55 protein-coding genes (1 of these 55 only partly in view) are annotated in these 56739 nt (G+C 74.1%); 31 read left to right on the forward strand and 24 right to left on the reverse strand.

What is annotated here, in order from left to right; genetic code table 11:
- On the reverse strand, nt 1–1369 hold a 1369-nt coding region (locus tag GCU67_RS03140), incomplete at its 3' end, for a flavin-containing monooxygenase (protein WP_163609640.1).
- Between the two features lie 107 nt (nt 1370–1476).
- Between GCU67_RS03140 and GCU67_RS03145 the strand changes: the two genes are divergently transcribed.
- Nucleotides 1477–2709, forward strand: coding sequence for a PucR family transcriptional regulator (locus GCU67_RS03145; protein WP_338104733.1), 1233 nt, complete (start codon nt 1477–1479; stop codon nt 2707–2709).
- 31 nt (nt 2710–2740) lie between these two features.
- Here GCU67_RS03145 and GCU67_RS03150 read toward each other — a convergent pair whose 3' ends face one another.
- Nucleotides 2741–3388 (reverse strand): hypothetical protein, encoded by a 648-nt coding sequence (locus GCU67_RS03150; RefSeq protein ID WP_163609639.1) that lies wholly within the window; start codon nt 3386–3388, stop codon nt 2741–2743.
- A gap of 707 nt (nt 3389–4095) precedes the next feature.
- Nucleotides 4096–5400 (reverse strand): MopE-related protein, encoded by a 1305-nt coding sequence (locus tag GCU67_RS03155; protein WP_163609641.1) that lies wholly within the window; start codon nt 5398–5400, stop codon nt 4096–4098.
- An 836-nt stretch (nt 5401–6236) separates the two neighbouring features.
- Between GCU67_RS03155 and GCU67_RS03160 the strand changes: the two genes are divergently transcribed.
- Nucleotides 6237–6842, forward strand: a complete 606-nt coding sequence (locus tag GCU67_RS03160) for a hypothetical protein (RefSeq protein WP_163609642.1) — start codon at nt 6237–6239, stop codon at nt 6840–6842.
- A 69-nt stretch (nt 6843–6911) separates the two neighbouring features.
- On the opposite strand, the gene GCU67_RS03165 is transcribed toward GCU67_RS03160, so the two are convergent.
- The gene (locus GCU67_RS03165) at nt 6912–8129 is read right to left on the reverse strand and encodes an esterase-like activity of phytase family protein (RefSeq protein WP_211660689.1); all 1218 of its coding nucleotides are present in this window, start codon (nt 8127–8129) and stop codon (nt 6912–6914) included.
- A 170-nt stretch (nt 8130–8299) separates the two neighbouring features.
- On the opposite strand from GCU67_RS03165, the gene GCU67_RS03170 reads away from it, so the two are divergent.
- The 4 genes from GCU67_RS03170 to GCU67_RS03185 all read left to right on the forward strand — a co-directional run bounded on the left by GCU67_RS03170 (nt 8300) and on the right by GCU67_RS03185 (nt 10774).
- Nucleotides 8300–9448: a zinc-dependent alcohol dehydrogenase gene (locus GCU67_RS03170; protein WP_163609643.1), complete on the forward strand. Its 1149-nt coding sequence runs from the start codon at nt 8300–8302 to the stop codon at nt 9446–9448.
- Between the two features lie 13 nt (nt 9449–9461).
- Nucleotides 9462–10049 (forward strand): hypothetical protein, encoded by a 588-nt coding sequence (locus tag GCU67_RS03175; protein ID WP_163609644.1) that lies wholly within the window; start codon nt 9462–9464, stop codon nt 10047–10049.
- Between the two features lie 244 nt (nt 10050–10293).
- Nucleotides 10294–10449, forward strand: a complete 156-nt coding sequence (locus GCU67_RS03180) for a hypothetical protein (RefSeq protein ID WP_163609645.1) — start codon at nt 10294–10296, stop codon at nt 10447–10449.
- A gap of 19 nt (nt 10450–10468) precedes the next feature.
- Nucleotides 10469–10774: a hypothetical protein gene (locus GCU67_RS03185; protein WP_163609646.1), complete on the forward strand. Its 306-nt coding sequence runs from the start codon at nt 10469–10471 to the stop codon at nt 10772–10774.
- 27 nt (nt 10775–10801) lie between these two features.
- Here the strand turns inward: GCU67_RS03185 and GCU67_RS03190 are convergent, their stop codons facing one another.
- The 7 genes from GCU67_RS03190 to GCU67_RS03220 all read right to left on the reverse strand — a co-directional run bounded on the left by GCU67_RS03190 (nt 10802) and on the right by GCU67_RS03220 (nt 18105).
- The gene (locus GCU67_RS03190; RefSeq protein WP_338104734.1) at nt 10802–12607 is read right to left on the reverse strand and encodes a potassium channel family protein; all 1806 of its coding nucleotides are present in this window, start codon (nt 12605–12607) and stop codon (nt 10802–10804) included.
- A 7-nt stretch (nt 12608–12614) separates the two neighbouring features.
- Nucleotides 12615–13001, reverse strand: coding sequence for a DUF6394 family protein (locus GCU67_RS03195; RefSeq protein WP_163609647.1), 387 nt, complete (start codon nt 12999–13001; stop codon nt 12615–12617).
- Nucleotides 12998–14314 (reverse strand): glucose-6-phosphate dehydrogenase, encoded by a 1317-nt coding sequence (locus GCU67_RS03200; RefSeq protein WP_163609648.1) that lies wholly within the window; start codon nt 14312–14314, stop codon nt 12998–13000. Before GCU67_RS03200 ends, GCU67_RS03195 begins: the two co-directional genes overlap by 4 nt.
- A complete protein-coding gene (locus GCU67_RS03205; RefSeq protein WP_163609649.1) occupies nt 14311–15165 on the reverse strand; it encodes an NAD-dependent epimerase/dehydratase family protein in 855 nt (284 codons plus the stop codon). The genes GCU67_RS03200 and GCU67_RS03205 overlap by 4 nt, the downstream gene beginning before the upstream one ends.
- 116 nt (nt 15166–15281) lie before the next feature.
- Nucleotides 15282–16307 (reverse strand): NAD(P)-dependent alcohol dehydrogenase, encoded by a 1026-nt coding sequence (locus tag GCU67_RS03210; protein WP_163609650.1) that lies wholly within the window; start codon nt 16305–16307, stop codon nt 15282–15284.
- Nucleotides 16304–17062 (reverse strand): metal-sulfur cluster assembly factor, encoded by a 759-nt coding sequence (locus GCU67_RS03215; protein WP_163609651.1) that lies wholly within the window; start codon nt 17060–17062, stop codon nt 16304–16306. Before GCU67_RS03215 ends, GCU67_RS03210 begins: the two co-directional genes overlap by 4 nt.
- Entirely contained in the window at nt 17062–18105 is a 1044-nt protein-coding gene (locus tag GCU67_RS03220) for an amidohydrolase family protein (protein WP_163609652.1), read from the reverse strand. The genes GCU67_RS03215 and GCU67_RS03220 overlap by 1 nt, the downstream gene beginning before the upstream one ends.
- Before the next feature lie 206 nt (nt 18106–18311).
- On the opposite strand from GCU67_RS03220, the gene GCU67_RS03225 reads away from it, so the two are divergent.
- From GCU67_RS03225 to GCU67_RS03235, 3 genes are all read left to right on the forward strand, one after another.
- Nucleotides 18312–19778: an AAA-type ATPase lid domain-containing protein gene (locus tag GCU67_RS03225; RefSeq protein ID WP_163609653.1), complete on the forward strand. Its 1467-nt coding sequence runs from the start codon at nt 18312–18314 to the stop codon at nt 19776–19778.
- Nucleotides 19779–19848: 70 nt separating this feature from the next.
- Nucleotides 19849–20034, forward strand: coding sequence for a Rossmann-fold NAD(P)-binding domain-containing protein (locus GCU67_RS03230; RefSeq protein ID WP_163609654.1), 186 nt, complete (start codon nt 19849–19851; stop codon nt 20032–20034).
- A gap of 96 nt (nt 20035–20130) precedes the next feature.
- Complete coding sequence (locus tag GCU67_RS03235; protein WP_163609655.1) at nt 20131–20328, forward strand: SDR family oxidoreductase; 198 nt, start codon at nt 20131–20133, stop codon at nt 20326–20328.
- Nucleotides 20329–20507: 179 nt separating this feature from the next.
- On the opposite strand, the gene GCU67_RS03240 is transcribed toward GCU67_RS03235, so the two are convergent.
- The gene (locus GCU67_RS03240; protein ID WP_163609656.1) at nt 20508–21125 is read right to left on the reverse strand and encodes a TetR/AcrR family transcriptional regulator; all 618 of its coding nucleotides are present in this window, start codon (nt 21123–21125) and stop codon (nt 20508–20510) included.
- A gap of 93 nt (nt 21126–21218) precedes the next feature.
- On the opposite strand from GCU67_RS03240, the gene GCU67_RS03245 reads away from it, so the two are divergent.
- Both GCU67_RS03245 and GCU67_RS03250 read left to right on the forward strand, forming a co-directional pair.
- A complete protein-coding gene (locus GCU67_RS03245) occupies nt 21219–22211 on the forward strand; it encodes a saccharopine dehydrogenase family protein (protein ID WP_163609657.1) in 993 nt (330 codons plus the stop codon).
- A 44-nt stretch (nt 22212–22255) separates the two neighbouring features.
- The gene (locus GCU67_RS03250) at nt 22256–23308 is read left to right on the forward strand and encodes an aldo/keto reductase (protein WP_163609658.1); all 1053 of its coding nucleotides are present in this window, start codon (nt 22256–22258) and stop codon (nt 23306–23308) included.
- Nucleotides 23309–23549: 241 nt separating this feature from the next.
- On the opposite strand, the gene GCU67_RS03255 is transcribed toward GCU67_RS03250, so the two are convergent.
- The gene (locus GCU67_RS03255; protein ID WP_163609659.1) at nt 23550–24881 is read right to left on the reverse strand and encodes a M20 family metallopeptidase; all 1332 of its coding nucleotides are present in this window, start codon (nt 24879–24881) and stop codon (nt 23550–23552) included.
- Nucleotides 24882–24929: 48 nt separating this feature from the next.
- Between GCU67_RS03255 and mug the strand changes: the two genes are divergently transcribed.
- The 10 genes from mug to GCU67_RS03305 all read left to right on the forward strand — a co-directional run bounded on the left by mug (nt 24930) and on the right by GCU67_RS03305 (nt 36882).
- A complete protein-coding gene (mug, locus tag GCU67_RS03260; RefSeq protein ID WP_338104736.1) occupies nt 24930–25442 on the forward strand; it encodes a G/U mismatch-specific DNA glycosylase in 513 nt (170 codons plus the stop codon).
- 66 nt (nt 25443–25508) lie between these two features.
- Complete coding sequence (locus tag GCU67_RS03265; protein WP_163609660.1) at nt 25509–26579, forward strand: flippase-like domain-containing protein; 1071 nt, start codon at nt 25509–25511, stop codon at nt 26577–26579.
- Nucleotides 26580–26731: 152 nt separating this feature from the next.
- Nucleotides 26732–27922: an ROK family protein gene (locus GCU67_RS03270; protein ID WP_163609661.1), complete on the forward strand. Its 1191-nt coding sequence runs from the start codon at nt 26732–26734 to the stop codon at nt 27920–27922.
- Between the two features lie 172 nt (nt 27923–28094).
- Nucleotides 28095–29672, forward strand: coding sequence for a sugar ABC transporter ATP-binding protein (locus GCU67_RS03275; protein WP_338104737.1), 1578 nt, complete (start codon nt 28095–28097; stop codon nt 29670–29672).
- Nucleotides 29669–30814: an ABC transporter permease gene (locus GCU67_RS03280; protein ID WP_163609662.1), complete on the forward strand. Its 1146-nt coding sequence runs from the start codon at nt 29669–29671 to the stop codon at nt 30812–30814. The genes GCU67_RS03275 and GCU67_RS03280 overlap by 4 nt, the downstream gene beginning before the upstream one ends.
- Nucleotides 30815–30894: 80 nt before the next feature.
- Nucleotides 30895–31953, forward strand: a complete 1059-nt coding sequence (locus tag GCU67_RS03285; protein WP_163609663.1) for a substrate-binding domain-containing protein — start codon at nt 30895–30897, stop codon at nt 31951–31953.
- 63 nt (nt 31954–32016) lie between these two features.
- Nucleotides 32017–33204 carry a Gfo/Idh/MocA family protein gene (locus GCU67_RS03290; RefSeq protein WP_163609664.1) on the forward strand — a complete coding sequence of 396 codons (1188 nt, stop codon included), beginning with the start codon at nt 32017–32019 and terminating at the stop codon, nt 33202–33204.
- Nucleotides 33204–34211: a sugar phosphate isomerase/epimerase family protein gene (locus tag GCU67_RS03295; protein ID WP_163609665.1), complete on the forward strand. Its 1008-nt coding sequence runs from the start codon at nt 33204–33206 to the stop codon at nt 34209–34211. The genes GCU67_RS03290 and GCU67_RS03295 overlap by 1 nt, the downstream gene beginning before the upstream one ends.
- 116 nt (nt 34212–34327) lie before the next feature.
- Nucleotides 34328–35152 carry a class I SAM-dependent methyltransferase gene (locus tag GCU67_RS03300; RefSeq protein ID WP_163609666.1) on the forward strand — a complete coding sequence of 275 codons (825 nt, stop codon included), beginning with the start codon at nt 34328–34330 and terminating at the stop codon, nt 35150–35152.
- A gap of 47 nt (nt 35153–35199) precedes the next feature.
- A complete protein-coding gene (locus GCU67_RS03305) occupies nt 35200–36882 on the forward strand; it encodes a helix-turn-helix domain-containing protein (protein WP_163609667.1) in 1683 nt (560 codons plus the stop codon).
- An 82-nt stretch (nt 36883–36964) separates the two neighbouring features.
- Here GCU67_RS03305 and pnuC read toward each other — a convergent pair whose 3' ends face one another.
- A complete protein-coding gene (gene pnuC / locus GCU67_RS03310) occupies nt 36965–37636 on the reverse strand; it encodes a nicotinamide riboside transporter PnuC (protein WP_163609668.1) in 672 nt (223 codons plus the stop codon).
- A gap of 112 nt (nt 37637–37748) precedes the next feature.
- Nucleotides 37749–37907, reverse strand: a complete 159-nt coding sequence (locus tag GCU67_RS03315) for a hypothetical protein (RefSeq protein ID WP_163609669.1) — start codon at nt 37905–37907, stop codon at nt 37749–37751.
- A 73-nt stretch (nt 37908–37980) separates the two neighbouring features.
- On the opposite strand from GCU67_RS03315, the gene GCU67_RS03320 reads away from it, so the two are divergent.
- A complete protein-coding gene (locus GCU67_RS03320) occupies nt 37981–38958 on the forward strand; it encodes a serine/threonine dehydratase (RefSeq protein ID WP_338104738.1) in 978 nt (325 codons plus the stop codon).
- A 52-nt stretch (nt 38959–39010) separates the two neighbouring features.
- On the opposite strand, the gene GCU67_RS03325 is transcribed toward GCU67_RS03320, so the two are convergent.
- Together GCU67_RS03325 and GCU67_RS03330 are read right to left on the reverse strand one after the other, a co-directional pair.
- Nucleotides 39011–39601 (reverse strand): pyridoxamine 5'-phosphate oxidase family protein, encoded by a 591-nt coding sequence (locus tag GCU67_RS03325; RefSeq protein ID WP_163609671.1) that lies wholly within the window; start codon nt 39599–39601, stop codon nt 39011–39013.
- The gene (locus tag GCU67_RS03330; RefSeq protein ID WP_163609672.1) at nt 39598–40941 is read right to left on the reverse strand and encodes an FAD-binding protein; all 1344 of its coding nucleotides are present in this window, start codon (nt 40939–40941) and stop codon (nt 39598–39600) included. Before GCU67_RS03330 ends, GCU67_RS03325 begins: the two co-directional genes overlap by 4 nt.
- Nucleotides 40942–41031: 90 nt before the next feature.
- Between GCU67_RS03330 and GCU67_RS03335 the strand changes: the two genes are divergently transcribed.
- From GCU67_RS03335 to GCU67_RS03355, 5 genes are all read left to right on the forward strand, one after another.
- Entirely contained in the window at nt 41032–41997 is a 966-nt protein-coding gene (locus GCU67_RS03335) for a 2Fe-2S iron-sulfur cluster-binding protein (protein ID WP_163609673.1), read from the forward strand.
- Nucleotides 41994–43217: an amidohydrolase family protein gene (locus GCU67_RS03340; RefSeq protein ID WP_211660690.1), complete on the forward strand. Its 1224-nt coding sequence runs from the start codon at nt 41994–41996 to the stop codon at nt 43215–43217. Before GCU67_RS03335 ends, GCU67_RS03340 begins: the two co-directional genes overlap by 4 nt.
- Before the next feature lie 109 nt (nt 43218–43326).
- The gene (locus GCU67_RS03345) at nt 43327–44100 is read left to right on the forward strand and encodes an ABC transporter ATP-binding protein (protein WP_338104739.1); all 774 of its coding nucleotides are present in this window, start codon (nt 43327–43329) and stop codon (nt 44098–44100) included.
- On the forward strand, nt 44097–45005 hold the full coding sequence (locus tag GCU67_RS03350; protein ID WP_338104740.1) for an ABC transporter permease: 909 nt from the start codon (nt 44097–44099) through the stop codon (nt 45003–45005). Before GCU67_RS03345 ends, GCU67_RS03350 begins: the two co-directional genes overlap by 4 nt.
- Before the next feature lie 118 nt (nt 45006–45123).
- On the forward strand, nt 45124–46293 hold the full coding sequence (locus tag GCU67_RS03355; RefSeq protein WP_338104741.1) for an ABC transporter substrate-binding protein: 1170 nt from the start codon (nt 45124–45126) through the stop codon (nt 46291–46293).
- A 50-nt stretch (nt 46294–46343) separates the two neighbouring features.
- On the opposite strand, the gene GCU67_RS03360 is transcribed toward GCU67_RS03355, so the two are convergent.
- The 5 genes from GCU67_RS03360 to GCU67_RS03380 form a co-directional block, all read right to left on the reverse strand.
- A complete protein-coding gene (locus GCU67_RS03360) occupies nt 46344–47153 on the reverse strand; it encodes a hypothetical protein (protein WP_163609675.1) in 810 nt (269 codons plus the stop codon).
- 49 nt (nt 47154–47202) lie between these two features.
- Nucleotides 47203–47958: a hypothetical protein gene (locus GCU67_RS03365; RefSeq protein ID WP_163609676.1), complete on the reverse strand. Its 756-nt coding sequence runs from the start codon at nt 47956–47958 to the stop codon at nt 47203–47205.
- A 124-nt stretch (nt 47959–48082) separates the two neighbouring features.
- Nucleotides 48083–49453, reverse strand: a complete 1371-nt coding sequence (locus GCU67_RS03370; RefSeq protein ID WP_163609677.1) for an amidohydrolase family protein — start codon at nt 49451–49453, stop codon at nt 48083–48085.
- Between the two features lie 40 nt (nt 49454–49493).
- Nucleotides 49494–49901 (reverse strand): VOC family protein, encoded by a 408-nt coding sequence (locus tag GCU67_RS03375; RefSeq protein ID WP_163609678.1) that lies wholly within the window; start codon nt 49899–49901, stop codon nt 49494–49496.
- A complete protein-coding gene (locus GCU67_RS03380) occupies nt 49898–51196 on the reverse strand; it encodes an amidohydrolase family protein (protein WP_163609679.1) in 1299 nt (432 codons plus the stop codon). The genes GCU67_RS03375 and GCU67_RS03380 overlap by 4 nt, the downstream gene beginning before the upstream one ends.
- 93 nt (nt 51197–51289) lie before the next feature.
- On the opposite strand from GCU67_RS03380, the gene GCU67_RS03385 reads away from it, so the two are divergent.
- The gene (locus GCU67_RS03385; protein ID WP_163609680.1) at nt 51290–52072 is read left to right on the forward strand and encodes a creatininase family protein; all 783 of its coding nucleotides are present in this window, start codon (nt 51290–51292) and stop codon (nt 52070–52072) included.
- 311 nt (nt 52073–52383) lie between these two features.
- On the opposite strand, the gene GCU67_RS03390 is transcribed toward GCU67_RS03385, so the two are convergent.
- Together GCU67_RS03390 and GCU67_RS03395 are read right to left on the reverse strand one after the other, a co-directional pair.
- Nucleotides 52384–53763 carry an FAD-binding oxidoreductase gene (locus GCU67_RS03390; RefSeq protein WP_163609681.1) on the reverse strand — a complete coding sequence of 460 codons (1380 nt, stop codon included), beginning with the start codon at nt 53761–53763 and terminating at the stop codon, nt 52384–52386.
- An 80-nt stretch (nt 53764–53843) separates the two neighbouring features.
- Nucleotides 53844–55112 (reverse strand): FAD-binding protein, encoded by a 1269-nt coding sequence (locus tag GCU67_RS03395; protein WP_163609682.1) that lies wholly within the window; start codon nt 55110–55112, stop codon nt 53844–53846.
- Between the two features lie 77 nt (nt 55113–55189).
- On the opposite strand from GCU67_RS03395, the gene GCU67_RS03400 reads away from it, so the two are divergent.
- The 3 genes from GCU67_RS03400 to GCU67_RS03410 all read left to right on the forward strand — a co-directional run.
- Complete coding sequence (locus GCU67_RS03400; RefSeq protein WP_163609683.1) at nt 55190–55633, forward strand: metalloregulator ArsR/SmtB family transcription factor; 444 nt, start codon at nt 55190–55192, stop codon at nt 55631–55633.
- Nucleotides 55558–56181 (forward strand): SRPBCC family protein, encoded by a 624-nt coding sequence (locus tag GCU67_RS03405; protein WP_163609684.1) that lies wholly within the window; start codon nt 55558–55560, stop codon nt 56179–56181. The genes GCU67_RS03400 and GCU67_RS03405 overlap by 76 nt, the downstream gene beginning before the upstream one ends.
- 68 nt (nt 56182–56249) lie before the next feature.
- Nucleotides 56250–56739, forward strand: the 5' end (the start) of a protein-coding gene (locus tag GCU67_RS03410; protein WP_338104742.1) for an Atu2307/SP_0267 family LLM class monooxygenase. The gene runs 560 nt beyond the window's last position; only the first 490 of its 1050 coding nucleotides appear in the window; its start codon is at nt 56250–56252; the stop codon falls past the right edge of the window.

Raw genomic sequence — 56739 nt, forward strand, 5'->3', positions numbered from 1 at the left:
GGTCCCCCTGTCGTGGGAGCGAGTCCATCGAGCGCCGGAGGTAGCCGGCGCCGAAGTCCAGGAACGGTCGGGTGGGCATGTCCGCGTCGCGGGGCACGGGCCGGACGCTGTCGTGCCCGTGGGCGTCCATGTGGGTGAGCAGCCGGGTGAAGTGCTCGCACAGCAGCCCGATCTTCAGCGTCCAGGAGCTGTTGGTGTAGCCGATCGCGTAGGCGAAGTTGGGCACGCCGGACAGCATCATGCCCTTGAACGCGACCGTCTCCGGCAGCCGCACCTCGGCCCCGTCGACGGTGAGCCGGATGCCGCCGAAGGCCTGCACGTTGAGCCCCGTGGCCGTCACGATCACGTCGGCGGGCAACTCACGCCCGGACTCCAGCAGCACCCCGGTCTCGGTGAACGTGGCGATCCGGTCGGTGACCACCTCCGCCGTCCCCGCCCGGATGGTGCGGAACAGGTCGCCGTTCGGGACGGCGCACAGCCGCTGGTCCCACGGGCCGTAGGGCGGGTTGAAGTGCTCGTCGACCGGATAGCCCTCGGGCAGCTGCTTGGTGTTGACCCAGCGGATCAGCGCCCGCGCCCGCTCCGGGTGCCGCTGGCAGAACCGCCAGATGAACTGGCTCTTGGCGATGTTCTTGCGCCGGATCAGCGGGTGCGCCCGCTCCTCCCCGAGCAGCCGGCGCAGCCGGTTGGCCAGCGCGTCCTCGGCGGGCACCGGCAGCACGTAGGTGGGCGTGCGCTGCAGCATCGTCACGTGCGCGGCGGTCTCCGCCAGCGCCGGCACCAGGGTCACCGCGGTGGCGCCGCTGCCGATGACCACGACCCGCTTCCCGGCGGTGTCCAGGGCCTCGGGCCAGTGCTGGGGGTGCACGACCGGGCCGGTGAACCGCTCACGGCCGGGGAGGTCGGGGGTGAAGCCCTGGTCGTAGCGGTAGTAGCCGCCGGCGCAGAACAGCCAGCCGCAGGTGAGCGTCGTCCGCTCGCCGGTGTCGGTGTGCAGCACCTCGACGGTCCAGCGCGCCTGCTCCGACGACCACGAGGCGGCGACGACCTCCGAGTGGAAGCGCACGAGGGCGTCGATGCCGTTCTCCGCCGCCGTCTCCCGCAGGTAGGCCAGGATCCGGTCCGCGCCGGCGATCGACTGCTCGTCGCGCCAGGGCTTGAACGCGTAGCCGAACGTGTACAGGTCGGAGTCCGACCGGACGCCGGGGTAGCGGAACAGGTCCCAGGTGCCGCCGGTGGCGCCGCGGGCCTCCAGCAGCGCGATGCTGCGCTGCGGGTGGTCGCGGCGGAGGTGGTACGCGGCGCCGATGCCGGACAGGCCGGCGCCGATGATCAGCACGTCGAGGTGCTCGACCGTGGTCGTGGTCATGATCGCTCCAGGTCGGGGGACGTCGGTACCGATGATGCGTGACCGGCACCACGTCGTGCCGCCGCTTGATGCACCCCTGTCGGACGCCGCTGGTGCACGATGCACCGGTGACCGAGGAGTGGCCCCTGCCCGCACCGGCCGTGCGTGAGCTGTTCCGCCGCGGCGCGGAGATCGCCCTGGACCCTCGCGCCGCCTGGGTGGCCGACCTGCACACCGCGGCGCTGAGCGGTGCGGGGATGCGCCCGGTCGCCGAGGACCCGGTGCTGGCCGAGGGGGCCCGGCGGGCGAACCTGGCCAACCTGCTGCACTGGGCCGCGGCCAACGTGCAGCGCCCCGGCGCGCGGGTGCCGGTGTACGTCGGCCCCGAGGTGCTCGACGGCGCCCGGGACCTGGTCCGCCGCGGGCTGGACCACATCGGCCTGGACGCCTACCGCACCGCCCAGGCCGTCGCCTGGCGGCACTGGATGCAGATCTGCTTCACGCTGACCGCCGACACCGGGGAGCTGCGCGAGCTGCTCGACGTCTCGGCCCGCTCGATCACCACCTTCGTCGACGACACCGTCGCCGCGGTCACCCAGCAGATGGCGGCCGAGCGCAGCGAGCTCACCCGCGGCGCGCACGCCGAGCGGCGGGCGACGGTGTCGCTGCTGCTGGAGGGCGCGCCGCTGCCCCGGGCCCGCGCCGAGGGACAGCTGGGCTACGGGCTCACCGGCCCGCACACCGCCGTCATCGTGTGGAGCGGGTCGGGTGACACCGGCTCCGACCAGCTGGAGGCGGCGGCCGAGGCCACGATGCGGGCGGCCGGTGCGAGCCGGCGGCTGACCGTCGTCGCCGGTGCCGCCGCGCTGTGGGTGTGGCTGCCGGTCGACCGGGCGCCGGAGGTGGCCGCGGTGGCCGCCGGCCTGGCCGGCGCCCCCGACGTCCGAGTGGCGATCGGCCGGCCGGGCAGCGACGTGGACGGCTTCCGGCGCAGCCACCTCGACGCGGCCACCACCCAGCAGATGCTCGCCCGGCTCACCTCCCGGCAGCAGGTGGCCCGGTGGTCCGACGTCCAGCTCGTCGCGCTGCTCACCGGTGACCCCACCCGGGCCGAGGAGCTCCTCACCGCCACCCTCGGCGACCTGCTGCACGCCGACGCCGCCGTCCGGGACACGGTGCTCACGTACGTGCAGGAGCTGGGCAGCGTCTCCCGGACGGCGGCGCGGCTCTACAGCCACCGCAACACCGTGCTGCGCCGGCTGGCCCGCGCCGACGAGCTGCTGCCCCGACCGCTGGCGGAGGACGCCGTCGCGGTCGCGGCGGCGCTGGAGGTGCTGCGCTGGCGGGGGACCGGCAGCTGACCGGGGGCGGGGTCGGCTGCCGGTCCACCGGTCAGAGGCCGAACCCGCCCTGACCGCGCTGGCCGCCGCCCATCATCCGCTGGGCCGCCATCGCGGCGATCCCGCCGAGGGCGGCCTTCATGACCGGGTTGCCCCCGGCTCCGCCACCGGCGCCACCGAGCAGCCCACCGAGGCCGCCGGCGCCACCACCACCGGCACCGCCGAGCAGGCCACCCAGGCCGCCACCACCGCCGGCGCCGCCGAGCAGCCCACCCAGGCCACCGCCGGCCCCGCCACCGGCGCCGCCGAGCAGACCGCCGAGGCCACCGGCCCCGCCGCCGCCCATCAGCGACCCGAGCAGCCCCGGGTCCTGCTGGTGCACGTTCCGGGTCATCGCGGCCAGCGAGTCGGGGTCGGTGGACTGCCCGTCCCAGCCGGTGTCCAGGCCGCGGCCCCGGGCGACCTCGTGCAGCTGGCCGGCGAACTGGCCGCGCTCGTCGTCGGCCATGTTCCCGAACGCGTCCCGGGCCGAGGCCTGGTAGGTGTCCGGGTCGACCTCGCCGGCCACCTCGCCGTAGCGCTGGCCGACCTCGTCGTCGGAGATGCCGTCGTACGGTGCGCCCTGCTGGTAGCGGTTCACGAAGTCGCCGTACTCCTGCTGGCGCGCGCCGCCGCCGATCAGGTCGTCGAGCAGTCCCATGGCAGTCCTTCAGGTGTCGTCGGGTGTCCCGGCCGGGACAGTCCGCAGGTGCCTACCCGGCCCGTGCGCCGGGCAGTCGCGTCCTCAGCCCACCATCGACCCCGTTGACGAGCGGGCGACAGGGGCCACGGACCGGTCTGCACCCTCGCCGCCGACGGTGCACCAGGCACGGCGGGCCAGGCGCGAGACCCGCAGCCACCTCGTGCTGGTCACCGAGGGTGCGGCCGTGCTGGGCGTGGTCACCGGCGTCCGACGTGCTGCACCAGCTCCTCGCGCAGCAGGTCTACCGACGAGGTGCGGCTGGTCGACGTCGTGGTCGACCGGACCGACCCGCGCACCTGGACGCTGACCGCCGGTCCGCTGCAGCCGCAGGCCACGGTCGGCCGCCGTCCGACGCTGGGCCGGCTGCTGCGCCTGGTCCCGGCGCCACTCGCCCGGCGCCCGGCGTGGGTCGGCCTGCTCGACACCCCGGCCCGGCTGCTCACGGGCCTGCGCACGAAGGGCCCCGCCGGCAACGGGCGCACCGCGAGTGGTACGGCGTGCAGGACCTGCACCGCCTCGCCACGGTCACCGCCAGCTGGGACGGCGAGCCGCTGGGCGCCGTCGCGTCGGTGCAGCCGCCGGTGGTCGACTGGTGGGCTTGGCTCTGTGGTCCAGGCGGGCGTGGCAGCGGAGCCAGAAAGGCCCCGCCGCCACGCATCGCCATGTCAGTAGGTGAAGGTAAAGGTGTTGGCGCTCGGATCGGCCTCACCGACACTGGACCTCTGCTCGATCAAGATGCCGCCGACGTAGACCTCGAGAGTCCACGTAGCGGGATCACCACCAGAGCAGATCCCGTACTCGTCGACCTCCACCGTGTACGCGCCTCTCGGAGCGCCAGAGGCCCAATACGCGTTCTCCACGCTCTGCCCGTTGACCGATGAACCACACACATCGTCATCACGGTCGAGGCTCCCACCCTCGGGTGAGGTCCTGTTGCCGTAGTACACGGTGAACCCGTTGGGATCCGTGACATGGAGGTCCATGTCCACGTTCTCTTGAGGGGCGGACGTCCACTGCAAGGTGACGCGAATGTCGCCTTCGCCGACGATGAGGTCCGCTCCATCGCAATCCTGGTCGATACCGTCATTCACGACCTCTTGAGCGCCGGGGTGGATCCCCGCCGCCGTGTCATTGCAGTCTGTCGACGCGGGGTACCCGTCATCGTCGCTGTCCAGGTCCACCGGCGGTTCGGTTGCTGGTGGCGGGGTGGACGCACGGGCAAGGACCTTGTTGTAGTTGATGATCGAAGGATCGCCGATCGCCAGGTCGAATGCTGGTACGACCAATTGGGCGCCTGCGCTGAATCCAGCGCTCAGCGTCCACCACGGCGAGGTCGAGATGTCCGCGTCGAAGCGCACATATCCGCGGAGATCCAGTTGGGGTCCGGCCAAGCCGTAGACGAGGAGACTGAATTGGGGCGAGACTCCTGCCTCCGCATGTGCTGTGGCAGTGACGGTGGGAGGGGTGTAAGTGAAACCGCTTCTGAGGTTGGAGGTGGGACGAGTCCCCGCCCCCTTGGTGTACTGAATCCCTGCACTCGCAGTGATCTCTTGACGGGCCCCGGTGGTGAGGGCCGCCTTTACATCGCCCCGGGCGTCCAGGTAGAGCTGCAACTGGGGCACCAGGACGACGGGAACAGGGCCCACGTTGACCGTGATCGGATTGAAACGGACCGGCTGAGCGAGCAGAGGGGTGCTTGCGAGGTTGCATTGGGCCGCGCCTTCGATGGACGCTGACAGCTCTGCGGTCTGCTTGACGGTTCCTGTGAAAGATGCGGCCGTGGTTCCTCGTCCCAGCTTCCATGCCGCAGTGAAGCGGAAGGACGGCTCGATATCAATCGAGCCGCTGATCGTGGCGCTCGCCCCCGAAGAGCAGGAGACATTCTTTCGAATTGCCTGGCTCAGCGACTTTGCAGGTCTAGAGGCGTTGGCCTGCACGTCGGCCGTTGTGAGGGAGGCGCTGACGTCCACTTGTCCCTCGGGCACCGCATCCGTCAGTCGAGCAGGGGCAGTGGTCAGTTCACTTCTGCCACCTCCGACCCCCCGAGTCGCTTTAACACGAACGAGTAGACCGGTGGGCGTGGCGGAACCGACGCCGACGGCTACGAAGTCCCCGGGACGAACAGTTGGCGCACCAGCTCCGAGGACCACTGAGGGAGCGGAGCCGGAACCGCTGACGGACTGCACCACGCTTGGCGGGATTACTCGAGTCGCTCCCGGGGCAGTCGAGGGGGGCGCGGCTAATGCGGCCGTGGATGTGAGCAGCACAGTCGCCAACCCGAGGGATGCCGCGATCGAGATGCGCTTGTAGCGCATGGACGCTCCAAAGGCGAGATGGCACGCAGCCTCCCTGGACGGGCTGGCGGCGAGCAAGTGGAAATGAGCAGGCCCTCAGATGACCTGAACCTCGGAGGGCGACCCTGACGTGTTCTCGCAGGAACGTAAAGGAGGCTCACAGGAAAAACCAGAGTCTTGGCTCCCGTACGTCACACCCCTCCCGCGTGTCGCCCAACTCACCGCCGCAAGCGGGGATCGGGCGCGTTGCCGCGTCGCCGGCGTCCGCTGCTCGATGGGCCAGGACGGCGACGACCCAGGCCCGGCGGAGCCAGTGGGCGAGCTCTCACTGACCCAGGGACAGCTGGCCGTCACCGATGAGGCCGGGCAGCTGCTGTCGTCCAATACGCAGTCCAGCGGGCCGGCAGCGCTGGGGTTCTCGCACTGCTGGGCTCCCTGGCCACCACGGCGGCGCCGCTGCTCGCCGGGGCAGCGAGCGGTTGAGCGGGCGCCGTCCGGGACACCGGGACCCGGTGACCACGCGGCTGCGCTTCGACGGCTGGATCCTCGGCACCGGGACCACGTCGGGCACCCGCGTGGTGCTCGGCCACTGGCCGCGCTCGCCGCTGGGGCCGTTCTCCGACGTGATGGTGCAGCGGCCCGACGGGCACCGGGTGCTGCTCGCGCCGACCGCCGAGGTGGCGGAGTTCGTCGGCGCCACCTACTCCTTCGACGAGGTGCGGCTGGTCGAGGTGGCCGTCGACCGGTCCGACCCGCGCGCCTGGACGCTGACCGCCGGTCCGTTGCAGCTGCGGGCCACGGTCGGCCGCCGTCCGGCGCTGGGCCGGCTGCTGCGCCTGGTCCCGGCGCCACTCGCCCGACGCCCGGCGTGGGTGGGGCTGATCGACGCCCCGGCCCGGCTGCTGACGGGCCTGCGCACGCGGGGCTCGGCCGGCAACGGGCGCACCGAGTGGTACGGCGTGCAGGACCTGCACCGCCTCGCCACGGTCACCGCCAGCTGGGACGGCGAGCCGCTGGGCGCCGTCGCGCCGGTGCAGCCGCCGGTGACCTTCGGCTTCGGGTCGGTGCCTCCGGACCCCTCGGTCGTGCGGGTGACGACGACGGTGCAGGTGCCCTGAGCGGACACCTGCACCGGAGGTCGTGCGCAGCGCCGTCCGGCCCCGGGTGCGGGGCCGGACGGCGCGGGGTCAGCGCGAGGCGAGCGTGCGGTCGACGTCCAGGTCCTCGTCCACCTGGATGACCACGTGCTCGTTGTCGTCGGGGACGCCGGCCGTGCGCCCGGCCGAGCCCGGGTAGTTGTTGTCGTTGCCGACGAGGACGTGGTGGTCGTCGAGCACGGCGATCTGCTCGATGGTCGTGAACGGGAAGGTGGCGAACCCGCCCGTCGTGCCGGCCACGCCCTGCGGGTCGGGCATGGCCATCAGGTTCACCAGCAGCCGCTTGTCGGCGTACCCGTCGCGGTCGCGGTCGCGGGTGTCGATCAGGTACACGGCCTTGAGCTGCGAGGCCGGGCCCTGGGCGTTGTCGCGCTCCAGGATCAGGAAGCGGTCCCGGTCCAGGGCCACCATGTCGCCGAGGGCGTCGCCGGCCACCTCGAACCGCACCTTCGCCTTCAGGCCGGTGTACTTCCCGCTCCGGGTGTCGAAGGAGTAGATGCGGCGGGTGGCCGGGTCGTCACCGGTCACCGCGCCCTCCAGCATCGGGAAGAGCGTGCGGCCGTCGGGGGAGAGGGCCATGCCCTCGAAGCCCTTGCTGCTGCCCAGCGTGGGCGCCGCGCCGTTCAGGTCCCACGCGTCGGGGGAGCGGACGCCGTCGGGCTGCACGGGGGCGGCGAGCACCTTCCCGGTCGCGTCGACGTGCACCAGGCTCGGGCCGAACTCCTCACCGATCCAGAACGTGCCGTCGGGCATCCGCTGGAACGACTCGGGGTCCAGGTCGGCGCCGGTGAGCCGGCGGTCGCTGCGGACCGGGGTGAAGGGCAGCTCGCGGTCGGGGTCGGACAGGCTGAAGCCGCCCTCGAGCACCGTCGTCCGCTGCGTGGTCGTGTCGATGTGCAGGCGGACGGCGCGCAGCAGGAAGTCGGCGCTGTTGGCCTTGGTGCCGTAGCCGTTGTCCTCCAGCACCAGCCAGTCGTCGCCGTCCCGCAGCAGACCGGAGAAGCCCTGGACGGGCTGGGCGGCGAAGGGGGTGGTGACGCCGTTGGCGGGGCTGGCCAGCGCGCCGGAGGGGACCTGCTCGCCGAAGGTGGCCGAGGGCAGGACCGAGCGGCCGACGAGCTCGGCCTGCTGCGTGCCGTTGCCCTGCGGGACGGCGGACAGGCCGACGGCGAGGGCCGGGACGGCGACGGCGGTCAGCAGTCCGGCGGCGGTGAGGGTGAGAGCGGTACGGCGGGACGGACGGCGCACGGAGGCACTCCAGGGACGGGCGGTGGTGCGGACGTCGCTGACCGTGTCGCGGTGAGGCAGCCGCCACCCGGCGGCCCCGTGACGTCGCTGTGAGCACCCCGTGAACGGGGCGGGTGTGCGCCGGGCGAGCACGGGGCACTGCCGGGCTGACGACGTCCCCAGGAGGCACCATGCGCGCGATGACGTACCGCGGCCCGTACAAGCTGCGGGTCGAGGAGAAGGACCGCCCCCGGATCGAGCACCCCAACGACGCGATCGTGCGCGTCACGCTGGCGGCGATCTGCGGCTCCGACCTGCACCTCTACCACGGGCTGATGCCGGACACCCGGATCGGGCACACCTTCGGCCACGAGTTCATCGGCGTCGTCGAGGAGGTCGGCTCCTCGGTGGAGAACCTGGTCGTCGGTGACCGGGTGATGGTGCCGTTCAACATCTACTGCGGGTCCTGCTTCTTCTGCGCCCGCGGACTGTTCTCCAACTGTCACAACGTGAACCCCAACGCCACCGCGGTGGGCGGCATCTACGGCTACTCGCACACCACCGGCGGCTACGACGGCGGCCAGGCGGAGTTCGTGCGGGTGCCCTTCGCCGACGTCGGCCCGGTCAGGATCCCCGACTGGATGCACGACGAGGACGCCGTCCTGCTCACCGACGCCGCCGCGACCGGCTACTTCGGTGCCCAGCTCGGGGAGATCGCCGAGGGCGACACGGTCGTCGTCCTGGGTGCCGGCCCGGTCGGGCTGATCGCCGCGCAGTCCTCCTGGCTGATGGGCGCCGGGCGGGTGATCGTGGTCGACCACCTCACCGAGCGGCTGGAGAAGGCCGCCACCATGGCCCACGCCGAGACGCTCAACTACGACGAGCACGACGACATCGTGGTCGAGCTGAAGAAGCAGACCGACTACATCGGCGCCGACGTGGTCATCGAGGCGGTGGGCGCCGAGGCCGACGGCAGCTTCCTGCAGCACGTCACCGGCACCAAGCTCAAGCTGCAGGGCGGCTCGCCGATCGCGCTCAACTGGGCGATCGACGCCGTCCGCAAGGGCGGCAACGTCGGGGTCGTGGGCGCCTACGGGCCCATCCCGAACGCGGTGAAGTTCGGCGACGCGCTCAACAAGGGCCTCACGCTGCGGATGAACCAGACACCGGTGAAGCGGCAGTGGCCGCGGATGTTCGAACACGTCCGCAACGGCCACCTCACCCCGCGGGACATGGTCACCCACCGCTTCCCCCTGGAGGACATCTCCGAGGCCTACCACGTGTTCTCGGCCAAGCTCGACGGCTGCATCAAGCCGCTGATCGTGCCCAGCGCGTCCTGAGGGAGAGACAGCCATGACCGACCCCGCGATCCCGTCCGCCTACGTCCGCGACAAGCGGACGCCCCCGCCGAGCCGGGAGGAGCTGCGCGCCCGCATCCCCGGCTGGGGTGTCGACCTCGACCCCGCTGACCGGCCGTCCTACCCGAAGGAGCAGTACCCGGCGCAGACCGGTGCCCACTGGGACTTCCCCGACCGCCAGTCCGGCGCCGAGGGGCGGGAGCGCTCGGTCGAGCACGCGTTCGTCACCCCGGTGTTCGGCACCGCCCAGCCGCTGCACGGGCTCTCCGGTGCGATCCGCCGGTTCGCCTACGAGCGCTACAGCGAGGCTCGCAACGGACACTGGCTGATCCTCATCGCCGGTGACCGGGTCGACGCCTGGGGTGCCCACCTGCGCTCCTTCGCCTCGCTGCACCCGGACAACCCGGTCACCGAGACCGGGGTGCGCACCGAGGTCACGCACGGCGGCCTCACCTCCCGGAAGGGCCGCAGCGACGCCCGCCACCAGCTGCTCGACCCGCTCCTGGTGGCCGGCCCGTGGGTGGCCGGGGCGGGTGCGGCCGTGCTCGGCACGCGGCGGCTGGTACGGGCGCTGCGGGGCTGATCGGCCCGTCCCCCCGGCGAGGCGGTCGGGGCCGTGGCGCCGGGCGGGTAGCGTTCAGCTCGACGTCGTCCGGCGTTCAGGCCCCTCCGCGACGGAGGGGGAGATCGGCGGTCCCGATGGGGTCCACCTCCGCACGACGGCACACCGGCACCTCCTCGGCTCCCGCCGGGGCCGGCTCGTCGTCCGCGGGCCGCCAGCCGGCGACCCGGCCCCGGCCGGGAGTCCAGATGCAGGGAGGTCGCTCGTGAGCACCGAAGGAACGTCCCAGGTCCCCGACAGCCCCCGCCGGCCCGACCCCCGCCTCATGCCGCGGAAGTCGGTCCTCGTCGCCCGTCCCGTCGGCGCTGAGCGGCCCGACACCGACGCCGCCCCGGCCGAGAGCCCGGTGCCCGAGTCGTGACCCGTCCCGGTCGGCCCTCGTGCTGACCGTCCCGGTGGTGCTGGTCAACGGCACCGCCGAGGTCGACCTCCCGGACGTCCTCGGACCTCCGCCGCCGGTCGTGCCCGAACCCGTCACCGACGGGTGCGGGGGCGACCGGCTGGTCGTCGTCACCCAGCCCGCGGCGACCGCACGCACCTCGGCGACGCTGCTCGCCGCGCAGCAGCTGTCGGCCGAGGCCGGCCGGTACCCGCGGTCGGTCCGCCGGCCCGGGAGCGCCGTGCGCGCCCGCCGCCGGGTCCTGCTCAGCCGGATGATCGAACAGCGCCGGGCCGACCGGGCCTGAGCCGCGCCCTGGCGGGCCGACCTGCCCTCAGGTCCGCTCGGTCGAGGTGAGCTTCCGCCAGATCCAGCTGGCCGGCACCCGCCGTCCGGTCAGGACGTACTCGTGCACCGCCTCGACCTGCAGCATGGTGGTCAGCGCCCGTTCCGCGGCCGACCAACCGGCCAGCAGCAGCTCGTCGCCGGGGGCCAGCACGAAGTCCTCGTCCGGTGCGGCGGTCGCCTCGTCCCCGCGCAGCACCAGCAGCGGGACGGCGTGCAGTGCCTTGTCGCGGTCCTCCGGGTTGCGCAGCAGGTCGCCCAGCCGCGCGCCACCGGTCTCCAGCCAGCCCTGCACCGCCGGCGCCTCGTCCGGTGTGAGCCGCACCTTCCACAGCGTCTGCAGCCGGGTGCCGCACAGCCCGACCAGTCGGCCCAGCACCTCCGCGGCCCACGCGTCGTCCTGCGAGGGCAGGTGCCGCAGGAAGCGCCACAGCAGCGGCGTGGACAGCTGGGCGTACACCTCGTGGGCGATCACCTCCGCCGGGACGAGCAGTGCGTCGAGCTCCATCGCGGTGAACAGCGGCGCGTTGGCCGCGGAGTTCTGCCGTGCGCCGACGAACAGCTCCGGGTTGATCCGCCGGGCCGCGGCCACCAGCGACAGGTTGGTCGTGTCGTTGTCGGTGCCGGCCAGGAACCCGACGGCGTGCTCGAGGTCGACGTCGCCGAGGACCGCAGGATCCGAGCCGTCGCCCACCACGAGTTCGCGGTCGGCGGCCGCGTCCGGGTCGTCGGGACCGGGGTCGATCACCGTCACCGCCAGGCCCTCGGCGCGCAGGTCCCGGGTCAGCTCCCGGCCCAGCCGCCCGTAGCCGACCACCACCCAGTGCCCGTCGCGCGGCGGGGAGCCGCGGTCGGGCAGCTCGGCCCCGGGCCCGGCCTCCAGCCAGGTCAGCAGCTGGTAGGCCGCCGGTGCCCGCAGCGCCAGCCGCAGGTGGTCACCGAAGCGGTCCAGCGGGTTGACCGTGCTGGGGTTCCCGAAGGCGCGCATCCGCTCGGCGATGACCGGGGAGGTGACCCGGGCGATCACCGGCAGGTCCGGGCGCAGCAGGGCCGCGGCCATCACCACGGCCAGGTTGGCCTCCTCGTCGTCGGTGAGGGCCACCACGGCCACGCACGAGGGGTGGTCCAGGCCCGCGACGGCCAGGTTCCCGGGGTCGCGGGCGTCCCCGGTGAGCCCCGGGACGTCGGCGGCGTAGGAGTCCAGCTCCAGGTCGTCGATCCGCTCCGGCGCGTGGTCGACGACGACGAACCGGCGACCCAGCCCGTCGATCGAGCGGCCCAGCAGCTCCCCGGTGCGGCCGTAGCCGGCGATGAGCAGAAACGGCTCACGCAGCCGGGCCACCTTGCGGGTGAAGTGCTGCCGGGCCAGTGCTGCGCGGAACGCCCGGTCGCGCAGCAGTGCCAGCAGCGAGCCGATCGCGTACGCCCAGCCGATCACGCTGAGGTAGATCGAGAAGGTCACCCACAGCCGCTGGCCGTAGGTGAAGGGGTTGGGGATCTCCCCGAAGCCGATCGTGGTCGCGGTGTAGCTGATGACGTAGAAGGCGTCGAAGAACGACATCTCGACGGGGTTGCCGTCGGCGTCCTGGCCGGGGATCAGCGTGAGCCCCAGCGTGCTCACGGCGAAGACGACGATCAGCGCGATCAGCGGGGTGCGCATCCGGCGCAGCACCAGGAAGATCGCCTCCGCCGACCGGGCGGTCGAGGAGGCGGACAGCCGCAGCGCGGCCCGGCGCCCCCGCCGCTCGTCGCGGGGGACCAGGTCGTGCCAGAGCGCACGCAGGCGGGTGGTCACGGGCGCCTCAGCCGCGGTGTGACGACGTCGTCTCCACGACCAGCAGGACGACCGAGATGATGTTGGCCACCAGCGCCCCGGCGGACAGCGAGACGATGCTGGCCGTCCAGCCCGCGGTCAGCCCGGCGGAGGAGATGTGGTCGGCGTAGACCCACATCGACGCCGCACCGATGAGCTGCAGGTCGGCGACCAGGCTGGTGGCCAGGTGCACCGCGCCGATCTGGGTGCGGTCACCGAACTTGAGCACGGTCGCGATCAGGTTGACCACCACCGCGGCGTACAGCTCGTACTGGTTGTGCAGCTCCGGGCGGCTGATGTCGCCGATGAAGAAGCCGAAGTTCAGCGTCGCGGCGAGCACGACGAAGAAGCCGAAGACCACCTTCTCCAGGTTCACGACGGGCCTCCCGATCCGGCCGGGTACTCCTGCAGCGGCACCTCGCCGGCTGCCCAGGCGGTGAGCACCGGGTCGACGACCCGCCATGCCTGTTCGGTCTCCGCGCTGCTGACCGACGTGCGGGACCCGCCGGACAGCACGTCGGCGAGCACCTGGCGGTAGGCGGTGCGCTCACCCGGTGCGTGCACCGACACGTCGGCGCCGGCGTCCACCGCGCCGTCCAGGGTCACCCACAGCCGGTCGTCGGCGACCCGCTCGGCCAGCGCCGGGTCGACCTGTGGGGCGGTGCCGCGGAACCGCAGGGCGACGCCCTTGTGGTCGCGGGCCATCGCCTTGCCGGTGCGCACCAGGAACCGGGTGCCGGCCCAGCGGGGGGTGTCGACGGCCAGCTCCAGCTCGACGTAGGTCTCGGTGCGGCGGGCCGGGTCGACCTCGGGGTCGGCGGCGTAGTCGGGCACCTGCGTGCCGTCGACCAGCGTGCCGGCCGAGTACCGGGCCCGGCGGGTGCCCCGCGGGTCGAGCACCTGGACGGCCTGCAGCGCCGTGAGCTTGGCCGCGTGCAGGTCGGCCTCGGAGTCGCTGGCCGGCTGCTCCATGACCAGCAGCGTCAGCGACTGGAGCAGGTGGTTCTGCAGCACGTCGCGGATGGCGCCGTTGCGGTCGTAGAAGCCCGACCGGCCGGCCAGCCCGAGGCTCTCCTCCCACAGCACCTCGACGGAGGAGACCGTCTCGCTGCCCCAGCCGTCGACCAGCGGGCTGCCGGGGGAGTGCAGCGCCAGCAGTGCCTGCACTCCCGGCATGCCGAGGAAGTGGTCGACCCGGTAGGCCGCCTTCTCCACACCGCCGGTGACCTTGATCAGCAGCGCGTCCAGCTCCGCGGCGCTGGCCAGGTCGGCGCCGAAGGGCTTCTCCACCGCGATCCGGCTGCCGGCGGGCAGCCCGGCCTCACCCAGCGCGGTCAGCGCCGAGGGGAACGCCGTCGGGGGCAGCGCCAGGTAGGCGGCCACCGGGCCCTCGTCGAACGCCGCTATCGCGGCGGCCACCGTCGCGGGCTCCGCGAAGTCGACCCGGCGGTAGCGCAGCCCGGCCACCAGCGCGTCGCGCACCTCGGCCGGGACGTCGGCGGCGTGCTCGGCCAGCCGGGCGGCGACGTGCTCGCGGAACGTGTCGTCGTCCCAGTCCTGGGGAGCGGCACCGACGACCTGCAGGTCCGTGGGCAGCGTGCCGGCCGCGGCGGACTCGGCGAGCGCGGGCAGCAGGTGGCGCCCGGCCATGTCGCCGGTGGCGCCGAGCAGGAGGAGGCGGGTGATCACGCGCGCTCGTCCCGCCACGAGTGCTCGGGCTCGAAGCCCAGCACGCGTCGCGCCTTGTCGATCGACAGCAGCGTCTCGTGCTCGCCCAGCGCACGGCGCACCTCGACGCCGGGGAACTCCGCGGCCAGCAGTTCGGCGTCGGGCCGGGCGCTGACCGTGTCGGCGTTGGCCACGATGAACACGTCGGCGCCGGGCGCGGTGTGCTCCAGCCCGCGGCGCACGGCCTGCGCGCCGTCCCGGGCGTCGATGTAGCCCCACAGGTTCCAGCGGCGGGCCGCGGTGTCCTCGTCGTAGCCGGGGAAGGCCGCGTAGTCCTCGGGGTACATGACGTTGCTGAACCGCAGCCCGGTCATCGACAGGTCGGGGTGCCACCGGCACAGCTGCCGGGCCATCTCCTCCTCCAGCGTCTTGACCAGGGAGTAGGTGGTGGTCGGCCGCGGGGTGTACTCCTCGTCGACCGGGACGTAGGGCGGGTCCTCGTCGAAGGGCAGGCCGAGCACCGTCTCACTCGACGCCCAGACGATGTTGCGGATGCCGGCCCGCAGGGCGGCGCTGTACACGTTGTGGGAGGCCGTCGCGTTGTTGGCGAAGATCGCCGAGTTCGGCATCAGGCCGGGTGCGGGGACGGCGGCCAGGTGCACCAGCGCGTCGACCGGGGCGTGCTCGTCGAAGCCGGCGAGGGCCTCGAACGCCTGGCCGGCGTCGGTGAGGTCGACGACCGCGGACTCGACGTCGCCGCGCGTGCTCGGCACCCGGTCCAGGGCCAGGACGTCCCAGCCGGACTCGAGCAGGTGGCTGACCACCGCCCGGCCGAGCTTCCCGCTGCTGCCGGTCACTGCTACCCGTGCCATGTGGTGCTCTCCTCGCGTCGGTGGTGCCCGGGCCACTCTTCCCGACCTGGGCCGCGCGCACACACCGGGCGGGTCACCGGCCGGGGCCCCGCCCGACCGGCGGGGCCCCGGGAGGCTCACGGCACGAGGATCGCCCGCCCGCGCACCCGGCCGCCGTCCAGGTCGTCGATGGCGGACTGGAAGTCGTCGAGGGCGTACCGAGCGGTGTGCAGCCGCACCTTCTGCTGGGCGGCCAGGGCCATCAGCTCGACCAGGTCGTTGTAGCTGCCGACCAGGTTGCCGATGATGTTGATCTCCGCCGAGATCAGGTCGATGGTCGGCACGTCGACGTTCTCGCCGTAGCCGACCACGAGGTAGTCACCGGCCCGGCGGGTCATCGCCAGGCCCTCCTTCGTCGACCCGCCCTCGCCGACGAAGTCGATGACCACCTCCGCGCCGTGCCCGCCGGTCAGTTCCCGCACCTGGTCGACGTGGGTGCCGTCGGCGACGACCGCGTGGTCGGCGCCGATCTCCAGGGCGAGCTTGACCGCGTCGGGGTTGCGGTCGATGACGATCAGCTCGGCGGGGGAGATGGCGTGCATGACCTGGATCCCGATGTGCCCGAGCCCGCCGGCGCCAATGACCACGCACCGGTCACCGGCCCGCAGCCGGGCCGCGGCCTTGGCGGCTGCGTGGTAGGCCGTGAGCCCGGCGTCGGCGAGCGCGGCGACGTCCGCCGGTTCCAGCGAGTCGTCGATCTTCACGCAGCTGCGGGCGGAGGTGAGCAGGTGCTCCGCGTAGCCGCCGTCGGTGTCGATGCCGGGGAACTGCGAGTTCTCGCAGTGCACGTCGTCCCCGGCGCGGCAGGCGCGGCACAGCCCGCAGGTGAGGAGCGGGTGCAGGATCACCTTGTCCCCGACCGCCACGTTGGTCACCGCCGAGCCGACCGCGTCGACCCAGCCGGCGTTCTCGTGACCGATCGTGTACGGCAGGGCGACCTGGGACTTCTCCGCCCACTGCCCCTCCAGGACGTGCAGGTCGGTGCGGCAGACCCCGGCCCCGCCGATCCGGACGACGACGTCGTGCGGGCCGCTGGGCACCGGCTTCGGCACGTCGGCCATCTGCAGGGGCTGGTGGTACCCGGTGACGCGGACGGCTCTCATGACAGGACCTCCAGGGGGAGCAGCGGGCGGGAGTCGATCGAGGGGCGCGGGGTCTGGTCGGCCTCGGCGCCGGGGTAGCGGGTGGTGAGCAGGCCGCGGCAGAAGTGCGCGTTGCCGTCGACGGAGATGCGCACCGAGCGGGCCCGGCGCAGCGTCGCGGTCACCGCGGCGGCCGGCGGGCGCGAGCCGTCGGGGGCCAGCAGCACCGGCGAGGCCGGGTCGACCGGCAGACCGAGCGCCGCCCGCCGGCTGAGCAGGGCCGCGGTCGTGGCGTCGGCGGGCAGGTCACCCAGGCACAGCCCGCCGACGGCGTCCTCCGCCCGGGTGAGGTCGGCCCGCAGCCACGCGGTGAGCGCCCGCTCCATCGCCGCGGTGTGCCCCTTGCGCAGGAAGGTCGCCCGCAGCTCGTCGAGGGAGTCCTCCGCCTCGTGCCCGAACGTGCCGCGGTAGCCGGCGTCAGCGGCCAGCCCGGCGTTGATCAGGTCGGAGTCGTGGTGGTCGTCGAGCTCCACCACGACCCGGCCGGCGCCGGGCAGCGCGGTCACCGCGTCCCGGGCGTCGGAGACCATCAGCCAGGCGAAGTTCGGCGCGCAGAACGACGTGGGCAGCCGCAGGTGCACCTCGACGGCGTCGTCGGACACGGTGACGGACCGGACGAAGCCGAGGTCGGTGATCGGCTCGTCGAGCTCGGGGTCGACGACGGAGCCCAGCGCGGCCCGGACGTCGTCCTCGGTGAGCGTCAGGGTCGCCGTCATCAGGCCATCGCCAGGTCGGCGCTGTCGGGCTGGCGCGGCCCGGTGGCGGTCTCGTCGGCGTCGGGCAGCTGCAGCGCCGCCGGCACCGGGATGCCGTAGAGCTTCGCGGCGTTGAGCCCGAGCACCTTCTTCTTCACCGCGGTGGTCAGCGGGCCGTACTCGGTCATGTCCTCGGGGATCTGGAAGTCCACGAACCGCTCGACCAGCCAGGTCGGCGTCCAGAGCGCGTAGTCGCTGGAGAAGAGGATGCGGTCCTCGCCGAGCCAGTAGACGAGCTCGCCCATGATCTGGGCGAAGTAGCGCGGCCGGGTGTGGATGAACGGGATCGCCACGGCCAGCCCGGCGTGCACGTTGGGCTCCTGGGTGGCGATCCAGCAGAAGTCCTCCAGCCGGGGCAGCCCGCAGTGCTCGACGATGAACTGCAGGTCGGTGAAGTCGGTGGCCACGTGGTCGACGTCGGCGACGTCGAAGGCGTCGCGGTCCAGCGGCCGGATCGTCGGGCCCTTGTGCACGTGGATGTTGGTGATGCCCAGCTCGCGGCACAGCTCGAAGTACCGGTAGGCCATCGGGTCGTTCAACTTCCAGCCGCGGGAGTCCCCGTGCCAGTCGGCGGTGTAGAGCTTCACGCCCTTCAGGCCGAACCGCTCGGCGTCCTCGCGGAGCTGGTCCAGCCCGCGCTCGCCGTCCCGCGGGTCGAACCAGTGGTTGTAGGTGAGCTTGTCGGGGTTGGCCTGGGTGAGCGCGAACGCCTCCTCGGTCTGGCCGAAGCCGCGGGCGTAGAACTCCGCCAGCCGGGCGGGCTGGAAGATCGCGTGGTCGACGATGCCGTTGCCGAACACGTCGCGCATCAGCCGCTCGCCGCCCTGGTAGAGGTACTCCTCGTAGGGCCAGACCTCCTCGGCCGGGCTGAGGTTGCGGTGGTAGTCGTAGAAGCAGTCGATGAACTGCTTGCCGTGCACGTTGAGCTGGTTCTCCGGCCGCGCGTCCCACAGTGCGATGTGGGCGTCCACGATGAAGTAGTCCTCGCCGTCCTTGCTGTACACGGGTCCTCCTCGACCAGCGCCGGCTCGTCGGGTGCGAGCTGGGTCACACCGGACGCTAGGACGACGGACCGGTCCCGCCACGGGTCGAGATGTCTCACTTTGAGACACCGGGACCGCCGACCGCAGGCCGGGACGGGGCCATGATGGACACCGACGGCGGGCCGGGCCCGCCGCGACGCAACGGCGCGTCCGGAGGTGGTCCCCGCATGACCGATCTGCCGCTGGTCCGGCCGGCGACGGGCGACCCGGTGCACACCGGCGCCCGGCCCCGCGTCCGCGCCTCCTGGGCGCGCAGCCAGCGCTACGGCGTCTCCCCGGAGGAGGTCGAGCCCGTCTTCGCCGACGCGCTGAGCACCGACTCGCTGTTCTACGAGTGCGGGGCGGAGGTGCTCGGCCGGCTGCACGGCACGCTGGCGAACGAGCCGCTGGGGCTGATGATCACCGACGCCGAGGGGCTGGTGCTGGCCCGCTGGTCCGACGACGCCGACATCAACCGCTCCCTGGACCGGGTGCACCTGTCCCCGGGCTTCTACTTCGGCGAGCGCACGGCCGGCACCAGCGGCCTGGGGCTGGCGCTGGCCGACCGGGTGCCGTCGCTGGTCCGCGCCGACGAGCACTTCGTCGCCCCGCTGCGCCGCTACACCTGCGCGGCGGTGCCGGTGCTCGACCCGCGGTCGGGCGACCTGGTCGGCAGCATCAACCTGACCACCTGGTCCGACGCCTCCTCCGACCTGCTGCTCGCCCTGGCCCAGTCCGCGGCCGGCAACACCAGCGCGCTCATGCACGTGCGGGCCGGCGGGCACCCCGAGCGACCGGCGCCGCGCGGGGAGGTGTTCCACGTCTTCGCCGACCGGCTCGGCGCCGCCGGCCCGGACCCGTGCCCCTCCCGCGCCTGGCGGGACGCGGTGGCCGCGGCCCGGGAGGCGGTGACCGCCGGCCGGCTGCTGGCCGTGGTGGGGGAGCCCGGCGTGGGGAAGTCCGCGGTCGCCACCCTCGCCCGGCACGGTGGACGGCGACGCGAGCGGGTGCTGGTCGCCCGCCCGCCGCAGGCCGCCGACGTCGAGGCGTGGCTGGCGCTGTGGGCTCCCGAGCTCACCGCGCCCGACACCTGCGTCGTGGTCTCCGGCGCCGACAGCCTGCCCGCGTGGGCCGCCGACGAGCTGGCGGCGGTGCTGGGTGCGGCCGGGTCGGGTCCGCGCTCGCCGATGGTGCTCACCGCCCCGTCGGTGGACGCCGTCCCCGCCTCGCTCGCCGGCCTGGTCGGCGCGGTGGTCGAGGTGCCCCCGCTGCGGCACCGCGGGGAGGACGTCGAGCCGCTGGCCCGGTCCTTCGCCCGGGAGCACCGGCACCGCGACCTCGGGTTCACCCCACGGGCGCTGCGGGCCCTGGCCGCCCACTCCTGGCCGGAGAACGTGCGGGAGCTGCGCGCCGTCGTCCGGGAGGCATCCGCCCGCACCGACGTGATCGACGTGCAGCACCTCCGCCCCGACGTGCTCAGCACCGGCTCGCGGTCGCTGACCCGGCTGGAGCAGCTGGAGCGCGACGAGGTCCTGCGCTGCCTGACCCGGCCGGGCACCACCGCTGTGCAGGCCGCCGCCGAGCTGGGGCTGTCCCGGGCGACGCTCTACCGGAAGATCGCCCAGTACGGCCTGCGGGTGCCCGGCCGCGACTGACGGCTCAGCCCAGCCGTGCAGACCGTCATCGACCAGTACGGCCGCCTCGACATCCCGGTCAACCGGCCTCATGCTGCTCGGCCCGAGCATCGGGGCCGACGTCGGCGAGTGGGAGCGGATGATCTCGGTGAACCACCGGGGCCTGCTCTACATCACCGACGCAGCCCCGCCGCACCTGTCGACCGCGGCGGACGACGAGCTGCGGCAGGTGGCCGACGTCGTGAACACCTCCTCCATCGCCGGTCGGCAGGCCTGAGCCGACTTCGGCGTCCACAGCACCACCGAGTTCGGGACCAACGCATCCACTGAGGCTCTCCGGCAGGAGGTCACGAGAAGGCATGCTCGTGTGGGGGTGCTGGAGCCCGGTGCGGTGAACACCGAGCTGTTCTCGCACGACAGCGAGACCGTCGAGGACGACCTGGGCAGCTCGGATGCACTCGCCGAACCGCTCGAGCCGATGGACATCGCGGAGGACATCGCCTCCATGGTGCCCCGGCGACGCCGCTCCTCCATCGCCGAGCTGTGGGCCATGCCCACGTCCCCGGCCTGAGACCCCAGCGCGCCGTGGACCCTCACAGCCACAGGGGCAGCTGTCAGGGTCTCCAGGAGCGGGAGCGCCGCCGGGTCGAGAGGCGGTGCGTCAGCTCAGTGTGTCCACGAACCGGCGCTTCGTGAGGGAGGTCCACGGGCGGGCGACGACGGACCTGGACGGGACCTCCTCCGCTGTGGTCATCCGGGCGGCAGACTGCTGGCTGCTGGACCGCGGAGGCCGTCCAGCGCGATCGCGATGGTCCGCCGCCATTGCTGCGGGCCCTGTGTGGCGCCGAGGCACTCGACGCCGCCCGACGGAGAGATCGAGATCAGCACGATGTCGCGCCAGGCGACGTCATCCCGCAACGAACCCTGCTCTTGGGCACGCTGCACGAGGCGGTCGATGGCATCGGCGAGAGCGGAGCCGGCCTCTGCCACCTGAGGTGGGAGGTCGTGCCTGGTGCCGGTACCACTGGTGAACTCCGCGAGCCCGATGTTCTTCAACTGCGCCTCGGTGTACGCGAACAGGAAGCACGACAGACCACGCCATGCGTCGGGGTCGCTGAGGGCCGCGTCGGCCCAGGCCCGGATCTCCCTCACCCCGTCGACCAGCACGTCCGCGATCAGGGCCTCTTTCGAGCCGAACCGGCGGTAGAGCGTCCCGACGCCGACCTCTGCCCGTTCGGTGATGTCGGTCGTGGACGCGTCGAGGCCGTGCTCGGCGATCGCTGCTCGGGCAGCTTCGATGAGGCGGAGCCGTTTGCGCCGCGAGTCCGCGCGTTCCCTCGGCGTCCCGTCCGTCGCGGTGTCGGTCATGCTCGGGACTGTAGTCGAACGGAGGGAGACCGTCCTTTCGGACGCTCACGCTCCGAACGGAGAGACCCTCTCCGATCGTGCTACGTTCGGGGCATGGCTCCAACACCGGCTCCGCCCCTCCTCGTCTACGGCGCCACCGGCTACACCGGTCGCCTGATCGCCGAGGAGGCCACCCGTACCGGACTGGACTTCGCCGTCGCAGGCCGCGACCCCGCCAAGGTCGACGCGCTCGCCGCACGGCTCGGCGTTCCCGGTCGCACCTTCGGGCTGGACGACTCGGCGGTCGTCCGGGCCCACCTCCGGGGTGTGCAGGTGGTGCTCAACGTCGCGGGTCCGTTCAGTCACACCGCCGCGCCGCTGATCGACGCGAGCATCGCGGAAGGCGTGCACTACCTCGACACGACCGCAGAGCTCGCGACCTACCAGCTGGCGGAGGAGCGCTCACCGGTCGCTGCGGCGGCCGGTGTGATGCTGGCGCCCGGGGTCGGCTGGGACGTCGTGCCGAGCGACGCTGTCGCCGTGCACACCGCGGCCAGGACGCCGCACCCGATCGGTGTGCGCGTCGCGCTGAAGGTGACCGGCGGGTTCTCCCGCGGCTCCGTCTCCAGTGCCGCCGGCATCACCGACCTGCTGGGACTGGTGCGCACCGACGGAGAGCTGGTGCGCACCGCCGAGCTCGTGCCGGCCGAGTTCGACCTCGGGGCGGGCCCGGAGGAGTTCGACCCGGTACCGATGGGCGATCTCGTCACCGCCTGGCGCTCTCTCGGACTCGAGGACATCGCAGTGTTCATGCGAGCGGAGGGTGCGATCCCCGAACCCGGCGAGGAGCTCGCCGAGGGTCCGACCGAGTCCGAGCGGCTCGCGGGCAGGTACTGGGCGTTCGCCGAGGTCACCGACGAGAGCGGCAGCGTCGTCCGCTCGGTCATCGAGACGCCGACCGGCTACACGTACACCGCGCTGTCCGCCGTCGAGGCCGCTCGTCGCGTGCTCGGCGGAGAACACCCGGCCGGCTTCCAGACCCCGTCGTCGGCGTTCGGGCCCGACTTCGCCACCAGCATCGCCGACAGCCGCATCACCGATCTGTGATCCAGCTCCCCACACCCGACCACCAGGACCTGAGGACGAACTCCATGCGCTACACGACCTTCGGACGACGATCGGGCCTGCGGGTCTCCGAGTACGCCCTGGGCACCGGCAACTTCGGCACCTCCTGGTCCAGCGGCACGAACGCCGCGGACGCCCGCGTCATCTTCGACCGGTTCGCCGAGGCCGGCGGCACGTTCCTCGACACCGCGGGCATGTACCAGGCGGGGCAGTCCGAGGAGATCCTCGGCGACCTGATCGCCAAGGACCGCGATCACTTCGTCGTCTCGACCAAGTACGGGGCGAGTGACACCGAGCAGCCACACGTCTCGCTGACCGGCAGCGGGCGGAAGAACCTCATGTCCTCGGTGGAGGCGAGCCTCAGACGTCTCGGCACGGACCACCTCGACCTGATGTGGCTCCACTTCCCGGACGGCGTCACCCCGATCGACGAGATCGTCCGCGGCATGGACGACCTGGTGCGCGCCGGCAAGGTCCACCACGTCGCACTGTCGAACTACCCGGCATGGCAGGTCTCGGCCGCGGCGACCCTGGCCGACCTGCGCGGCTGGGCCCCCATCGTCGGCGTCCAGACCGAGTACAGCCTCGTCGAGCGGTCAGCCGACCGCGAGCTGATCCCGATGGCCGAGGCGCTGGGTCTGGCAGTCAATCTGTGGTCCCCGCTCGCCGGCGGTCTGTTGACGGGCAAGTACCGCACCGGCGGTGAGGGTCGGGCGACCGATCCGAGCCGGTTCGTGGTCCCTGAGTCCGGCCAGAAGACAGCCGTCATCGACGAGGTGCTCGCGATCGCCGGAGAGACCGGCGCGAAGCCAGCGCAGGTGTCGATGGCCTGGCTGCGCGGACGGGGCGAGCGCTCAGCGGCAACGATCATCCCGATCGTCGGCCCGCGCACACTCGCTCAGCTGGAGGACTACCTCGACGCACTCGACGTGGCGCTGACCGATGAGCAGTACGCCCGCCTCGACCAGGTGAGCGCGATCGAGCTCGGCATGCCGCACTGGGTCAACGGGATGATCCGGGAGAACCTCCTGGGCGGTGACGTGAGCCGCTTCGTCGGGCCCACCACCCCGATGGCCTGATGCCGAGCACGTCAGCGCAGTTGCGCCGTCTCATCGCACGGCTGGACCGTCACATCAGGGCCGCTCACGACCTCGCCGTCGTTCGATCGAGTACACGGCCGTCACGTGGTGGATGATCAGCCACCAGGATCGGCCCGCGCCGTCGACCCGGCCACGAGCCTGCGGAGCCCGGTGTACAGCGCGGACACGTGGTCGTCGACGAGGCGGCCGCGGGCCTGGCGAGCGCGACGAGCGCCCACGGTCACCCGAGCAGCTGCTCGAGGTCCAGCACCCCGCCCGCGGCCTCGAACTCCTCCCGGGCCGCGGCGAGCACCGCCGGGTCGGCGAGCGCGTCCAACGCGGTGAGCGCCAGGCCGACCGCGCCGTCCAACACCGCGGCGTCCCCGGCCGGGGAGGCGGCCGCGGCGGCGAAGTCGGTGGTGTGCATGGAGGTCTCCGGCCCGGCGATGGCGATCATCGGGTGGATGGAGGGCACCCGGACGCTGACGTTGCCCAGGTCGGTCGAGCCGGCCAGCGACGCCGGGGTGACGCCCGGCGGCAGCGCGGAACGCCCGCGCCGGGCCTGGTGCGCGGTCCAGCGGGCGGCGAGCTCGAGGTTGGCCCGGATCGGCAGGTAGGCCGGCGACTGGTCCCACTGCAGCTCGTACCCGCAGCCGGTCATCGCCGCGGCGGCGACCGCGATGGACTCCACCCGGCGGCAGATGTCGGCGAGGGTCTCCGGGGTCGCCGAGCGCACGTAGTACAGCGCCTCGGCGGTCGCCGGGACGACGTTGGGCCGCTGCCCGCCGTCGGTGATCACCCCGTGCACCCGGTCGGTGTCCGGGACGTGCTGGCGCAGCATGGCGACGCCGTTGTAGCCGGCGACCACGGCGTCCAGGGCGTTGCGGCCCATGAACGGCTGCGCCGAGGCGTGCGCGGCGATGCCGGTGTAGGTGGCCCGCAGCTGCCGGCGGCCCAGGAACGGCTGCACCGCGGCGTCGTAGGAGAACGGGTGCAGCATCACCACCGCGTCGATGCCGTCGAAGGCACCGGCGCGGGCCATCAGCTCCTTGCCGCCGCCGCCCTCCTCGGCCGGGGTGCCCAGCAGCACCGCCGTCCCGGCGACCTCCCCGGTGGCCAGGATCGCAGCCAGGCCGAGGAACGCACCGACCGCCGAGGAGCAGATGATGTTGTGCCCGCAGCCGTGCCCGATGCCCGGCAGCGCGTCGTACTCGGCGAGGACGGCGACCGTGGGGCCCTCGCCGGACCCGATCGTGGCCCGCAGCGCGGTCTCCAGGCCGTGCACGCCGACGGTCGCCTCGATGCCGTGCCGGGCCAGCAGGTCGGCGACCGCGCGCACCGATCGGTGCTCGGCGTAGCCCTCCTCGGGGTGGGCGTGCAGGTCGTGGCTGAGCTCCAGCAGCTCGTCGCGGGCGGCCTCGATCGCCTGCTCGGCGCGGGCCAGCAGCTCCTCCGGGGCCCCGGCGTGCGGTGAGGACAGCGGCTCGGCGGTGGCCGCGGCCCGGTCGGTGGCCGCGCGCAGCTGGTCGAGGAAGTGCGCGTCCGCGGGGGCCGGCGTGCGGGTGTCCGTCATGGGAGGTGTCTACCGGGGCCGCCCGGGCCGCGCAGCACACTGGTGGCCGTGACCGGTGCCCAGCCCGTGCCCGACGTGGTCGGCCCGGGCCTCGACGTGCTGTTCTGCGGGATCAACCCCTCGCTGCGCTCGGCCGAGGTGGGCCACCACTTCGCCCGGCCGGGCAACCGCTTCTGGCCGGCGCTGCACCTGGCCGGGCTCACCCCGCGCCGGCTCGCCCCCGACGAGGACGCCGAGCTGCTCCGCTACGGGCTCGGCGTCACCAACCTCGTCGCCCGGCCCACCCGGACGGCGGCCGAGCTCGGCCGCGAGGAGCTGCGGGCCGGCGGCGAGGTGCTGGCCGCCCTGGTGGCGCAGTACCGGCCGCGGGTGCTCGCCGTCCTCGGGGTGACCGCCTGGCGCTGGGCGTTCGAGCGGCCCAAGGCGGTGCTCGGGCTGCAGCCGGAGCGGATCGGTGGGGTCGACACCTGGGTCGCGCCCAACCCCAGTGGGCTCAACGCCCACCACCAGCTGGCCGACCTGGCCCGGCTCTACGGGGAGCTCCGACCTGCCGGAGCGTGACCGGTACGACAACTGTTCACCCGTTCGCGCGAGGTCCACCGGGTCGGCGTCGGGGAGGATGGGCCGGTGGACGCACCCGTGCCGGCGGAGACCACCGGTGCGGTCGACCCCGCCGGGCGGTCCCGTGCCCGGCGCCCGTGGCTGCGGCCGGTCCTCACCGTGCTGGTGCTCGCTGCGCTGCTCACCGCCGGGCTGGTCAACCACGAGCGGGTCGCCGGCTGGGTGTCCGAGCTCGGCGGCGTCCAGTGGCGGTGGGTGCTGGCCTCTGCCGTCGTCCAGCTCGTGTCCTTCCAGTGCGTGGCGCACCTGCAGCGGCTGCTGCTGCGCGCCGGCGGCGGGAACGGTGACCTGCGGGCGGTGAGCGGCACCAACTACGCGGGCAACGCCATCTCCCTCGGGCTGCCGGTCGCGGGTGCCGCGGCCAGCGCCGCCTACACCTACCGGCGCTGGCACCACCTGGGCAACAGCACCGCCCTGGTGGGCTGGGCGCTGGCGATGACCGGGATCTCCTCGACGGTGACGCTGGCCCTCGTCATCGCGGTGGGCCTGGCGGTGACCGGCTCGACGATCGGCGCGCTGGGCGCGTTCGCGGCCACCGCGGCCGGCGCCGTACCGGTGCTGGCCGCCGTCCTGGCGATCCGGCACGAGCCGACCCGCGAGCTGGTCGGGCGCGTCCTGGGCCGGGGTGCCCGGGTGCTGGGCCGCTGGGTGCCGGCGCTGCGGGGGACGAACGTGGCCTCCCGGATCGTCGACCTGCTGGCCTCGCTGGGCTCCTACCGGCTCAGCGCCGGGCGCAGCGTGGGCGCCGGGCTGTTCTCCCTGGGCAACTGGGTCCTCGACGCCGGCAGCCTGGCCCTGGCCATCGTCGCCGTCGGGGCACCGGTGCCGTGGCAGGGACTGCTGCTGGCCTGGGCCGCCGGCGCCCTGGCCACCTCCGTGCGGCTGACCCCCGGCGGCATCGGCGTGGTCGAGGCGACGCTGGCCTCCGCGCTCGTGGCCGCCGGCATGCCGGCCAGCCAGGCCGTCCCGGCGGTGGTGGTCTACCGCCTGGTCAGCCTGTGGCTGCCGGCCGCGATCGGCGCGCTGTGCCTGATCGTCACCCCGCGCCCGGCCGCCACGACGCGCGACCCCGGCTGACCACCCCCGGTCGCCCGCGCCGTCGCGCCGGTGGTCCCGCGGGCCGGCCCGTGTCCGGACCGGCTCGCACGGCCCGGCGCCGACGGTGCGATGCGGCAGTGGGGCGCTGCAGGACCCGACACCGGGGCCTCACCCCGTGCGACCATGGCGGCGTGGCGCACCCCTCTGCCTCCGCGAGCGCGCTGCTGCGTCACGTGCGCACCGGCCGTGCGCGCAGCCGGGCCGAGTTGGTGGCCCTGACCGGCGCCTCGCGGAACACCGTCACCGCGCGGGTGGACCAGCTGATCGCGGCGAACCTGCTCGCCGAGGGCGGGCGCGGCGGCAGCACCGGCGGCCGGCCGCCCACGCTGCTGGAGTTCAACGGCCGCGCCGGCTGCGTGCTGGCCGTCGACCTGGGCGTCACCAGCGTCGACGTCGCGGTCACCGACCTGTCGGCGCAGGTGCTGGCCACCGTCGGCCACCCGATCGACATCGCCGAGGGGCCCGCCGCGGTGCTGGCCGAGGTGGACCGGCTGGCCCAGCAGGTGCTCGCCGAGGCCGGGCTCACCCCCGCGGACGTGTGCGCGGTGGGCGTCGGCGTGCCCGGGCCGGTGGAGTTCTCCACCGGCCGGCCGGTGCACCCGCCGATCATGCCCGGCTGGCACGACTACCCCATCCCCAGCACCTTCGCCCGCTACGACTGCCCGGTGTACGCCGACAACGACGTCAACGTCATGGCGCTGGGCGAGATGGGCATCGCCGGGTCCGACGAGGACGTGCTGGTGGTCAAGGTCGGCACCGGCATAGGCTGCGGGATCATCGTCGACGGCCGGGTCTACCGGGGCGCCCAGGGCAGCGCCGGGGACATCGGGCACATCTCGGTCCCGCCGCCGCACGGGCAGCCGGTCGTCTGCCGCTGCGGCAACGAGAACTGCCTGGAGGCCATCGCCGGGGGAGGGGCGCTGCTGCGCGCCGCCGTCGCCGCCGGGCTGCCGGTGACCTCGACCCGCGAACTGCTGGAGCTCGCCCGGCACGGCGACGGCCCGACGCTGGAGCTGGTGCGCGACGCCGGCCGCACCATCGGCACCGTGCTGGCCGCCCTGGTCAACTTCTTCAACCCGCACCGGATCGTGATGACCGGCGGTGTTGCCCAGGCCGGTGCGCCGCTGCTGGCCGGCATCCGCGAGGCGGTCTACGGCCGGTCCCTGCCGCTGGCGGCCCGCGCGCTGGAGATCACGGTCAGCGACGCACCGGCCATGTCCGGCCGGCTGGGTGCCGCGCTGATGGCCATCGAGGGCTACCTGGACGAGGACGCCGTCACCCCCGCGGGCCGCGCCGACGGACCGGCCGCCGCCGGCCGCTGAGCCGCGCTCCTCACCGCCTCCTCCGGACCGTTCGGGGGTGCGTGGTCCCCGCGTGCCCGGATCACGATTGAGCAACGCCGCGTGACCTCCTTGACCGCGGTGTGAGCTGGGACATACGGTCCTGCCTGACGCACTTCTGTTCAACGCTGAGCAAAAGTCAGGAGCTGGTCCCGTGCAGTCCGCCCCACCCTCCGTGGAGACGCCCCTGCTGACGATGCAGGGCATCGTGAAGCAGTTCCCCGGCGTCCGCGCGCTCGACGGTGTGGACCTCGACGTCCGGCCCGGCGAGGTGCACTGCCTGCTCGGCCAGAACGGCGCCGGCAAGTCGACGCTGATCAAGGTGCTGGCCGGGGCGCACCAGCCCGACGAGGGCCAGATCACCTGGGACGGCGCCCCGGTCACCCTGGGCGACCCGCAGGCGGCCATGTCCCTCGGGATCGCCACGATCTACCAGGAGCTGGACCTGGTCGCCGGCCTCACCGTCGCCGACAACGTCTTCCTCGGCCGGGAGCAGTCCCGGCTGGGGCTCACCCGCCCGGCCGAGGCCAACCGCGCCGCCGGGGCCCTGCTCGCCCGGCTCGGGCACCCCGAGATCCGGGCCACCGCCGAGGTCGGGTCGCTGTCGGCCGCCCAGCAGCAGATGGTCAGCATGGCCCGGGCGCTGTCCCAGGACGCCCGGCTCATCGTCATGGACGAGCCCTCGGCCGTGCTCGACAGCGAGGAGGTCGACCACCTCTTCCAGGTCATCCGCGACCTCACCGCCACCGGGGTGGCCGTCGTCTACATCTCCCACCGGCTGGAGGAGATCCGCGAGGTCGGCGACCGGATCACCGTCCTCAAGGACGGCCGGACCGTGGCCACCGGGCTGCCGGCGGCCAGCACCTCCACCCGCGACGTCATCACGCTCATGACCGGGCGCACCATCGAGTACGTCTTCCCGCCGCGCCGGGAGCTGCCCGACCCGACGGCCGCCCCGCTGCTGGAGGTCGAGGGCCTGGCCCTGGCCGGCAGCTTCGGCGGGGTCTCCTTCACCGTCCGGCCAGGGGAGGTGCTCGGCCTGGCCGGGCTCGTCGGGTCGGGCCGGTCGGAGATCCTGGAGACCGTCTACGGGGCGCGCAGGGCCACCGCCGGCACGGTCCGGGTGGCCGGCCGCCGGCTGCGTGCCGGGGACGTGGCCGGTGCGGTCGGCGCCGGGGTCGGGCTGGCCCCCGAGGAGCGCAAGAGCCAGGGCCTGCTGCTCGGTGAGCCGATCTACCGCAACATCACGATCTCCTCGCTCGGCCGGTTCGCCCGCGGGGGGTTCCTCTCCGGGAGCGCGGAGAAGCAGGCGGCCCGTGACCAGGCCGAGGCACTCGACCTGCGCCCGGTCGACGTGGCCCGCGAGGTGCGCACGCTGTCCGGCGGCAACCAGCAGAAGGTCGTGCTGGCCCGCTGGCTGCTGCGGGACTGCAAGGTCCTGCTGCTCGACGAGCCGACCCGCGGGGTCGACGTCGGCGCCCGCTCGGAGATCTACGCGCTGATCCGCGCCCTGGCCGACCGCGGGGTGGCCGTGGTCGTGGTCAGCAGCGAGATCCCCGAGGTCCTCGGCCTGGCTGACCACGTGCTGGTCGTGGCCGACGGCGCGATCGTCGCCAGCAGCCCGGCCGAGGCACTCGACGAGCACCGGGTGCTCGACCTCGTCATGCAGGGAGCGGTCATGCAGGGAGCAGCGTCCACGGCGGGCGCCGCACGAGAAGGAGACGCGGCATGAGCCAGACCACGACCACCAAGGCCCCCGGCGGCGCGACCGGAGGGGCGGCCGGCGTCCGTCCCGACCGCGGCGGGGGGCCGGGCCTGCTCGCCGGGCCGCTGGGTCGCAACCTGGGCCTGGTCGTCGGGTTCGTCCTGCTCTGCGTCGCCGGGGTGGTCAGCGCCGGCGACCGCTTCGCCGACGTCGACAACGTGGTGACCATCCTGCGGGCGGCCGCGGTCACCGGCGTGGTCAGCGTGGGCATGACCTTCGTGATCATCGGCGGTGGCATCGACCTGTCGGTCGGGGCGATCGTCGCGCTCAGCTCCATCTGGGCGACGACCCTGGCCACCCAGACCATGGCCGCCGACACGCACTGGATCCTCATGGTGGGCACCGCGCTGCTGGTCGGGGCGGTCTGCGGGCTCGTCAACGGCGTGGTCATCGCCTACGGCAAGCTCGTCGCCTTCATCGCCACCCTGGCCATGCTGGCCGCCGCCCGCGGGCTGGCCGAGATCATCGCCAACCGGCGCACCCAGATCGTCCAGGACACCAGCTTCATCTCCTTCTTCGGCGGAGACGTGCTCGGCGTCCCGACGCTGGTGATCCTGTTCGCCCTCGTCGCCGTCGCCGGCTGGGTGCTGCTCAACCGGACGACGTTCGGCCGGCGCACCTTCGCCGTCGGCGGCAACGCCGAGGCGGCCCGGCTGGCCGGCATCCGCGTGCAGCGGCACACCGTCTGGCTCTACGTGCTCTCCGGCGTCACCTGCGGCATCGCCGCGGTGATGCTCATGGCCCGGACGACGACCGGCAGCTCCACCCACGGCACGCTGCTGGAGCTCGACGCCATCGCCGCGGTGGTCATCGGCGGCACGCTGCTCATCGGTGGCCGCGGCACGATCGTCGGCACCGTGATCGGCGTGCTGATCTTCACCACGCTGAGCAACGTCTTCACCCTCAACGACCTGTCCAGCTCCGCGCAGGCGGTCGCCAAGGGCGTGATCATCGTCGTCGCCGTCCTGCTGCAGCAGCGGGTGGCCGCGGGCGCCTCCCGCCAGCGCGGGCTCCGCGGTGGCGGCACGGCGGCCTCGGCCGGCACCTCCATCCCGGGCAGCCCGTCCGGTTCCCCGACCCCCGGTGCGGCCGCCGGCCCCACCGCCTGACCGTTCCACCGCCCGACCGCTCCACCCCACACACCGACCACCTGGCCGTTCGGCGCCAGGGCGATCCGCGAGGAGAGACCATGTCTGCAACGAAGCAGCGCCGGTTCCGCCGTTCCATGACCACCGCCGTCTGTGCGGTCGGGGCCACGGCCCTGGTCACCGGGTGCACCAGCAACACCGCCGAGGCCCCGGCCGCCGCCGGCAGCGGCGCCGCCCAGGCCGCCAGCGCGAACGACGACCCCGGCGACACCGTCCGGATCGGCTTCTCCGCCCCGGCCGCCGACCACGGTTGGATGGCCGGCATCACCGAGGCCGCCCGCGCCGAGGACGAGCGCTACGAGGACGTCGAGCTCGTCGTCGCCGAGGGCACCAACGACGTCAGCGCCCAGATCAGCCAGGTCGAGACGTTCATCAACGACGGCGTCGACGCCATCGTGCTGCTGCCCTTCGACGGCGCCGCGCTGACCCCGGTCGCGCAGAAGGCGATGGACGCCGGCATCCCGGTGATCAACGTCGACCGTGAGTTCAGCAGCCCCTTCGCCGCCCGCGCCACCGTACTGGGCGACAACTACGGCATGGGCGTCTCGGCCGGCACCTACGTCTGCTCGCAGCTGGCCGACAAGCCCGATGCCGTGGTCGCCGAGATCGCCGGCATCGACTCCCTCCCGCTGACCCAGGACCGCAGCAAGGGCTTCTCCGACGCGCTGGCCGACTGCGGTCTGGACGTCGACAACCGGGTCGCCGCGGAGTTCACCGTGGAGTCCGGCGAGGAGGTCGCGGCGAACCTGCTGCAGGCCGCCCCGCAGATCGACGCCATCTGGAACCACGACGACGACCAGGGCGTCGGCGTCCTGGCCGCGATCAACAACGCCGGCCGCAGCGAGTTCTTCATGGTCGGCGGCGCCGGCTCGGCCAACGCGATGCGCAGCATCCAGGCCGACGACTCGGTGCTCAAGGCCACGGTCATCTACCCCTCCACCCAGGCGGCCGACGGCGTGCGGCTGGCCCGGCTGATCGCCCAGGGCAAGAACCTGTCGGACCTGTCCGAGGTGGAGATCCCGCGGCAGATCGTGCTCAACGCCCCGGTCGTCACCAAGGACAACGTCGACCAGTACCTCGACAGCGCGTTCGAGTCCTGACCGGCCGGCCGGGTACCGCGGGGGCATCCGCGGTGCCCGGCCCCTCTTCCCTGGAGCTCCTGCATGACCTCAGCTTCCCGGCCGCCGCTGCGCGTCGGCATGATCGGCTACGCCTTCATGGGCGTGGCCCACTCCCAGGCGTGGCGCACCGCGCCCCGCTTCTTCGACCTCCCGCTGCGCCCCGAGCTCACCGTGCTCGGCGGCCGGGACGCCGCCGGTGTCGCCGCGGCGGCCGACCGGTTGGGCTGGGCGGACACCGAGACCGACTGGCGCCGGCTCATCGAGCGCGACGACGTCGACCTGGTCGACATCTGCACCCCCGGCGACAGCCACGCCGAGATCGCCATCGCCGCGCTGCGGGCCGGCAAGCACGTGCTGTGCGAGAAGCCGCTGGCCAACTCCGTCGCCGAGGCCGAGGCGATGGCCGCCGCTGCCGCCGAGGCCGCGGCCTCCGGGGTGCGGGCGATGGTCGGCTTCACCTACCGGCGGGTGCCGGCGGTCGCGCTGGCCGCCCGGCTGGTCGCCGAGGGCCGGATCGGGCAGGTGCGGCACGTCCGCGCGCAGTACCTGCAGGACTGGATCGCCGACCCGGCCGCCCCGATGTCGTGGCGGCTGGAGAAGGACAAGGCCGGTTCCGGCGCGCTCGGCGACATCGGTGCGCACATCGTCGACCTCACCCAGTTCCTCACCGGCGAGACGCTCACCGGCGTCAGCGCCGTCCTGGAGACCTTCGTCCGCAAGCGCCCGCTGCCGGCCAGCACCGGTGCCCTCGGCGGGGTCGGCGGGGAGGGGATGGGCGAGGTCACCGTCGACGACGCCGCGGTCTTCCTCGGCCGGTTCAGCGGCGGGGCGCTGGCCACGTTCGAGGCGACCCGGTTCGCCCTGGGCCGCAAGAACGCCATCCGCATCGAGGTCAACGGCTCGGCCGGCAGCCTGGCCTTCGACTTCGAGGACATGAACGTCCTGCACTTCTTCGACGGCAGCGAGCCGGCGGAGACGGCGGGCTTCCGGCGGATCGTGGTCACCGAGCCCGAGCACCCCTACGTCTCCGCCTGGTGGCCGGCCGGGCACGGGCTGGGCTACGAGCACGGCTTCACCCACCAGGTCGTGGACCTGGTGACCGCGCTGGCCGCCGGGGAGCAGCCCACGCCGTCCTTCGCCGACGGGCTGGCCGTGCAGCGCGTGCTCGACGCCGTCGAGCGCAGCGCCGCCGACCGCTCCACCTGGACCCCCATCGAAGGAGCGCACTGATGCCCCGCCCCGTCACCCTGTTCACCGGCCAGTGGGCCGACCTGCCGTTCGAGGAGGTGTGCCGGCTGGCGTCGGGCTGGGGCTACGACGGCCTCGAGATCGCCTGCTGGGGCGACCACCTCGACGTCGTCCGGGCCGCCGAGGACGACGCCTACGCCAAGGGCCGCCTGGACCTGCTCGAGCAGCACGGCCTGCAGGTGTTCGCCATCTCCAACCACCTCAACGGCCAGGCCGTCTGCGACGACCCGATCGACGAGCGGCACCGCGGCATGGTGCACCCGCGGGTCTGGGGCGACGGCGACCCCGAGGGCGTCCGGCAGCGGGCCGCGGAGGAGATGAAGGCGACCGCACGCGCCGCCCGGGCCCTCGGCGTCGACGTCGTCGTCGGCTTCACCGGCTCCTCGATCTGGAAGACCGTGGCGATGTTCCCGCCGGTCCCGGACTCGATGATCGAGGCCGGCTACGCCGACTTCGCCGACCGCTGGAACCCGGTGCTCGACGTGTTCGACGAGGTGGGCGTGAAGTTCGCCCACGAGGTGCACCCGAGCGAGATCGCCTACGACTACTGGACGACGGTGCGCACCCTGGAGGCGATCGGGCACCGGGAGGCCTTCGGGCTGAACTGGGACCCCAGCCACTTCGTCTGGCAGGACCTGGACCCGGTCGGGTTCATGTGGGACTTCAAGGACCGGATCTACCACGTCGACTGCAAGGACGCGAAGAAGCAGGTCGGCAACGGCCGCAACGGCCGGATGGGCTCCCACCTGCCCTGGGCCGACCCGCGGCGCGGCTGGGACTTCGTCTCCACCGGGCACGGCGACGTCCCGTGGGAGGCCTGCTTCCGGATGCTGAACACGATCGGCTACGCCGGGCCCGTCTCCGTGGAGTGGGAGGACGCCGGGATGGACCGGCTGGTGGGTGCACCGGAGGCGCTGGAGTTCGTGCGCCGGCTGGCGTTCGACCCGCCGGCGGCGTCGTTCGACTCGGCCTTCGCCAGCGGCAACTGAGGGCTCCGTCCCTGCCCGCCGTGCGCGGGCAGGGATGGGGCGTTCGCCCGATGTGGCGGCCCGGTCGGCGGGACCACGCTCGTGTTCCCACCCGACCGACCGAGGGGACCGGCACCATGACCACCACCATCGCCGACACCGAGCTCAAGGCCCGCCACCGGAAGATGTGGGCCTCCGGTGACTACCCCCTCATGGTCGAGACCTTCCTGACGCCGCTGGGCCCACGCCTGGTGCACGCGGCCGGGGTCACCGCCGGGCAGCGCGTGCTCGACGTCGCGGCCGGCACCGGCAACGCCTCGCTGCCCGCCGCCGCGACCGGGGCGCAGGTGACCGCCAGCGACCTGACGCCCGAGCTCCTCGCCGAGGGCCAGCGGCGCGCCGAGATCGCCGGGCTGGAACTGGAGTGGGCCGTGGCCGACGCGGAGCACCTGCCCTTCCCCGAGGCGCACGCCGACGTCGTGCTCTCCTGCATCGGCGTCATGTTCGCCCCGCACCACCAGGCCGCCGCCGACGAGCTGGTCCGGGTCTGCCGCCCCGGCGGCACGATCGCCCTGCTCAGCTGGACGCCGGAGGGGATGCTCGGCGCACTGTTCGCCACGATGCGGCCGTTCATGGCGCCCCCGCCGCCCGGTGCCCAGCCGCCGCCGCTGTGGGGCAGCGAGGAGCACCTGCGGGCGCTCGTCGGTGGCCGGGTCGACTGGGCCTCGCTGACCCGGGAGACGCTGGAGATCACCGCGTTCAAGCAGCCGATCGACTACGCCCGGCACTTCACCTCCTGCTACGGGCCGGCCATCGCGGCCCGGGCGAACGCGGCCCTCGACGGTCGCGAGCTCGACTTCGACGCCGCGCTGGCCGCGTTCTGCCGGGAGTGGGACCGGGGCACGCCGGAGCAGGCCCGGTTCGAGATGCAGTACCTGCTCGCCGTCGGCACCCGCCGCTGAGGGCGCACGGCCTCCTCGACGGGCCCGACCGGTGCCACACTCGATCGATGCAGGGACGCGACGCGGTCGCGCTGCTCCAGACCGGCAGGCGCGCGCTCGAGCGGGCGGACTGGGAGTCCGCCCGCTCGGCGTTCGCCGCTGCCCTGGACCCGGCGGTCGCCGACGTCGGCGGTACGGAGGCCGAGGCCCGGGACGGGCTGGCGCAGGTGCTGTGGTTCCTCGGGCGCGTCCCGGAGGCCGTGGCGCTGCGGGAGCAGGCGTTCGCCGGGCACGTGCGCGCCGGCCGCTGCGCCGACGCCGCGCGGTGCGCCGTGTGGGTCGCCCACCAGCACCTGCTGGGCGGTCGCAGCTCCGCGGCGCGCGGCTGGCTGGCGCGGGCCGAGCGGGTGCTGGCCGGCGTGCCGGTCTGCGCGGGCCACGGCTGGGTGGCGGTGGAGCGGGCGAGACAGGCCACGACGGTGGCCGAGCGGTCCCGCGCCGCCACCGGTGCGCTGGGCGTCGCCCGGGCGACGGGTGACCCCGACCTGGAGGTGCTGGCGATCAGCCTGCTGGGCCGGGCCGAGGTCCAGGCCGGGCACCCGGAGCCCGGGATGCTGCTGCTGGAGGAGGCGATGGCGGCCGCGACGGCGGACCGGCCCTGGGACGTGCACACGCTCGGCGAGGCGTACTGCAACCTGGTGCTGGGCTGCGCCATGGCGGGGGAGTGGACCCGGGCGACCGAGTGGTGCGAGCACGTCGAGACCTACGCCCGCACCCGCTCGATCGCCCCGCTGTTCGGGGCCTGCCGCACGGCGCACGCCGAGCTGCTCCTGGCCGGTGGCCGGTGGGCCGACGCCGAGGTGGCGCTGCAGGACGCGCTGGCCAGGCAGGTGCCGGACCTCCCCGAGATCAGCGCGGCGACCGTCGCCTCGCTGGCGGAGCTCCGGGTCCAGCAGGGGCGGCTGGAGGACGCCGAGCGGCTGCTCGCCGGCCGCGAGGAGCACCCGGCGGCGCTGCGGGCGCTGGCGCTGCTTCACCTGGCCGACGGCCGGCCACGGCAGGCGCAGACCCTGCTCGAGCGTGGGCTGCGGGCGGCGTCGGACGACGCGGTGCTGACCGGTGGGCTGCTGTCGCCGCTGGTGCACGCCCGGCTCTCCGCCGGCGACGTCCCGGGCGCCGGGGTGGCGGCCGGGGAGCTCGCCGCGCTGGCCGAAGCGACCGGCATCCGGCTGCTGACGGCCCGGGCGGAGCTGGCCGGCGCGGCGGTGGCCCTCGCCGCCGGCCGGCCTGCCGAGGCGGCCGAGGCGGCGCGGTGCGCGCTGCGCGACTCCACCGCGTTGCTGATGCCGTTCGAGTCGGCGCACGCCCGGCTGGCGCTGGCCCGGGCGGTGCTCCCGGACGACCCGGGCACCGCCGCGGCCGAGGCGGGGGCGGCGCTGGCGGTGTTCCGGGGGCTGGGTGCCGCCCGCGCGGCCGACACCGCGGCCGCGGTGCTGCGGGGGTGCGGCGTGCCGGTGGCCCGCCGGGCCCGGGTCGGCGGCGAGCTGTCCGCCCGCGAGGAGGAGGTGCTGGCGCTGGTGGCCCGCGGGCTGACCAACGCCGGGATCGCCCGTGCCCTGGTGATCAGCGAGAAGACCGCCGGTCACCACGTGAGCCACATCCTCGCCAAGCTGGGAGCCCGCAACCGGGCCGAGGCCGCCGCCGCCTACGCCGACCCGCGCCGGCCGACGGTGGGGACCGCGCCGCGCTGACGTCCTGCCCGTGCTCGATCCGATCCGCCCCGCGGCACCGTGCCCGACCCCGGTGACGGGCGGTGCGGCGCCCGTCGCCGGGTCAGCCGATCGCCTCAAGCTGCGGGTCGGTGGCCGGCTGCGGGGCGCGCCGCAGCCTCAGCCAGGCCCGGAAGCCCACCACGCAGAAGGCGCCGTAGACGACGTAGAGCAGGGCCGAGGGGTAGTAGCCGGCGCGCAACAGCAGCGGCACGCCGACGACGTCGACGGCCACCCAGACCAGCCAGAACTCCACGTAGCCACGGGCCATGCCGTAGGTGGCGAGCATGCTGCCGACGAGGATCCACGCGTCGGCGAGCGGGCCGAAGCTGCCCAGCCGGGTCAGCGCCCACCACGCCACCGCGACCCCCGCGGCGGTGGCGGCGAGCAGGGTGAGCCGCTCGCGGCCGGTCGCCCAGCGCGGTTCGACCGCGGGTGCGCCGGAGCCGGCGGCGCGGTTGGCGTGCCAGCGCCACCAGCCGTAGGCGCTGACGGCAAAGAAGAGCACCTGGCGGCCGGCCTGCCCGTAGAGGTCGGTGTCCTGCGGGGTGGCGAAGACCCCGCCCAGGAAGACGGTGAACAGCAGCACGTTGGCGATCATGCCGACCGGCCAGGCCGCGGTCCGCCGGTTCATGCCCAGCACCGCGCTGGCCAGCCCGATCCCGTTGCCGATGATCTCCCGCCAGAGGACGTCGGCACCCAGGACGTGCACGTGTGCGTCGAGCAGCCAGCCCATCTCAGTTCCTCCGCGGTCCTCGGCACGGCCGTGCCGGGACGCAGCGCGCCGGTCGCGACGCCCGTCCGGCCCGGTCAGCACCGCGGAGGCTCAGGATCTTCCCGCGCGGGGGTCAGGTGGCGTGCCCGTCCTCCATGTCGGCGGCGAGGTCGGCCTCGGCGTCGTCCTCGGGGTCGTCGATCGCGTCGGGGGAGCGGAGGCTGTTCGGGGAGCCGCCGAGCTCGGGGTCGTCCTCGTAGGGTCCGGCGGCGGGTTCGCGGGCGTCGTCCATGGTGGGCCCGGTGCCCAACCGGGCCGGTGCCCACGCACCGGACCAGCCTCGCCGGGGAACTAGCCTCCCCGCCGTGACGACCGAGGACCCGACCCTGCCCGCGCCGGTGACCCGGGCGGAGGTCGAGGCGGCGGGCGCCCGGCTCGGCGGGCGGGTGCGGCGCACCCCCACCGTCTCGTGGGAGGTGCCGCTGGACGGCGGCCGGTTCCCGGTGGTGCTCAAGCTGGAGCAGCTGCAGCACACCGGGTCGTTCAAGGCCCGCGGTGCGCTCAACCGGCTGCTCGCCGCCCCCGAGCTGCCCGAGCTGGTGGTCACCGCCTCGGGTGGCAACCACGGCCTGGCGGTCGCCCACGCCGCCCGCGAGCTCGGCGTCCCGGCCGAGGTGTACGTGCCCGAGACCGCCCCGCCGGTGAAGATCGCCGGCATCCGGCAGCGCGGGGCCACCGTCGTGCTGGCCGGCTCCTCCTACGCCGAGGCCGCTGCGGCCAGCAGCACCCGGGCGGGCGAGCCGGGCGCGCTGTTCGTGCACGCCTACGACGACCGGGACGTCGTCGCCGGGCAGGGCACCGTGGCCCGCGAGCTGGCCGCGCAGGCCCCGGACCTGGACACCGTGCTGGTGGCCACCGGCGGCGGCGGGCTGATCGGCGGGATCGCCGCGCACTACGCCGGCGCGGTCCGGGTCGTCTCCGTCGAGACCCACGGGACGGCGACCCTGTCCGCGGCGCTTGCCGCCGGTCGCCCGGTGGACGTCGAGGTCTCGGGCCTGGCCTCGGACGCCCTCGGCGCCCGGCGGATCGGTGGCCACGGCTTCGCCACGGCGCGGGCCACCGGCGTCCGGGCGGTGCTCGTCGACACCGACGCCGTCCGGGCCGCCCGGCACCTGCTCTGGCAGGACCTGCACGTCGCCGCCGAGCCGGGCGGGGCGACCGCGCTGGCAGCGCTGCTGTCGGGTGCCTACGTGCCGGCGGCGGGAGAGCGGGTCGGGGTCGTCATCTGCGGCGCCAACGCCGACCCGGCCGACCTCGGCACCGGCGTCCAGCCAGCGCGGTGACCCAGGGGGCCATGTCGGCCGACATGGCCCCCCGGGGCCGACGGAGCGTGGGTCAGCCCGCGCGGTAGCGCCAGGTCCAGCCGTCGGGGGAGCGGGTGTACTGCACCCGCCGGCTGGGCGCCTCGGGGTGCGCCGCCCAGAAGGTCATCTCCCGCGGCTGCACGCGGTAACCGACCCACGAGTCCGCCTGGCCGGGCACCTGCTGCGCCGCCCACGCCTCCAGCCGCCGGGCCAGGTCGAGCGCGGCCAACTCGTCGGTGTTGGCCCACGCGAGCCGGCGCAGGTACTCCGACCGCGCGCCCCAGGCCGCCGCCGACCGCTCCGGGGAGTCGGCGACGACGTCGCCGCGCACCACCAGCTGCCGGGTCCAGTCCGGCCACAGCACCGTCAGCGTGGCCCGCGGCACGGCGGCCAGCTCGGCGACCTTGCGGCTGGCCGCCGAGGTGTGGAAGGCGAACCCGGAGTCGTCGAACGCCGACAGCAGCACGGTGCGGGCGTCGGGGTAGCCGTCGGTGCCCACCGTCGACAGCGTCACCCGCGGCCGGTCGGGGTCGGCGTCGTCGGGCAGCCAGGCGCGGGCCAGCGCGAGCGGGTCCGCGGGCGGGCCGCCGTCGTCGTGCACGCCCCAGCCGGGGGCGCTCACCGGATGGCGCCCTTGGTGGGACCGGCGTAGTCGGCGTTGAGCTTGCCGGGGTTGAGCAGCCCGCGCGGGTCGGTCGTGCGGGCGGTCTCCAGGGTGCGGCCCAGCTGGAAGTCCACGTTCCACTGGTGCGGGTCGTGCACGCTGACCCCGAGCGCGTTGAGGGCCGTGATCCCGGCGTAGACCTGCTCGGGGCTGCGGTACACCCCGGCGAGCATCCCGATCGGCACGGTGTGGCCGGCCTCGATGTGCAGCAGCCCGCCCTCGTAGACCGCGTGCACCTCCTCGATCCGCTCGACCAGCGCGTCCCCGCCCACCTCGACGTGGAAGTACACGCCCGGCGCGCTCTTCTGCAGCCACTCGATCGGGTGGTTGTAGCTGAGCACGCTCAGCGCCAGCGGCACCTGCGCGCCCTCCCGGACGTCCTCGACCCGGCCGCCGGCGCCCTCGACCAGCGCGCGGACGGCGTCGACGGTGGTGGCGTCGGCGATCACCCGCAGGCTCGCCCGACCCTCGGGCAGCGCCGGGTCCTCGGGCAGCGTGGCGGTGATCTCCGGGGTGTCGGCGGAGACGAGCCGGGGGAGCGGCTGCAGCCGGCCGATCGCGCGCAGCACCGACAGTGCACCGCGGAAGTCGGGGAAGCTGGCGTACACCCCGCGCCAGTCCTGCAGCGGCTCCAGCCGCACGGTCGCCCGGGCGATGACCCCGGCGGTGCCGTAGTTGTGCACGAACCGCATGGCCTCGTCGCCCTCGACGTGCACCAGCTCCGGCGACCCGGTGGCGTGCACGACGTCCAGGGCGAGGACGAAGCCGGCGTCGTTGCTGCCGTGCGCGATCGTCCCGGTGCCCCCGGACCCACCGGACAGGAAACCGCCGATCGAGGACTGTGCGGTCGACGGGTACATCCACAGCTGCTGGCCGGTCGCCCCGGCGGCGCGCTCCAGGGCCACCATCGGCGCCCCGGCCTCGGCGGTGACGAACCCCTCGCCCACCTCGACGACCGCGCGGGCCCGGGACGTGTCGAGCACCAGACCGCCGGCCATCGGGATCGCCTGGCCGTAGTTGCCGGTGCCCTTGCCGCGCGGGGTGACCGGCACGCCGTGCCGGACGGCGGCCGCGACGGCCTCGCCGATCTGCTCGGCGGTGGTCGGGTACGCGACCAGGTCGGCCAGCCCCAGGGGCAGCTGCTCGCTGATGATCGGGCTCATCCACGCCCCGTCGACCGAGGCGCGTTCCCGGGCGCGCAGCTCGGTGGAGACGCTGCGCTCGCCCAGCAGGACGGCGAGCTCGGCGGCCAGCTCGGCGACGGAGGCGGCACTCGGCGGGGACACGGAGAGGGTCACGGTGGTGTTGGTAACCGCGGTCGGTTACGTCCGTGTGACCTCTCTGCGTCGGCCGTTCGCAGCGCCGATCGGCAGGAGAGGATCCGCCGGGTGAGCTTCTTCTCCGACGTCGAACGCGACCTCGTCGTCGCCGCCCGGACCCCGCTGGCCGACGGTGTGGTCGCCCTGGACCTGGTCTCCCACAACGGCCGCGACCTGCCCGTCTGGACCCCCGGCTCGCACGTCGACGTGCTGCTGGCCCCCGGCGTCGAGCGGCAGTACTCGCTGTGCGGCGACCTGCACGACCGCTCCCGCTGGCGGATCGCCGTCCTGCGCGAGGACGCCGGCCGGGGCGGCTCGGTACGGCTGCACGACGAGGTGGTCGAGGGGCAGCGGCTGCGGGTGCGCGGGCCGCGCAACCACTTCGCCTTCGAGGTCACCCCCGGCACCCGGTACCGCTTCCTCGCCGGCGGCATCGGCATCACCGCGCTGCGGGCGATGGTCGCCACCGCCGAGGCCGCGGGTGCGGACTGGACGCTGGAGTACGCCGGCCGGTCCCGCGCCACCATGGCCTTCGTCGCCGAGCTCACCGCCGCCCACCCGGGCCGGGTGACCGTGCACGCCGCCGACGAGGGCGCCCGGCTCGACGTCCGGGCGCTGCTGGCGCAGCCGCGGTCCGACACCGCCGTCTACGTCTGCGGCCCGACCCGGCTCATCGACGCCGTCGAGGAGACCCTCGCCGACTGGCCGCCGGCGGCGCTGCACGCCGAGCGCTTCGAGGCGCGCGAGTTCGGCGAGCCGGTGTGGCCGGACCCGTTCGAGGTGGAGCTGGCGCTGTCGGGGACGACGGTGGTCGTCGAGCCGGGGCAGTCGGTGCTGGACGCGGTGGCCGCCGAGGGCGTCGTGGTGCTGTCCTCCTGCCGGGTCGGCACCTGCGGCACCTGCGAGACCCCGGTGCTGGAGGGCGCGGTCGAGCACCGCGACTCGGTGCTCACCCCCGCCGAGCAGGCCGAGGACGTGGTGATGATGGTCTGCGTGTCCCGCGCCGCCGGCCCGCGCCTGGTGCTGGACCTGTGAGCCTGCTGCTGCAGGGCGCGACCGACCTCGACGGCGCCCGGGCCGACGTCCGCATCGACGCCGGGCGGGTGACCGCGGTGGCCCCGGCACTGCCGCCGCAGCCGGGCGAGGATGTGGTCGACCTCGCCGGGCACTGGCTGCTGCCCGCGCCCGCCGAGCCGCACGCGCACCTGGACAAGGCGCTCACCAGCCACCGGGTGCCCAACCCGACCGGGGACCTGGCCGGGGCGATCACCGCGATCCGGGCGATCGCCGCCGACTTCACCCACGACGACCTGGTCGAGCGGGCCACCCGCGCGGCGTACGAGTACCTGGCCAACGGCACCACCGCGATCCGCACCCACGCCGACGTCGGCGCGCACGCCGGCACCCGGCACCTGCGCGCGCTGGTGCAGGTGCGCGACGCGCTCGCCGGGCTGGTCGACGTCCAGGTCGTGGCGCTGCTGTCGGCGCCCTGGACGGAGCTGGAGGCGGCCGCCACACCGCGGCTGCTGGCCGAGGCGATCGACGCCGGCGCGGACGTCGTCGGCGGGGTGCCGCACCTGTGGGGCGACCGCGCGGCCGGGCTGACCACCTCCTTCGACGCCGCGCTCGCCGCGGGCCTGCCGCTGGACCTGCACACCGACGAGACGCTCGACCCCACCGCGCAGGGGCTGCGCGACCTCGCCCGCCGGGTGACCGCCACCGGGTTCGACCTCGGCGTCACCGCCGGGCACTGCGTCAGCCTGGGCGTGCACCCGCTGGAGGTGGCCCGCTCGACCGCGGCCGAGGTCGCCCGGGCCGGGATCGGGGTGGTCACGCTCCCGCAGACCAACCTCTTCCTGCAGGGCCGGGACGCGGGGGTCGCCCCGCCGCGCGGGCTGACCGCGGTGCGCACCCTGCTCGACGCCGGGGCCACCGTCGCCGGCGGCGGGGACAACCTGCGCGACCCGTTCAACCCGATGGGCCGGGCCGACGCCTGCGAGGCGGCCTCGCTGCTGGTCACCGCCGGGCACCTGTCGACCCGGGAGGCCTGGCACGCGGTCAGCGCCGGTGCGCGGGCGTGCCTGGGCCTGCCGGTGCCGGCCGTCGCGGTGGGCTCGGTGGCGGAGTTCCTGGCGATCGGGGCGGAGAGCCTGGACGCCGCCGTGGCCGGGGCCGGGACCTCCCGGGTGGTCGTGTCCCGGGGACGGGTGGTCGCGCGCAGCCGGCTCTCGCGGACGGTGCTGTCACCGACGTGACGAACTCGTGATGCCCGGTGCGCGGCGTTCACCGACGGCACACGCAACGGAAACAACGGACACCCAGGGTGGCACTCGTCCGCAACCGATCCCACCCTCGGAGCTGCCCGTGAGCGCACCAGCGCCCAGCGTCCCCGCGGCCGGCACCGGCACCCGCGTCCTGCGCTTCCGGGACGTCGCCAAGGCCTTCCCCGACGGCACCGTCGCCCTCGAGGGCGTCGACCTCGACGTCCACCGCGGTGAGTTCGTCACCGTGGTCGGCCCCTCGGGCTGCGGCAAGAGCACCCTGCTGCGGATCGCCTCCGGGCTGTCGCCGGCCACCTCCGGCACCGCCGAGATGGACGCGGCGCGGATCGGCTACGTCTTCCAGGACGCCACGCTGCTGCCCTGGCGCACGGTGCTCAAGAACGTCCAGCTGCTCGCCGAGCTGCACGGGATGAGCAAGACGGCCACCAACCAGGCCGCCCGCGACGCCCTGGAGCTGGTCGGCCTCAAGGGGCACGAGCGGAAGCTGCCGCGGGCGCTGTCCGGCGGCATGCGGATGCGCGCCTCGCTGGCCCGCTCGCTCACGCTCGACCCGGACCTGTTCCTCTTCGACGAGCCCTTCGGCGCACTCGACGAGATCACCCGCGAGCGCCTCAACGACGAGCTCATCCGGCTCTTCCACGCCAAGGGCTTCGGCGCGCTGTTCATCACCCACTCGGTGAGCGAGGCCGTCTACCTGTCCACGAAGGTGCTGGTGATGAGCGGCCGGCCGGGCCACATCGTGGACACCTTCGAGGTCCCCTTCGGCGCCGACCGGACACCGGAGCTGCGGTTCACCCCGGAGTTCGCCGCGCTGTCCGGGCAGGTCTCCCACGCGCTGCGGGCAGGTCACTCGTGAGCGCCCCGGTCCGCACCCGCACCACCGAGGAGACCGCCGTGACCACCACGCTGCCCGAGGCGCCCGCCGCCGCCCCGGCGCTGGGCACCGGTGGCACCGCGCCGCTGGTCCGCCGCCGCGGGGCCGGGGTCACCCGGTGGGCCGCGCCGCTGGCGGTCTTCGCCGGGCTGATCGGCCTCTGGTACGCCATCACCTACCTGGTGCTCGAGCCCAGCAAGCGGTTCCTCATGCCGCCGCCGCAGGACGTCCTGGCCGCGTTCACCGACGGGCCCACCATGGAGCGCATCGGCGAGGCGCTGGCCCAGACCGTCAAGGTCACCTTCACCGGGCTGGCCATCGCGATCGTCCTCGGCATGGCGTGGGCGGTGCTGATGAGCCAGGCCAAGGTCGCCGAGCGCTCACTGTTCCCCTACGCGGTGGCGCTGCAGTGCATCCCGATCCTGGCGCTGGTGCCGCTGATTGCGTTCTGGTTCGGCTACGGCTTCCCGGCCCGGGTCATCGTCTGCGTGCTCATCGCGCTCTTCCCGATCGTGTCGAACACGCTGTTCGGGCTGCAGTCGGTCGACCGGGGGATGCACGAGCTGTTCGACCTCCACGGCGCCAGCCGGACGACGCGGCTGCTGAAGCTGCAGCTGCCCGCGGCGATGCCGGCCATCTTCGCCGGGTTCCGGATCTCCGCCGGGCTGTCGGTGGTCGGCGCGATCGTCGGCGACGTCTTCTTCAAGCAGGGCCAGGCCGGGCTCGGGATCGTGCTGGACAACTTCCGCAACCGCATCCAGGGCGCGGAGCTGTTCGCCACCATCCTGGTGGCCGCCGCCCTCGGGTTCGCCGTCTTCGCCCTCTTCGGCTGGCTGGGCCGGCTCGCCGTCGGCCGCTGGTACGACCAGAGCCGCGACGCCGCCTGACGAAGGGCCTCCCTGCAGGGAGGCCGCACCCCCTGAACCGCACCAGCCGGCTGCCCGAGGCAGCCCGGCCGGTGCCGCACGCCCCCGTTCCACCCACCGCCCCACCCAAGGAGACCGAGTGCGCAGGATCCGCACCACGATCGGCCTCGCGGCCGTCAGCATGTCCGTCCTCAGCCTGGCCGCCTGCGGCGGCGACGAGGCCCCGGCCGCGGCCGCTGCCCCCAGCGCCCAGGCCGGCGGCACCGACCTGGCCGCGGCCGGCTGTCCGGCGACCGTGGTCATCCAGACCGACTGGAACCCCGAGGCCGAGCACGGCGGCATCTACCAGCTGCTCGGCCCCGACCCGACGATCGACGCCGGGTCGAAGTCGGTCAGCGGCAACCTCGTCGACAGCGAGGGCGCGAGCACCGGCGTCCAGGTGGAGATCCGTTCCGGCGGGCCGGCGATCGGCTTCCAGGCGGTGACCGCGCAGATGTACACCGACGACGCGATCACCCTGGGCTATGTCGACACCGACGAGGCGATCCAGCTCTCGGACACCCAGCCCACCGTCGGCGTGCTGGCCCAGCTGGACAAGTCGCCGCAGATGATCATGTGGGACCCGGCCACCCACCCGGACGTGAAGACGATCGCCGACCTCGGGAAGACCGACACGATCGTCCGGTACTTCGAGGGCTCGGCCTACATGGACTACCTGGTCGGCTCGGGCGTGCTCAAGGAGAGCCAGCTCGACGGCGGCTACGACGGCACCCCGGCGGCCTTCGTCGCCTCCGGCGGCGCGGACGCCCAGCAGGGCTACGCCAGCGCCGAGCCGTTCATCTACGAGAACGAGGTCGACGCCTGGGGCAAGCCGGTGGAGTACCAGCTCATCCACGACGCCGGCTTCCAGGTCTACGCCTCCTCGCTGTCGGTGCGCGGTGACAAGGTCGAGGAGCTCTCGGGCTGCCTCAAGGCACTGATCCCGGTCATGCAGCAGGCCGACCTGGACTACGTGGCCGACCCGGCCGCAGCCAACGCGCTGATCGTGGAGCTGGTCACCGAGTACGACACCGGCTGGCAGTACTCCGAGGCCGTCGCCGACTACTCGGCGCAGACCATGGCCGAGCTGGAGATCGTCGGCAACGGCACCGACGGCACGCACGGCTCCTTCGACACCGACCGGCTGCAGACGCTCATCGAGCAGACGACGCCGATCTTCACCGAGCAGGGCACCGCGCCCAAGGCGGGCCTGACCCCGGAGGACATCGCCACCAACGAGTTCCTCGACACCTCGATCGCCCTGAACTGACGCCCCGCAGCTGCGCCGGCGACCCACCCCGGGTCGCTGGCGCAGTGCTGTCAGGTCTCCGGCAGTTCGGCCGCGGCCGCCAGTTCGAGGAGGTACGAGAGACCGCCCCAATGGACGCCCGAGGCTCCGAGGCTCCAGTCGGCGTCGTCCCCGGGCCTCGCCGGCACGTGGCCGCACACGGTGAAGCCCGAGTCGTGCCGATCCGGATCGCGCTTCCTCAGCCGGACGGGGAGGTAGACGCCTGGCCGGTGGTAGGGGCCTGCCCCTCCTTCTGGTCGCCACCGGCCGTCATCCCCTGCGGCAGGGAGCTGCGCCACCACGTCTGCGGACGGGACGACGTGACCGGCCCACGCCAGCCGTTCGAGGACGGGATGACGGGCCTGGGTGAACTCGTCCTCCCAGACCTGCACCACGCGCAGCACCGCGATCACCCCGTTGCTGGCCCTCCAGGCCAGCGCGGTGCCGGGCTCGAGGTCGGTGATCTCGCGCCAGGGGCGACGAACAGCTCGTCGCGGCGGCTGGGGACCGGTGAGCTGCTCACGCAGGGCGGCCAGTGCCGCTCCGCGAGCCGCGCCGAGCTCAGGCCTCAGCTCGGCCCAGCGGGCGACGTCGTGCCCCGAGTCGATGACGTCGAGGGCGCGTCGCCGGACGTCGTCGTCAAGCCGCCCGAAACGTGACTGGGTGGCCCCCAGCGCCAGCCAGAGGACCGGCTCCTCGTCCGGCAACAGGTCCTCGACCCCCTCGACGATCCGGCGGGTGGCCTCCGCATCAGGCACCCGGTCCTCCAACGACCGCCGGTAGTGGTCGCGGACGTCGCAGGCGAGGTCGTCGTCGAAGATCCCCGGGCCACTCGTGCTCATGAGATGTCCCCGACGCGGTGGTGTGGGCGCCCGGTGCGCTGACGCTGAGTCACCTGGGTCGCGAACGGCTCAGCAAGCGACCGAGCACCGTGCGAGCCCGGGCCGGCAGCCGTCGGGTCCACTCGCCGTGCGACGTCCGCGGCCGGGCCGGCACGGGGCGGTACCACTCGTCCGCGTCGGCCAGCGCGGCGCGGAGGGCGTCAGCCGGGGACGTCCCTCGCCACTCACGGAAGCCGACGTCCTCGCCGTCCGTGTCGATCAGCGACACGGACACCGTCCACTCCCAGTCCGGCGGACTCGCGTCGTCGTCCCACCGCACCTCCATGTCGAATCCGGTGGAGCTGGGCTCCTCAGGCGTGGCCGGCCCCGCGGCGGCGACAGCTGTGGCCTGCCGCAGCAGCTGACCCCACCCGGCCCACCGGCGCTCGAGGTCCCTGGCGTCGGCAGACCACGAGGCCGCGGCGTCCTCGTCCAGCGCCATCTCCGCTCGCGAGGGGACGAGTGCCTCCACAGCCTCGGCGGGGGTCGCTCCGCCGCCGATCTCCATCCGCGTCGTGCCCTGGCCCGGGCTTCTCCGCTCGACCTGCGTCTCCCAGGACAGGTCGAGGCCCTGGCTGCGGTCGAGATCGGTGAAGGGCAGGTAGGACAGGAGCAGGTGCCCTCCGTCCAGCGGACGGCCGCTGGGTTCCGGACAGGTGAGCAGGTCCGCGACGGCGGCCTCGGCTGCGGCTACCTGCTCGGGAGTACTCGCGGCCCCTCCCGGCGTGGTCGGCCACCGTCTCTGGCTTTTACCCGGAGCGCTCACGAGGACAGGATGCAGCAGACGACGACGTCCGAGTCCGGTCGAGTGGGCAGTTGAGGTCCCGTCCCACGGCGAGTCCCCGCGAGTCGGCGACCGCAACTGCTCACTCGATGGGGATCATCGGCGCTCAGCGCGGTCCGTCGACGGCGCGGCGGATGCGGGCCATGCGCTCGTGCAGTTGCCCGGAGACCTCGCCGGCGGCCGGGTCGGTCAGCCGGGAGCCCGCTGCCACCAGCCGGCCACCGACCCGCACCTGCTGCAGGTTGCGCAGTGAGCACGCCAGCACGTACGTGCCGATCGCGTCCCAGACGGGCCCGGTGTCCGGGTCGCGCGGGTCGACCACCAGGAAGTCCGCGTACCGGCCCACCCGCAGGCTGCCGACCCGGTCGTCGATGCCCAGCACCTCGGCCGAGCCGCGGGTGTGCATCTCCAGCACGTCGCGCACGGGCAGCGCGGCGGGGTCGCGGTGGGTGGCCCGCAGCAGCGCCAGCCCGGTCCGCATGTTGCTGAACGGGTCGCTGACGTCGGTGCAGGACTGGTCGTCCAGCCCCATCCCGACCCGCATGCCCAGCTCCCGCATCCGCGGGACCGCGGCCACCCCCGAGGCCAGCCGGCCGTTGCTCATCGGCTGCCAGCTCATCCCGCAGCCGGCCGCCGCAGCCCGGGTGAGGATCTCGTCGGTGGTCTGGATGAAGTGGCCGAACACCAGGTCCGGGCCCAGCGCGCCGGCGTCGGCGTACCAGTCGAACTTCGACCGCTGCAGCTCGACCTCGTGCGGGGTCTCCAGGAAGTGCGGCTGGTTGAGCAGCCCGTGCCGGCGCATCGCGGTCACCTCGAGTGCCGCGGCGTCCCGGCTGTCGGCCCACTGCACGGTGCCGCTGAGCGCCAGCCCCAGGTGCAGGTCCGGGTCGGCCGTCGCCGCGGCGGCGACCACCTCGTCGAGCTGGGCGAGCGTGTCGGCCTGCGGGACGTCGCCCTGGGCGAGCATCACGCTGTGCACGTGCCGCAGGCCCGCGTCGACCTTGGCCCGCAGCTGCGCGTGCTGGTAGGCGGTCTCGGGCAGCGTCGCCCCGTAGCGGGAGACGCCGGCGGACTCACTCTCGAACGTCAGCCCGGTGTCGGTGAAGTCGTAGGCGGTGGTGACGCCGTTGCGGAGGAAGTCCTGCGCCCCGTGCCGGGTCATCCAGTAGACGTCCTCGGCATCGGCCGCGGCGGTGTACCCGAGCATCACCTCCAGCCAGCCGTACAGCGACGAGTCCATGGCGATGCCGCGGAAGCCGGAGGTGAACAGGTGGCTGTGTGCGGAGACGAACCCCGGCCCGACCAGCGCGCCGCCGGCGTCCAGCACCTCCTCGGCCGTCGTCCCGGCCGGCGGGTCGCCGGGCTCGACCGCGGCCAGCCGGCCGTCGTCGGCCACGGTGAACCAGCCGCGGAACGGGTCGGGCCGGGCGGGGTCGCAGGTCAGCAGGACGGCGTTGCGCACCAGGAGGCGGGTCACGGCGCGACGGTGCCGGGAGCACGTTGCCGCCCGGTTGCGGTCAGGTTCCCGGCATGTCCGGCGAGCCGGGGGCGTAGGCGATGAGCTGCAGCTGGTGGCCGGCGGTCTCGCGGACCAGCGACGACCGGGCGTGCGCCGCGGCGATCTCGAACGGTGCCCGCACCTCGGTGCAGCCGGCCGCCAGCAGCGCGGCGTGCGCGGCGTCGACGTCGGCCACCCGGTAGCCGACGTGGTCCAGCGCCCCGGTGCGCTCGGCGACCTCCATCAGCTCCAGCTTGGTGCCGGCCGGGTCGGTGAGCATCACGATCCGTCGGCCGGTGACCACGTGCGTGCCCCAGCGCAGCACCCGGAAGCCGAGGGTGTCGACCAGGAAGGCGACCCGCGCGTCGACGTCGGCCTCCTCGGTGCCGACGTGGTCCAGCACCGCGCCGGCCAGCGGCCCGCTCACCGCCGCCGTCCCAGCAGGGCGGTCAGCCGGGCGACGACGTCGGCCTCGGGCACGGTCTGCAGCACCCCGTCGCGGACCACCACCCGCCCGCCGACCACCACGTGCCGGGGGCGGCGACCCGGCGAGGCCCAGAGCAGCCCGGCCACCGGGTCGGCCACGCCCGTGTCGGCGACCCCGGTGACGTCCCAGCAGACCAGGTCGGCCCGCGCGCCCACGGTCAGCCGGCCCAGGTCGGCGCGGCCCAGCCCGTCGGCCGAGCCGCGGGTGGCCCAGCCCAGCACCTCGCGCGCGCTGACCGGGCGTCCGGCGAGCGGGGCGACCTGCATCGCCAGCCGGGCGTCGGCCAGCAGGTGCCCGGCGTCGTTCGAGCCGCCGCCGCTGGTGCCCAGCCCGACCGGGACGCCGGCGTCGGCCAGCGCGGCCATCGGCGCGACGCCCCAGCCCATCGGCAGGTCGCAGCCCGGCGCGTGGGTGGCGGTGACGCCGGTGGCGGCCAGCCGGGCGACCTCGGCGGAGGTGACCGCGCACAGGTGGGCGAGGGTGACGTCAGGCGTGAGCCAGCCCCACTCGTCGAGCAGCTCGAGCGGGCGGCGTCCGTACCGCTGCTCGGCGATCACCACGTCGACCTGCTCGTTGGCCTGGGTGCGCCGGCGCAGGCCGTGCCGCGCGGCGACCTCGGCCAGCAGGGTGAACGTCTCCGGGGCGTCACTGTGCACCCCGGCCGGGCCGACGGCGACCTGCAGCGTCCCGTCGGGGGTGACCCCGCCGGCCGGGACCAGCGCCGCGGCGATCGCGTCGGTGGAGGCGGCGGCGTCCTGCGGGTCGTCCCGGGCGCTGCCGCGGACGAACACCAGCCGGGCGCCCAGCTCGCGGGCCGCGGTCGCGGTGGCGGTCGCGATGCCGACGCCGCCGTCCGGGAGCGCGGCGGGCCAGGTGAGGTGGTGGTCGGCGACCGTGGTCACCCCGCACAGCAGCGCCTCGGCGAGCCCCGCCGACGCCGCGGCGTGCGCCAGCTCGTCGTCCACCCCGACCGCGGCGTAGGCGGCGGCCATGGTCGGCAGCCACTGCGCCATCGGGACGCCGCGGGTGCCCGGCAGCGTGCGGAAGGCGGTCTGCAGCAGGTGGTGGTGGGCGTTGACCAGCCCTGGGGTGACCACGCAGCCGGTGGCGTCCAGCACCTCCGCGCCGGGCGCCGCGGCCGCGGCGACCAGCCCGTCGTCGGAGCAGACGACGTCGGCGCCGGTCAGCTCCGCCTCGCCGGTCACCACCACCCGGGCCCCGCGCACGATCAGCACCCCGCGACCCTGGCAGGGCCGTGTTCCGGCCAGGTGACGGCCGGTACGCCGCCGTCATCGCGTCGCAACGCCGGCTGCCTAGCGTCGGCCGGCGTGACCACCCGACTCCTCACCGACCTGTCCGCACCGGCCCTCACCGCGGCCCTCGGCCCGGACAGCGTGGTGGTGCTGCCCGTCGGCGCCGTCGAGCAGCACGGCCCGCACCTCCCCGTCGCCACCGACCTGATCACCGCGCAGTCGATCGCCGAGCGTGCCGTCGCGCAGTTCGGCGAGGAGCTGGACCTGTGGCTGCTGCCGCCGCTGGCCTACACGAAGTCCAACGAGCACGCCTGGTCGGCCGGCACGTTCTGGCTGTCGGCGGCCACGCTGACCGCGGTGCTGCACGACCTGGGCCGCAGCCTGGCCCGCACCCCGGCCCGGCGGCTGGTGTTCCTCAACGGCCACGGCGGCAACTCCGCGCTGCTGCAGGTCGCCGCCCGCGACATCCGGCTGGAGACCGGGCTGCGCACCTTCACCGTGCACCCGCGTCCGCCGGCCGACCAGGGCGGGCAGAGCCCCGCCGGTGAGCTGGGCATGGGCGTGCACGGCGGCATGGACGAGACGTCGCTGATGCTGCACCTGCGCCCGGAGCTGGTCGACATGAGCCAGGCCGCCCGCTGGGTGCCCGAGCACCTGGACGCCTACCGGCACGTGCGCTTCGGCGGCTCGGTGAGCTTCGGCTGGTCCTCCGACGACTTCGGCCCCTCCGGCGTGATCGGCGACGCCAGCGGCGCGACCGCCGAGTACGGCGCGCAGCGGGCCGCCGGCATGGTCACCTACCTCGGCGAGGCGCTGGCCGAGGTCGCGCGGTTCGACCCGCGCCCGCCCGCCGCCTGACGCCCGCGCGGGTCGACCCGCGCCACCTGACGTAGAGCCGCGCCACGGCACGGCTCCGCGTCAGGTGGACCGGGTTGACCCGGTCCAGGGAGGGTTGAGCCGCGGGCGCACGCGGCTCGACCCCACCTCGTGCGGGTTGACCCGCGCCGGCTGACGTCGAGCCGCGCCACGGCACGGCTCCACGTCAGCTCCTGGGGGTTGACCCGGCTCAGGAAGGGTCGAGCCGCGGGCGCTCGCGGCTCAACCCCGCCCCGGGCGGGTCGACCCGGGGCAGGGGCCGCTGAGCGGGGGCAGGACGACGGTGGATCGGCTCAGCGGGAGGCGGCTCGGGCGCTGGGCGGGGTGAGGCCGCGGGAGGTGAAGAAGCTGTCGCCGAGCTTGCCCGGGTTGAGCAGCCCGTAGGGGTCGCTGGTGGTCTTCAGCGCCACCACCTGCGCGGTGTCACCGACGAAGCCGCCCTCCTCGACGACGTAGCTGTGCGGGTTGAGCACCGTCATGCCCAGCGCCCGGCAGAAGGTGATGAGCTCCTCCAGCGCCCGCTCGTGGTCGGGCAGCCCGACCAGCGGCGTGATGCCCATCGGCCGGGTGCGGCCGGCGGAGGTGATGACCTCGATGTGCTGCAGGAACACCCCGGGGTAGGCCTCGCGCAGGGCGGCGACCTGACGGAGGAACTCCGCCCGGTCGCTGGCGTACTCGCACTGCAGCCAGGACGACGACGGCGCGGCCTTCCGTGACCACAGGATCGAGTGGCTGAACGGGAACTGGCTGATGTGCGGCTTGACCGTCCACGCGATCGTCCGACCCCCGGCGGCGGTGGCTGCCGCCTCGAGGGCGGGCAGCTGGGCGGTGTCGGCCCACAGCAGGGCGACGTCCTCACCGGGCTCGTAGAGGGCGGTGATGGGAGTGAGCATCGCCGCGCCGGCCGCCTCGTGCACCGAGCACAGCCGCACGTGCAGGTCACCGGACACCAGGTCGTGGGCGAAGCCGGCCAGGGCGGGCAGGTCGGGGAAGGCGACGACCACCGGGGTGTAGTCGCGCGCGGGCACCAGCCGGAACTCGATCCGGGTGAGCACGCCGATGGTGCCGTAGGTGTGCAGCACCGGGCGGACGTCGTCGCCCTCGAGCCGGACCGTGCGCGGGGTCTCCTCGACGGTGAGCAGCTCGACGGCCAGCACGTTGTCGTCCCACAGGTCGCCGTGCGCCGCGCCGCCGATCCCGCCCGAGCCGCCGGAGACGAACCCCGAGGCGGTGGAGATCCGGTAGGTGCTGGGCATGACCGCCAGCTCCTGGCCGGTCTCGCGCGCGGCGGCCTCGGCGTCCTTCATCACCGTGCCGGGCAGGACGGCGATCCGGCCCTCGGTCACGGACAGCACGCCGGCGACGTCCCGGACGTCGATCACCACGCCGGACTGCAGCGGCAGCGACTGCCCGTAGTTGCCGGTGCCGGCCCCGCGCAGCGTCACCGGGATGCGCAGCCCGGCCGCGGCGGCGACGCAGGCGCGCAGCTGGTCGATGCTCTCCGGGCGCAGCACCGCGTCGACGGTGGTGTCGGCCAGCGCGTTCTCCAGCACGGGGGAGTACCAGGAGAAGTCGCGCAGCCAGGCGCTGGCGGCCGGACCGCCGGGGATCACCCGCTCGGCACCGAGGATCCCGGAGAAGACGGCGGGCGGGGTCAGGTCCGTGACGCTCATGGCCGCAGCGTGCCCGCGGGACGTCTCAGCGAGGGGACGGCGGCGTTCTGACCGTGTTACCGCCGTCCCCTCCGGCGTGCTCAACCCAGGACGTTGCGCTCCAGCCAGGTGCTGCGGAAGGCGCCGCGGGGGTCCATCCGCTCGACCAGGGAGACGAAGTCGCCGTGGTGGGGGTATCGCGGGGCCAGGGTCGAGGCGTCGGCGAGGAAGACCTTGCCCCAGTGCGGGCGGGCGCCCAGCGGCAGCAGCGCGGCCTCGAGGTCGGCCAGCAGGTGCTCGACGGCGGGCTGGTCCTGCACCCAGGTGAAGTGGAAGGCCACCGAGTCCACGCCCTGCGCGGTGCTCATCCAGAGGTCGTCGGCGGCGATGGTGCGGATCTCGCAGGTCTGCAGCAGCGGCCGGATCGCCGTCCCGAGCCGCAGCAGCGCCTGGAGCCCGGCGACGGCCTGGCTGCGGGGCAGCAGGTACTCGGTCTGGATCTCGTCGCCGTTGCTGGGCGTGAAGCCCATCCGGAAGTGCGGCAGGCGGTCGGACCACAGGCCCGGGACGGCCAGCTGCTCGGTGGTCGGCGTCGGGTCGATGCCGGGGATGGGGTGCCGCTCGCCGTCGGCGGCGCGGGCGCCGAACAGCTCGCCCTCGGGGTGGCCGGCGACGTCGGTGCGCGACTTCACCCAGACCATGTCGACGTCGCCGCCGAAGAGGGTGAAGAGGCTGACGCTGTAGCCGGCGGAGACGATCGCCTCGAAGTCGGAGAACAGCGTGTCCCAGGGCAGGTGGTCGAACACCCGCTGCGCGACGGAGAACTCCGGCTCGACGTCGAGGGTGACCCGGGTCAGCACCCCCAGCGCGCCCATGCCGACGACCATGCCGGCGAAGTCGGCGTCCCCGCGCGCGGCCCGCACCAGCTCGCCGTCGGAGGTGACGATCTCGACCCCGGCCACGGCGGCGGCCAGGTTGCGGTTGCCCACCCCGGAGCCGTGGGTGGCGGTGGCGACCGCGCCGGCCACGGAGATGTGCGGCAGCGAGGCCAGGTTGTGCAGCGCCAGGCCCTCGCGGTGCAGCACCTCGGTGAGCTCGCCGTAGCGCATGCCGGCGTCCAGGGTGACGGTGCGGCGGTCGGGGGAGACGACGACGGTGCCCGGGTCGGTCATGTCCTCGAGCGAGATCAGCTCGGGGGAGTCGGAGACGCCGTTGAAGGAGTGCCGTGAGCCCAGCACGTGCACGTGCGCGGTGCGGGCCACGAGCTCCTGCAGCTGGGCCAGCGACCCCGGCCGGTGCAGCTCCGTCGCGCCGTAGCGGTAGTTCCCCGCCCAGTTGACGCCTGCCCAGTGCACTGCCAGTTCGGTCACGACTCAGTGTCCCTCGTCGGGGAGCAGGTGCGTCGTGGGGCTTGCATCACATAAGTCGCTGCTTATACAGTCATCTGGTGCACGCCTTCGACGTCCTCGGTGACCCGGTCCGGCGACGGATGCTGGAGCTGCTCGCCGAGGGTGAGCAGCCCGCCGGCCGACTCGCGGCCGTGGTGCACGAGGAGTTCGGCATCTCCCAGCCCGGGGCCTCCCAGCACCTGAGGGTGCTGCGGGAGAACGGCTTCGCGCGGGTGCGTGCCGAGGGGAACCGGCGGCTCTACGCCGTCGACACCGCAGCGCTGCGCGAGGTCGATGCCTGGCTGGCCGGCTTCCGGCGGTTCTGGGACCAGCGGCTCGACGCCCTGGCCACCGAGCTCGCCCGCGGCGCGCGGACCCGTCCGACCACCGCCGGCGAGGGGCCTGCGGCGAGCACCGAGGAGGAGTCATGTCGGACCTGGTCGAGGAGATCGTCGCCGCCCACCGGGACGTCGTCCGGCGGGGGGAGGGGGACGCCGAACTGATCGCGGTGACCGTGCGGCGGCGGTACGACGCCGCGCCCGCGGACGTCTGGGACGCCCTGACGGACCCTGCACGCCTCGCCCGCTGGTTCGGTCCCGTGAGCGGTGACCTGCGCCTGGGCGGTGCGTTCCAGGTGGAGGGCAACGCCGGTGGTGAGGTCACCGAGTGCGATCCACCGCACGCCCTGGCGGTCACCTGGGGTGGCCCGGAGAGCGTCGTCCGGCTGCGCCTGGACCCCGACGGCGCGGTCACCGAGCTGGTGGTGGAGCACACCGTGCCGGTGGCCTTCGCCGGCAGTGGGGCGGGTGCGCTGTACGTGGGCCCGGGCTGGGACGTCGCCGTGCTGGGGCTGTCCCGCTTCCTGCGGAGGGAGGCGGTGGACGACCCGGCCGCCTGGGAGGGGACGCCGGCGGGGCAGCGCTTCGCTGCGGCCTCGATCGACGCCTGGGCCGAGGTCGTCGCCGCGAGCGGCACCGCCGGTCCGGAGGAGCTCGCCGGTGCGGTCGGAGCTGCCCGGGCGCAGTTCACACCGGACGACCCCCCGGCCTGAGCGCAACGATGCCGCCGGTCTGGTTGACTGGTGGTTGAGCGTTTGACGGATTCAGGCTGTCGGCGCCGGTGAGCGCCCAGGAGGCACCCATGCACGTCGGCGTCGACAGCTTCGTCTCGGCCGTGACCGATCCGACCACCGAGCGGCTCATCGGGCCCGAGGAGCGGATGGAGCACCTGCTGGAGGAGATCGCCCTCGCCGACCAGGTGGGCCTGTACTCCTTCGGCATCGGGGAGCACCACCGCCCCGAGTACTACGACTCCGCGCCCGCGGTGATCCTCGCCGCCGCCGCGGCGCGCACGTCGCGCATCCGGCTGGGCAGCGCGGTCACCGTGCTCAGCGCCGCGGACCCGGTGCGGGTGTTCCAGGAGTTCGCCACCCTCGACCTGATCAGCAAGGGCCGCATCGACCTGGTCGTCGGGCGAGGCTCGTTCACCGAGGCGTTCCCGCTGTTCGGGCTCTCCCTGGGCGACTACGACACCCTCTTCACCGAGAAGCTGGACCTGCTGCTGAAGCTGCGGGACTCCGAGCGGGTCACCTGGTCGGGCCGGCACCGCC

The organism is Modestobacter muralis (assembly GCF_010682105.1).
GTDB lineage: Bacteria > Actinomycetota > Actinomycetes > Mycobacteriales > Geodermatophilaceae > Modestobacter > Modestobacter muralis.

What these genes read in the sequence shown, in the direction of transcription:
- GCU67_RS03290 (WP_163609664.1), top strand. Translation starts at nt 32,017, where the DNA reads ATGACCTCAGCTTCCCGGCCGCCGCTGCGCGTCGGCATGATCGGCTAC.
- GCU67_RS03210 (WP_163609650.1), bottom strand. Translation starts at nt 16,307, where the DNA reads ATGAGAGCCGTCCGCGTCACCGGGTACCACCAGCCCCTGCAGATGGCC.
- GCU67_RS03315 (WP_163609669.1), bottom strand. Translation starts at nt 37,907, where the DNA reads ATGGACGACGCCCGCGAACCCGCCGCCGGACCCTACGAGGACGACCCC.
- GCU67_RS03295 (WP_163609665.1), top strand. Translation starts at nt 33,204, where the DNA reads ATGCCCCGCCCCGTCACCCTGTTCACCGGCCAGTGGGCCGACCTGCCG.
- GCU67_RS03215 (WP_163609651.1), bottom strand. Translation starts at nt 17,062, where the DNA reads ATGACGGCGACCCTGACGCTCACCGAGGACGACGTCCGGGCCGCGCTG.
- pnuC (WP_163609668.1), bottom strand. Translation starts at nt 37,636, where the DNA reads ATGGGCTGGCTGCTCGACGCACACGTGCACGTCCTGGGTGCCGACGTC.
- GCU67_RS03205 (WP_163609649.1), bottom strand. Translation starts at nt 15,165, where the DNA reads ATGGCACGGGTAGCAGTGACCGGCAGCAGCGGGAAGCTCGGCCGGGCG.
- GCU67_RS03150 (WP_163609639.1), bottom strand. Translation starts at nt 3,388, where the DNA reads ATGGGACTGCTCGACGACCTGATCGGCGGCGGCGCGCGCCAGCAGGAG.
- GCU67_RS03280 (WP_163609662.1), top strand. Translation starts at nt 29,669, where the DNA reads ATGAGCCAGACCACGACCACCAAGGCCCCCGGCGGCGCGACCGGAGGG.
- GCU67_RS03360 (WP_163609675.1), bottom strand. Translation starts at nt 47,153, where the DNA reads ATGAGCACGAGTGGCCCGGGGATCTTCGACGACGACCTCGCCTGCGAC.
- GCU67_RS03285 (WP_163609663.1), top strand. Translation starts at nt 30,895, where the DNA reads ATGTCTGCAACGAAGCAGCGCCGGTTCCGCCGTTCCATGACCACCGCC.
- GCU67_RS03305 (WP_163609667.1), top strand. Translation starts at nt 35,200, where the DNA reads ATGCAGGGACGCGACGCGGTCGCGCTGCTCCAGACCGGCAGGCGCGCG.
- GCU67_RS03255 (WP_163609659.1), bottom strand. Translation starts at nt 24,881, where the DNA reads ATGACGGACACCCGCACGCCGGCCCCCGCGGACGCGCACTTCCTCGAC.
- GCU67_RS03225 (WP_163609653.1), top strand. Translation starts at nt 18,312, where the DNA reads ATGACCGATCTGCCGCTGGTCCGGCCGGCGACGGGCGACCCGGTGCAC.
- GCU67_RS03300 (WP_163609666.1), top strand. Translation starts at nt 34,328, where the DNA reads ATGACCACCACCATCGCCGACACCGAGCTCAAGGCCCGCCACCGGAAG.
- GCU67_RS03405 (WP_163609684.1), top strand. Translation starts at nt 55,558, where the DNA reads ATGTCGGACCTGGTCGAGGAGATCGTCGCCGCCCACCGGGACGTCGTC.
- GCU67_RS03170 (WP_163609643.1), top strand. Translation starts at nt 8,300, where the DNA reads ATGCGCGCGATGACGTACCGCGGCCCGTACAAGCTGCGGGTCGAGGAG.
- GCU67_RS03230 (WP_163609654.1), top strand. Translation starts at nt 19,849, where the DNA reads ATGCTGCTCGGCCCGAGCATCGGGGCCGACGTCGGCGAGTGGGAGCGG.
- GCU67_RS03390 (WP_163609681.1), bottom strand. Translation starts at nt 53,763, where the DNA reads ATGAGCGTCACGGACCTGACCCCGCCCGCCGTCTTCTCCGGGATCCTC.
- GCU67_RS03240 (WP_163609656.1), bottom strand. Translation starts at nt 21,125, where the DNA reads ATGACCGACACCGCGACGGACGGGACGCCGAGGGAACGCGCGGACTCG.
- GCU67_RS03250 (WP_163609658.1), top strand. Translation starts at nt 22,256, where the DNA reads ATGCGCTACACGACCTTCGGACGACGATCGGGCCTGCGGGTCTCCGAG.
- GCU67_RS03175 (WP_163609644.1), top strand. Translation starts at nt 9,462, where the DNA reads ATGACCGACCCCGCGATCCCGTCCGCCTACGTCCGCGACAAGCGGACG.
- GCU67_RS03245 (WP_163609657.1), top strand. Translation starts at nt 21,219, where the DNA reads ATGGCTCCAACACCGGCTCCGCCCCTCCTCGTCTACGGCGCCACCGGC.